Raw genomic sequence first — 57671 nt, 5'->3', positions numbered from 1 at the left:
ATAACGTCATAAAAATGAGGAAAAGGAATACAGAAACTATGAATGTATTGATGGGCTATTTGCAGAAACAATCGGTTCGGCGTGTTCTAATTTTTGCACTGCTTATTTTTCTGATTTACTTGGTGCGCAGTTTAATTGATTTGCTGCTGCTCACATTTATTTTTTGCTTTCTGGTTGATCGTCTTGAAACGTTCCTGCATCAGAAGTTGAAGGTACCGAGACGATTGGTGGTCATTGTACTCTATTCGCTGATCGTCATCGGTATTTATGCGGCGATTACAATCTATCTGCCGATCATTGCTGATCAGACCGTTCAGTTGTTTGATTCAATCTTGAAGACGGTTAAAGAATTTCGCGGATCCGTTGTGGGCAATGCAGTCCTTGATCAGTTGCAGAAATACAATGTTGAATCTTACTTGAAGTCAGGCGTCAAATTTGTTATTGATTCCTTCTCTTCCTTTGGTTCTTTTACAATTGATGTGTTTCTTGCCTTGCTGCTCAGTTTGTTCTTTTCATTGGAAAAAGATCGGCTGCTTCGCTTTTCTCGTGGATTTAAAACCAGCAAGATCGGCTTCCTCTATGATGAGGTTGCGTTTTTCGGTTCTCGTTTTGTACAAACCTTTGGTAAAGTGATTGAGGCTCAATTTGTGATTGCTCTGGTTAATACGGCCATTACTGCGATTATTTTGGCAGTGCTGCATTTCCCGCAGCTGTTCAGTTTGATCCTCATGGTCTTTGTGCTGAGCCTGATCCCGGTAGCCGGGGTCGTCATTTCCTTGATTCCGCTCTGCATCATTGGCTACACGATCGGCGGCGTTCAAGATGTGATCTATATGGTGATCACCATCTTGCTCGTACACGCAGTTGAAGCGTATGTGCTTAATCCAAAGCTGATGTCGGCGAAGACCGAACTTCCAGTGTTCTACACCTTTGTTGTGCTGATCTTTTCCGAACATTTCTTCGGAATCTGGGGGCTGATTGTCGGGTTGCCAATTTTTGTTTTCCTTATTGATGTACTCGGCGTCGAGTACAAACGGCCGATAAAAAAGTTAGTATTTAAGCATAGAAAATAAACGTGCTCAGATCAGGACAAGGCGGAACTTCCCTGCCTTGCCCTTTGTTTTTTTATTGGTAAATGGTTTGTCGGGCTTGCGTGAACACTGCATCTTCAGTAATATGAACTCATATGCACTTTTTAAAAAGAGGTATTAAATAATGAGTAAAACATCCATCTACGGATTAACCATAGACCAATTGAGCGATTGGCTGGTCGCCCATGGCGAAAAGAAATTTAGAGCAGCACAAATTTGGGGCTGGATTTACGTCAAGCGGGTGAATAGCTTCGACAAAATGACTAATGTATCTAAGAAAACGATCCAGTTGCTGGAAGATTATTTTATGTTGGGGACGTTGGAGACACAAATTGAACAAAAAGCAAAAGACGGCACGACCAAGTTCCTTTTTAAGCTGACCGACGGCAACTTGATTGAGACCGTACTGATGCCGCATGAATATGGGTTATCGGTTTGTGTCACCTCTCAGGTCGGCTGCAACATTGGCTGTAGTTTCTGCGCGAGCGGATTGCTCAAGAAAAATCGTGATCTCACCAGCGGAGAAATGGTTGAGCAGCTGATGAAAATTCAACAGAGTCTGGATGCTAAAGGACAGGACGAACGGGTTGGGCATCTTGTAGTCATGGGCATCGGCGAACCGTTTGATAATTTTGATCACGTCGTGAACTTTCTCAAGATTATTAACGATGGCAGCGGGCTGGCAATTGGTGCGCGCCATATCACGGTTTCAACGAGCGGGCTTGTGCCGAAAATCTATGACTTTGCGGATCTTGATTGGCAAATCAATTTGGCGATTTCGCTGCACGCACCGAACAATGAATTGCGCAGCCGTATCATGAAAATTAATCGCGCCTATCCGGTTGAGCAATTAATGGAAGCGGTCGACTATTATCTGAAGAAGACCAACAGGCGAATCACCTTCGAATATATTATGCTGAAGGGGATTAATGATCACAAAGAAGAGGCAATTGAGCTGGCCAATCTGCTTAAGGATAAACGTCATCTGTCCTATGTGAATTTGATTCCGTATAATCCGGTTGAGGAGCATTCTGAATATCAGCGCAGCGATAAAGAAGCGGTTGTCATATTTTATGAGACACTGAGACAACGAGGGATTAACGTGGTTGTACGTAAGGAGTTTGGAACGGATATCGATGCGGCTTGCGGTCAGCTGCGCAGTAAACAAATTAAAAAAGCCAAACGTGTCACCGTTAAACGATGAATTGACGATAAAAGCCGGAAGGAGAAGGCATAAGCCGCAATCCTTCCGGTTTTTCTTACAGGTAAAGAAAATTTATGACTTTGTCCCGTCTTCAAACCAATAGACCCGTGTCTTAACCGAGAATCAAAACGGAGGTATTCTGGCGTCCGCGGCACAGGGGAGTAACCGCGACGATTCAGCACAGAGAAGACACGGGCCCATCACATATGGCTGGAGATTAGGAACCGAGCACTTGTTGCTCGGTTTTTTATATGGAAAATAGGTTAACGGTGCAAGCCGCGTTCTGTCACCTTTTGGTTGCGCAATGCCTTGTTCTTAATTGCGCTGACCATGTGGATTTGCGCGATCATCAATGCGAGAACAACGACAAAAGTAACGACATACATTGAAAAAATGACGATGTTGCTTGCATCCGTCCCGCCCATAATCCCATGAGTAAGTGCTAAGAGAAAGAGAACATAGGCAATTAAGTGAAAGCTTCGCCACAGCTTCACCGGCATTTTATTTTTTAGATCCGTGGTGATCAGAATGAATAACAGGCCGTACAAGGTGAGCGTTCCGAGTCCGTAGAGAAACGGTTCTTTAGGCGCGGTGAACGGGATGAGTAATTGCATCCATGAAAAAGGCACATAGGGGTCGATAATAAGTAGCAGCGGGTGCAGCATAGCGACAAATGTACCCGTTGTATTTAATAAGAAATGCGTTTTGAGCAGCCGATTGCGTGCTTTTTTTCTGCCTCGCCAAATCGGCATTCCAGCCATAATACCCAAGCAAATCCCGCAGAAAAGAAGCAGGTATGCAGTAATTCCTAGAATGCGTACAATCAGCCAGGTTGGGGCAGCTGCTGATAAGAAGCCGGTATGGCGTTCCATTTCAATAAATAGACTGATGATGAGGATCAAGGCCAGTCCAATGGTCCATTTCAATCCTTTATGCTTTTGCTCCACGATTGATCGCTCCTTCTTTTATGGAATGTCGATTTGCTTTAAAAACACCACACGAATATGGGGCATGTTTGTCGCTTCTGAAGCGGTTATCTTGCCCGATTGATCAACAAATACATAGGAAAGTTCGGGATGCTTTGCTGCCAGCCAAGCCGGACCTTGACTGCTCCCTAAGATCAATAAACATTTTGCATAGATTTCGCATGGCAGAAGCTTGGGCCCTGCGACGGTCGCTTGAATGATGTTTGAAGCGGCCGGCAGTCCGGTTCGTGGATCAATCAAGTGATGAAGCAGCTGCGTACCATCGCTCCAGCTTCGCTTAATCGTACTGCTCGTCGCAACACCGAGTTGGCCGGAATCGAAGGCAATCCGTCCGATGGATTGATGATCGGAAAAGGGATGGGACACATCAATCGTCCAATGCGCGTGATCGCTGTCTGTCCAGCCCATAAGATCTCCGCCGGCGTTAATCAAACCACGGGGGCGACGCATTGAAAGCAGCGATTGCGCTGCGCTTTGAACAGTCCAGCCTTTTGCAATACCGCCGAAGTCTAAGGCAATCTCCGCGGGTAAGGTAATCGTCTGTTTTTCAAGATCAAAAGCAAATGAAGACTGCTTTGCCGTCGGCGGGACGTTATGCCGCAACGCATGATGACGATCCACCTGTTCGAACGAACGATCATAACCGATGGAACGCATCACATTACCGAGAAATGGATTGAAAATGCCGTCGGTTTCAGCATAAAAGCGCAGTGCTTCGAAGAATAGTGCTGCAAACGATTGTGAGACAGGGGTCTCCTGACCGGCCTGTCCATTGATATGGCTCAATTCGCTATTCACCGTAAATCTGGAATAGCGCTGCTCTGCTGCTGCCATCCGATCAAAAACACGTTGAGCATCCGGCGGATTGATTCCGGAAGTTGACACAAACGTGTTCATATAGCGATGATGGAATTCAGCCATGATTATGAGCCTTGAGAACTGGTGGTTGGGTCTTGGTGAACGGAAGCGATGCGCTTGCCTGAATCGAAATTTGCCTGCACATTTTCCAGCAGTGTGCCATGTGATTTTGCACCGGCAGGCTTATAGACAGCTTGTGCCGCTGTGTCCGCATTTTTCTTGCCAATCGTAATCTTACCTGTGAAGACCACTCGATTCTGCCAGTAGATGTTGCCCTCTGCCTTATAGATGTAAGTGCCGGACTTGACCGCTTTGCCTGAGGCATCCGTACAGTCCCAATAGACGGTGTGGCTGCCGGCACTTTGTTCCGGCAGCTTAACCTGATTGATCTCGGCTTGTGATGCATGGGCCCAGTCGGCGGACTTGCGCCATTCTGGAAGCGACTCCGGACGCATCTTATAGCCACCTCCCGCGGTGAAACTGGAGGCACGTAAGGTTTTGACATAGTTTCCATTTTCATCCTCAATCCAAAAAGCAATCTGATTGCTTGCCAGCTGATCAAGATGACTGAGCCGATAGCTGATTGAGACGAGTCCAAGTGTCTTTACATCCGGGGCTTGTTGTGACGATCCGTTTTGTTGGGACGTGGCAGAGGATGCTGCTGGTTTTGACGGTTGCGTGTACGAGAATGGATTATCGGCGTGCGCAAAATGAGACATACCCGATAGAACAATGACGCCGGCACCCAGTGTGCCGACAACAGGAGCCAGTACTTTTTTCATCGATCTCACTCCTAATCCCTTTGTTCATTTTTGTAGAAAAAGTTTCTTTTATTTATTGTAGTTCAAATGCGAAAATTTTTACAATAATCGGTTTGCTGTTTTTTTTATGAATTTATGAACAACTGTTATTGATCCTTTTTTCCTTTGCTGCGCACACCATTAGTTATAGCGATCAAAAGAAAAAAACAGCGAGCATCCATAGGGATACACGCTGTTTTACAGTCCGTTAAGACTCATAGTTAATACTATTTAGTGAAACTTCGTGAGCGACACCTGCGGGCTGCAGGTCTTCGCCGGGGATATTCAAAATAAAGTTGACAATGTTCTCCGGGATTTGAGGGTCGACATACGCTTGTTGCGATTTTTTGATCTCTTTGAGCATGGCAACATTATTATCCAGCAGTTCATTGATCGTCGGCACAAGATCATTCATCGATTCGCAGGTGATCGCTAAATGGTATTTTTCTGCAAACATCGGATTGCCCGCTTCTTGTCCCGGCAGAGCGCCTGTGATCACAATTGGCGTATTGCAGGAAACGGCTTCCATCATAACGTTCGGGCTGCTTCGGATAAAGGCAATATCGGAACTTGCAATCAAGTCCTGAATGTCACGCGTGAATCCGTAGATCTTCACCTTTTCGCTTCCATACTTCTTAACAAGCGTTTTGTTCAAGTGTTCCTGTAATTTTTCATTTCTTCCGGCTACAATAGTAATATTGAAGTTAAAAGTGTCGATCAATGTTTTTGCCATTTTGCCCATATGACCAACCCCCTCACCGCCGCTCATGAGCAGGCAGTTCAGCGGTTTGTTCGGTGAGTAATGGTCAATTTGCTTCGGCATCTGTTGATAGAAACGTTCGCGTACCGGAAATCCGATCACTTTAATTTTCTCAGATGCAACGCCGAATTCAATGCACTTTTCTTTAGCCTCTTTTGTCGGGCTGATCACATAGCTGGCACGGTTGTCCGCCCAAAATGGAGAAATGCTGATCAAATCGGCAATCAGAGTCACAAAAGGGATGTGAATGTCGTTTTTTTCAAGAATATTTAGCACCGAACCGTTAAAATTCGGGTGAACGGTCAGAATGAGATCAGGCTTAACTTTTTCGAGCAGATCTAAGAAATTGTTTTTGATTTTCATCTCGATCAAATGATTGACAAATGGCACCTTCACGGAAGTAATATCCCAGATCACTTTCCAGAGATGTTCCGAGTTTCTCGTGATGGGACCGTACATCTTACCCACTCGGAGCAAGGTGCTGCCGCCTAATGAGAAACCATCGACCACATGAATCTTAACATCCGGAACAATGTCGAATTTCTCGCTAAGTGATTCCGTAATGCTCTTGTGACCGTGTCCGGTGTAATTTGAAGAAATGATGAGTATATTTTTAATCATCGAAGATATCCTTTCTCTAACAATTGGACTGACTCGCTAGATAAGCAGTCTCTTCTGTCTACCTTACATTGTATGCTAAACTGGGACAGGAAACAATTTTTTTGTGAAAGTTATTGACCAATCGTAACAAAAAGCTTACAATTGCGCAACTAAATTTAAGGAGATCTCGTTTGTATGTCACTGCAGAAGGTTAAAACCGTTTACGCAATATCCGTCTACGTGAGCTTGGCTGCCTTTGACAATATTGTGATTGGCTTATTTCCGCCGCTCTTTTCAAACATAGCGAAAGATTTGAATGTTGCAATCTCAGCAATGGGTGTCGTGTCGGCCGTTAATATTCTAGCTACTGCATTTTCATCGCTTTTCTGGGGCTATTTGTCGGGCAAGTTTCATCGGAAACGGCTGGTCATCGTGGGTACATTGATCTGGGTGATCGGTGTGTACCTCACCGCGCTCAGCAGCTCGTACATCCATCTGATGATTTGTCAGATCATTACCGGTATTGGACTCGGCTGTGTTGCATCGATCGGATTCAGCGCGCTGACGGATTATGTGCCTTATCATTCACGCGGCATGGTCTTGAGTCTCTGGGGGATGTCGCAAGGATTCGGCGGCATTGCAGGCGCGCTGATTGCCTCAATTATCTCGTCCTTATCAAACTGGCGGCTTCCCTTTGAGGTTCTGACAATTATTGGCCTGCTGCTCATTGTCTTTTACTTTTTCGTCGAAGAGCCGCGTTTTGGCAGCATGGAACCTGAATTAAAGAAACTAATGGATCGCGGTATGAATTATACGTACCGGATCAGCCTTGGTCAGATCATGACCATGCTCAGTAAACGAAGCAATTTGCTCCTTTTCCTGCAGGGTTTTTTCATGAACATTGCAACGGGGAGTTTAATTTGGCTGCCCACTCTCTATATCGCTCGGATTAAAGCGCTTGGCTATGGGCCGGAAATCGCGATGATTGTCGCCGCCTTTCTGTATGGTATTTTTCAAGTCGGCGGGACCTTGTCCTCTTACTTTGGCTACCTTGGTGACAAGTTGCAGCGAAGGAGCTACAAGGCGCGCGCGCTGCTTACAGCTGTTTTCGTTTTTTTGACCATGCCGCTTTATATTCTATTATTTATTTTTCCAATCGATCAATTATCACTGCCAAATACAACAAATTCAGTAATTTTATTTTTTAGCTTACTGGGCGACTTGGTGACCAATCCTTGGATTTTGACGCTTTTCATCATATCACTGTTTGCGTCGGCTGCTCAGTCGGCGAATACACCGAACTGGCTGGCGCTGATTACCGATGTAAACCTACCGGAACATCGTGGTGCGGTCTTCAGCATCGCTAATTTGTTCAACAGTTTTGGACGTACGGTCGGCAATCTTGGGATTGGGGCCGTTTTGGCAATTTTATCGATGTATCTCGACAGCCCAAGCGATTACATTGTGACGATGACGATTCTGCAGCTGCCGCTGATCCCATCCGCGCTATGCTATGTGATTATGGCGAAGTATAACGTTCGCGATATTCACAAGGTGAAGGATACATTAGATAAACGCGGGAAGATTGTCTGACAACACTGTCGCTGCGAAGCCTGCTTGCGTATCAAAATAAAAAAAGGACCGCTGATCCGTTATGGATCCCGCGGTCCTTTAAGCTGAACTCAGGCTTGTTCTTCAAACAATCGTGCGATTTCAACGAGGGTTTGCGTCGCTTTGATCATATCGTTGACCGACAGGTATTCGTACTTACCGTGGAAGTTTTCGCCGCCGGTGAACAGGTTTGGTGTCGGCAGTCCCATGTAAGAGATCTGCGCGCCGTCTGTGCCGCCACGGATCGGCAGCACTTGCGGCTCAATGTCCAGATTCTTCATTGCTTGATACGCAACGTCAAAGACTTCTTTATTCTGCTCAACGATTTCTTTCATGTTGTAGTACTGATCTTTGAGTTGCAGGTCAATGGTGCCTTCACCGTATTTTTGTTCAAGCTTCTTCACGGCTTCTTGAACAAATGCTTTTTTCGATTCAAATTTTTGTTTGTCGAAGTCACGGATGATGTAGACCACCTTGGTTTGTTCCACATCGCCGCTGAAAGTCAGCGGATGATAGAAGCCCTCATACCCGTCTGTAAGTTCCGGAGCCTCTTCAGCGGGCAGCAGGTTTTGAAAATCAACCGCCATTTTGATGGCATTGCGCATTTTGTTTTTTGCAGAGCCCGGATGGACGTTGCTGCCCTTAAAGATCAACTTAGCTTCAGCGGCGTTGAAGTTCTCATATTCCAGGCCGCCGAGCGCACCGCCGTCGACTGTGTAAGCAAACGATGCGCCGAATGCTTTAACATCAAACTTATGCGGACCGCGGCCGATCTCTTCATCGGGAGTGAATGCGACGCGGACGTTTCCGTGCTTAATTTCCGGGTGCTGGATCAAATAATCCATGGCTGTCATGATCTCGGTAACACCGGACTTGTCATCAGAGCCAAGCAGTGTGGTACCATCGGTTGTGATCAGCGTATGCCCTTTGTAATTAAGCAATTCCGGGAAGGTTTTCGGGCTGAGCACGATGTTCTGTTCCTTGTTCAGGACGATATCGCCGCCGTCATAGTTTTCGACGAACTGCGGGTTGACGCCGTCACCGGTAAAATCGGTCGCCGTGTCGACATGCGCCATAAAGCCGACAACCGGGACGTTCTTATCTGTGTTGGCAGGAAGCGTGGCCATCACGTAGCCGTTTTGATCCATCGTCACGTCTTGCATGCCGATACTTTTCAGTTCAGCAACAAGCTGGCGCAGAAGTGTCAGCTGTCCGGGGGTCGATGGGCAGCTCGGGCTGTCATCATTGGATTGTGTATTGACTTTTACATATGAAGTGAAGCGTTTAATCAAGTCTTCTTTCAAAAGGGTCAGCCTCCTTAAATGTCTTTCCCTATTTTACCACTACGAAGCCTATAGATCATGTCTGCAGGCATGCCCAATCCTGCTTGCTCTTATTCAACCGAGTTTGTTATTTTTGAAATAGGAAAAATTGATTTTGAAGGATGGATGCTGCAATGGAACGAATGAATGTCTATTTTAATCATGATGCTGGGATTGATGACTTGGTCTCTTTATTTTTGCTGCTGCAGATGGATCAAGTGAAGGTAACGGGGGTTTCCGTGATCCCTGCCGACGGCTATTTAACGCCGGGTGTTGAGGCGAGTCGGAAAATTATTGACCGCTTTGGAAGAGAAACGGTTGAGGTGGCACGATCGAATTCACGCGGGCACAATCCGTTTCCAAAGGAGTGGCGCATGCATCCGTTTTTTGTCGATGCGCTGCCGATCTTAAACGAATCGGGAAAAGTAGAAGCGCCATTAAGTAAGCTGCCAGCGCATGAACACTTGATTCAACAAGTGCGGGAAAATGAGGGGCAAACGACGCTGCTATGTACCGGCCCACTGACCGATGTTGCCCGCGCGCTGGATGCCGATCCGGGTATTGAGGAAAAGATCGAGCGCTTGATCTGGATGGGCGGTACCTTGAATGCGGTCGGCAACGTGCAGGAACCGGAGCATGACGGAACCGCTGAATGGAACGCATTCTGGGATCCTGAAGCCGTCGCTCGCGTGTGGCAGAGCCGCATTCCGGTGCGGATGGTCGCGCTGGAGAGTACCAATCAAGTGCCGCTTACCGTGCCGATTCGCAACCAATGGGCATCGTTGCGAAAGTATAGCGGCATCGATTTTCTTGGCCAGTGCTATGCGGCAGTTCCACCGCTTGTTCACTTTGAAACCAATTCAACGTACTACCTGTGGGATGTGCTGACGACAATGGCTGCGGGCAATCCCGAATTGGTACGTGCGAAAAAAGTGCGTACGCTCGTCCATACCGAAGAACCAAGTCAAGGACGCATTGAAGAATCTGAGGATGGGCGTGAGGTCGAGATCGTTTATGACGTGAAGGCGGACGCATTCTTTGAATCCATCGTCAGCCTCGCGAAAAAGGCACGGCAGTGAGGCTGAGGTTTTGAAGCATAAATTTTTTATGATAGGTAACAGTTAGGAGGTGCAATGGATCCAAAAGCAGCTCGCATTTGCAAATGAAACTTGGAGATACAATCATTGATTGAAAACAAAGAATCATCAACCTTCAAAAATCAAAAATAGACATCGGTATAAAATAACGATGTTTGGAAAGTCAGTAAGAGAAAAGGTGTCCAAATGCCATTAATATCAGTGGATTTGGACACTTTTTTAATATAAAAAACAGAAATGCGTGTGGAAACTAAATTTTTTCTAATTTGCATTGATTAATTTGATAAACAAAATCGCAAAGTGCGTGAATATCTGTTTGATTATGACTAGTAAGTAAAATGGTTCGCCCCTCTTCCTTGAACTTCAATAATAAACGGTGCATAATTTCTACACTTTTTTTATCTAAGGAATTAAACGGCTCATCTAAAATAAGAATCTGTTGATCTTCCATAATAGCCTGACAAATAGCTAATTTTTGTTTCATGCCTAAAGAATAGTTTTTTGTTTTTTGTTTGTAATGAGCACCAAGGCCAACAAGACTCATCGTTTCAATGATCTTTTGATCATCAATTTTACCCTGTATTAAAGATAATTCCTTTAAGTTTTGAAAGCCGGTTTTGTTTGCAATATAGCCGGGCTGATCAATAACGATCCCTAAGTTTTCAGGAAATCTTATTTCCTTTCCTATTTCTGATCCGTTGACAAAGATTGACCCTTCATCTGGAAAAATAAATCCACAGATCATTTTAAATAATACGGTCTTGCCAGATCCATTTGGACCAACAATTCCGTATATATGTCCTTTCTCAATTTCTAAGTCAACTTGTTTTAATAAAATATTTTTCTTAAAACTTTTACTTACTTTTTTTAGCGAGATAACAGACATTACGTGGTTCCTCCTATAAGTTAGCCTTTTTTGATTTAAATAAATACACAACAATTAAATACGCAAAAAAATTGGCGAGTAATAAGATAATCGTTATACGAAGTGGTGAATAATTTTGTAAATAGCCGAAACCATTTAATCCGACAGGAACAAAGCCTCCCGGATTCATTTCAGGCAACAGGAACAGCATGAAGATACTTATCGTAATCAAACCATATGTTGGTTCTTTACTAATCCATAAAATAATAAATAAAATAAGTAGATAAAATACAAGTTGTAAAAACCCATTGATAAAAAATTGGTATATAATTTCTATTAATGTGTTTCGATATATCGTTGCATGAAAGTTAATCTTCGTTTGCATTAAGATGGCGATCCATAGGGAAATACCAGCCAAATAGAAAAGGAAGCCAATGATTTTTATTAATACCACATAGAACCAGCTCCAGAACCATTTGGTTACACTCCTGAAACGAATCATTTTATAATAGCTCATCAAGACCATTTCCTTACCAATGTTACGATTCATCAAATAAACAAAGCCAAAAAATACAATTGAATAATAAAAGAAAGGAAAGAGCATAAAATCCTCTGAACGCACACCTTTAAAAGACAACACTAAGAAATCAATGACGGTATATTGACTTGAATGAAGCAAACGAGCGGTTGAGAAAATCCCCATTAAACATAAAACCGAGTAGATAAGCACGAAAGAGTATGGCTTGATTATTGAAAATATGTACCTCTTATTTAAGTCAAGAACCTGTAAAAACAAATAGTATAGAAGAAATACGATTAGGATGACGTTTATACTTAAAAATGGTGATTTTAATGACTCAATAGACTGTATAAGAGAAAAATAGGAAGAGAGGGAGAGATACCCATATTTGCTAGGTAATAATTTATAACCTACAATCCCACCCCAAAAAATTACTGAACAAATCAATAAAATTAAATGTTTGTTCCTCGACAGAACAAATAATATAGATAAAATCAGATGTAACAAAGAAAACACTAGAATTAAAAATACTAAGTTAAAAATAAACGACGTGAGTGGTGTTTGAAAAAAATCAATGAACTTATTGAGATAACTAGAATTTAATTGGCTAAAGCGGCTCCAATGCCAAGAAAAATGGATTCCGATAGTGATATACAGAGATAAAAACCCCCATATTAGTAGAAGAGGCGAGATATTCCACCAAAATTTTCGCAATGATTGAATGATCCAATGCTTCATTGATCCAAATCGAATTAAGGATTGATCATTAAAATCTACCAAAATTGTGACCGTAGAGATCAGTAATAGAAGAGGAATGATAAAATAAAGAATCAGATAAATATCATTTAGCAAATTAAGGGTAACATCCCAACTGTTCATTGTTGTATGAGAAAGAGAAGCGTTATATGTTATCTGTCTTTTTATTACTGAGGCATATAAATAAATAAGCACCCCTAATAGTATCCATTTAAAATCTATTACATACTTGCAGTACGCTGCCATCATTAATTTTAATTTTCTCATCGTTTTATATCATCCAATCTTCTTGATGACGAATGGCGGTGAAAAAGAGAACACAGAGAACAAAAAGAAGAAATATAAAGGGCAGTAGTACCGTCCATAGGGGCTGCTGTTCAATGTTAAACGGAAATAGCGTACTAATAGGTGAAAATTGTGGAACACCGAATACACCAGTTACAAAGTTGAAAACATGGTAAAAGAGGAACGGAGCTGATAATGCCAAAAAAGTGGACTTAATCAACAGCATCAGTAAAAACGCTAGTGTTGCGTATACGATTGCGTTTATTGATACCCAAAGGGAATAGCATACGCCATATGTAAATGAACCAAGTGATAAAACTTGCGAAAATGTTACCACTCGACCTTCTCCTCGATACATTGTAGACATGGTTGAATAATCAATGAGTTTTAAATGAGGTTCAATATACAGAGCAAAAAGAAACGAGAGAAAAGCCATAAAGAAGATTACGGCACCGGTTAGGAATCCATTAATTAGCCCTTTACTCAGAATATAAATATTTAAAGGGATTCTGGGCCGCGTAAACAAAATAAAATGATTTTTTTGCTCTTGAGAAAAACTAATCAAATAAATGACAATGACTAAAATGGGAAATAATAACGGAATAAACCCATCAAGCATTGCGAAAAAAACATCTAAAGGTTTTAAAAAAACGTATCCGTGCATTTTTATGCCGAATGTTACGAGAGGTAATAATGCAATAATAGTTATCCAAACGAAAAGATTCCTAAAAGTTATGGCTCTTTTTAATTCTGTCAATAACTGAGCGACAAGCATTTACTATTGATACTCCTTTCTCCCAGATAAAATCGATGTTCAAAAGGGATGACAATCGTCGCGTTTTTATTTAATGCACAACAATCATGCTCATTTCTAATGTCTATCGTATGAAGTAAATCAAATGAAAGTCAAAGCCATACCAAAAAATTCTAAGGTGGAGAAAGAGTGATGCGATCTTTTCACTCAATTTGAACACGCCTAAAATTTAGTCTAGTTTTGATTCCAGGTAGCTGTGGATGGCTTCAGATTTATTGCCATAAGTACGAGTGATACCATAGAACTTTGAACCACCGTTTAGCTTACGACTTAGATCAGAGATGATCTCGTAAAGGTAACGGAGGGATGGTTCATCATCATAACGTTGAACTTGAAGAAACAAAGCACCGGCATTGTTTAGATCATTTAAAATCTCAGATTCTCCAAAATCCCGATTCTGTAATTTTGCGAGATTTTCGCCAAATTTTTCCCAAGATGGATCGCGTTGTAAGTCGCTCGCAGCCGAAAAGTCATGACCTTTAACGGTCACTTCGTCCAGATACGTCTTTGCTCGGCGCAATGTTTGCTTTGCCGCAGACTTGTCCTTATATGCCACTTGATTCTTATAGTGAGGGTAGTCTAACGTGAGTGAGAAGGAATACCAAGCATCCTTGTATGCATGCTCTTTCCAGGCCCGCTGCGGCAGATTTTCATGGCTTTCTGAAGCAGGAAGAGGCAGCTTTCCATCTGGAGTTATTACACTTGTTCGGGTCCACCCTTCACCATTGGCTGAGCTCACAGTCAGTCCAAATAATACCATGCTAATGATTGAGACAATAGAGAAAATCCTCTTCACGGATACAAGCCTCCCTAAAAAAATAAATCTATTATAAAGAGTACACTACCATAGTGGCAATTATCCAACAAATAGAAGGCGCCCCTAGGAAGGGACGCCATTGGTTATTTAGTTAAAAAAATATCCTTTGATTGAGCCGTTAATACTGGATCATTGTCGAAATTGTACCAAACGATGAGAACATAGTAGGTTCCTCTTGGATCACTTGGTAAAATTCCGAGTGAATCTGTTAATGTAGCTTTCGTGTTGGTTTGGACAACAGTGTCGGCAACGATTGCTGAACCACTTGTTTTGTGAATCAACATGACCATTGCTTTTGCATGGTTAGCTGGATTATAAGGTGTGCAACTTGCAGTTACATCAACTGAGGTTGCATTTGGTGAATAATAAGTAGCGTCTGTATTAACGTATGCCATAAGGACATACCTCCTATATAAAATATTTTATTTGCGATGTTGTGCACCACTCACGACGGTATATGTGGTGTGTGTCTTACGTTTTGTGACCTATAACAAAGGTCGTTTCTTCTAAAGTTGATCAAGACGTAAAGCGGAAATTCATTCGAGGCGGTCACTTTTTAGTAGGCATTTTTGATATATCAAAAAGACCACTAGCTGCAAGTCCAATGGCAAGTCCATTAAATACATGTTCTTGAATGGTTCCTGAGATAAATGTAAAACCTGCTGCGATGCCGATTGCCAACGAAATTGCAGGCATGATTTTGGAGGGTACGTACAGCTTTATCAGCTCGCATAACCCAGTAACAAGCGCTACGATAACAACGAGTTGAAACATATTAGCTCCCTCTTTCTAAATTATTTGAGTTCCGTTCGATCGACTTTATGTTCAAGATCAACACGAATTTCTTGGACATCAGCAGCAATCCTTTCATATTGAGTTGCAAGCCGCTCAAATTGTTTTGCCATATTGTCAATGAAATTAGTCAATTTCGCCTCTCGATCAAGGCATTCTTTGCGAAGCATACTGGCTTCATCACGAAGCTGATCTTCACGTGTCGCCGAGATCGTCTGTTGCCTTCGCCCCTCGCGTAATGTATAGAAATAGAGAGTAATGTATAGAATGGCCCACAATCCTTGCTTTGTCGCCTCTGTGATTAAAAGATCTGTCAATAATTTGGTCACTCCTTTCTTTTGGCACAATATATGAACCTGACTTACCTGCTTCAAAATAATGTGTTGAATAAAATTAAGATTTGTGTCAGCTTTTATTTATTTTGTTTTATTGAAAACATGTTTACTTTTATCTTGAAGAAGCTATAATTGAGTTATGATGAGCTTTTTAGACAGGAGAGATATCCAAGTGGCTAAACGACCTTTTGCGATCAGAGTAGATCAAGTTAATGTGGATCGATTCCGCGCTTTGTCAACGATTAAAAGAATGGATGGTGCTGAACTATTTGCGGAGCTCTTAACACGAGCAGAAAAAGATTTGAATGCTAAAGAGTCAAACGCATATAAAACTTTGTTAGAGCTATGGCGCAGCTAATCCGTCGTAATGGTATAATCTGCTCCATCAAACGTAGACAAGCATTTAACAGAAGGATATGTTTTATTCAGTAGGATGAATAGTTCCGGTCGCACATTCGCTGATTCTTTCACAGTGGTGAAAAGCCTTTTCCCATAGAATGATCGATACTCATTAGTCAGCCCCAAGATAAGGGGGCATTTTCTTTTTTTTATAGCATTAAAAATGTAAACATGTTTTTAAAAAAATAAGTATATTTGTGTCACAAAAATTGAAATGAGTCAACACAACAAGATGAATCGGATAAACCGGAATTCATACTTGAGAGGTTGGGTCACTTATTATGAACACATCAAATTGTAAACTTTGGTCAACTGTCGAAAACTTAGCAAACCTGTATGTAAAAGCAAGTGATCAAGAAAGGAGCGGTTGTTCGAAGAGCTATTTATTCGATTAAAAAAATACATTGGAAGTTGTGCCGGAAACGCTGTTCGTCATGCAAGCCAGTTCTATCTTTCAATCCCTAAAGAAGACTTTATTTCAGCATATAATTTGTCATTATGGGAAGCCGTTAAATCCTTTGACCCAACCAAAGGCCGTTTAAAATCATTAGTTTCTTATCGTTTTAAAATGGCTGAGGCTACGGTATGGCGTCAGTACGAGACACGGGACGAAAATGAAAAAGACGGACGATCCTATGCCAAAGCGCGCTGGGATTCTCTTGACCGAAGCCTTAGTGATTCTAACGGCGACTCATCAGTAAGCTTGATCGATATTATCATAACGGATCACCCCTCTACTGAAGACACCTATCTATCAAATCATGCATTTACTAATCTTGTTCAGGCGTTTGCCAAAAAAAATGCACGCTATGCGAAAATCATTGACTCACTGAGTAAAGGGTATGGAGGGAATGATTTAGCACGTGTGACGGATGAAGGATATTGCTATGATGCAAAAGTTCGTAAACTCGTTCAACGGGCAAAGGATTCATTTCGAGCATTCCAATCAACTAGTGGTTAATACGTCCATGTATAAATTGGGGGGATTGTATGATTATTTATCTGGATGCAGGGCATGGCGGTAAAGATAACGGTGCTGTTGCAAATGGACTCAAAGAAAAGGATATTACATTGGCTCTCGCGAAAAAAGTTCGCAATCATTTAGAAGAAGACTATTCCAATATTATCGTGAAAATGACAAGAAATAAGGATACGTATGTTGCATTGTCAAAACGTGCCGAGTTGGCGAATAAGGAAAATGCTGATTATTTTCTCTCCATTCATGTCAATGCAGGTAGTGGAACGGGGTACGAGGATTACATTTACAATCAATTATCATCGGGAAGTGCTACAGACAACGCTCGGACAGAGCTGCATCAAGCCATCCTTCCGGTGTTGAAGAAATACAAGATTAAGGATCGGGGGAAAAAGAAAGCCGATTACGCAGTTCTTCGTGAAACAAAGATGCGAGCTGTGCTCGTTGAAACCTTATTCATTGATACACTCAATGATGCAAAGCATTTAAAAGATCATACGTTCCTGGATGACCTTGCTTATGTTTATGCAAAAGGGGTGGCAAGCATTGCAGGAGCGAAAAGAAAGACTGAAACAAAATCAAAAACCCCTGCTTATGCCACTTACTCGGTACAGATCGGTGCCTTCCAAGACTGGGGAAATGCTGAACTACTCGTAAAAAAAGCAGAAAAGGCAGGATTCAAACCATTCATTAAAACGAATTAAGTAGCCTTGAAGAAATCAGTTTCAATCAAAGAATCGAAAAGTATAATCAAACGGATAAAGCTATGAATATTTCTGCGAACTCAGCTCATTGCAAATTGAGCTGAGTTTATCTATAATAAAATAAAAAGGGAACAAATGTTCCTATTTATCTGGGGAGTGCCATGAATGAAGCCCGCTACGGGGGGAGTGTGCATTTTAATATTTTTGGTGAAGAACAATTATAAGGGCACTGATGGAACCATCTTAGCAGAATAGTAAACTTTTCGATTGAAGGTATGCTTGTGAATGATGATGACAAAATCAATGTAATTTTTGAAACCGAAGACAATCACGATCATGATCACGAAATGGTTGCTCTTGTTTTTTTAGTCAAGGAAAATACCTTTTGTGAAGATAACTATGAATTTATTGATGGTTACTCACAATAACCAAGGAGATTGTTTAGAGGGTGGTAAGGCGTATTGGAAGGGAAATTACAATGATTTCCTGTCCAATGCTTTATGTCGTCTTGATAAAGGCATTATTTATCCAAATGATCCCTTTGTTAACTATTTTGTAATTTCTTCGGTCACACCAAATGAACCGGTAAAAAAATTTATTCTTTCAAATCTCCCAAAAGTTAGTTTGCAGACTAGCTTTATTTTTATGATTCCATAAGTTGGTTTCTGACATGCTTTCCACATGGAATAAATTCTTAAGACCTATCTGTCACATTGTCGTGTGAACGCCGACACCTTCAACTGTAAGACAACAGTATATGCCGAAAGGTAAGGGGTATTCATGAATTAAAGAGAAAAAACTTTGCCGCGAGTGGAGGTGTGATAATGCTTATTTGGCCTGGTGTCGAAAGCGCATCAGCAAAAGGTCTAATCATTGAAACAAAAGAGGAACAACACCCTGATCGAATTCTTCATTCTACATCGTCATGTCGCATCGTTTGATCAACTTTCGATAAAATTCGATTGTCGATGAAGCAAAGGATATTTACGGATAATGATGGTGTGGTGATTTCACCATTGCTAATTTAAATAAATTGAGGTGATATAAATGCGTTGCTATCTTATGTATTCAGGACAGCCCGGATGGGATTGTATGCTACACGCCACTGACGGTTCAGAAATTAGAGCGCGTTTTGGGCAGATATGCTGGCTGAAAGGATGGACTTCAAACGGCGTTCGCTTCAGTATTCGAGATTTACACAATACTGTTCCTAATGACAACTATCCTGATTTTTATGCTTGGGATGCTGGCTCAGATCATTTTGAAACTGAGGCATGGGATTATACTTATGGAGCAGGATTTATTATGAGATTATGTCCACTGTATGACTTTAATGTTCACAGACATGGTTCAGGATATCGGTATCTTGATGGGTCAAAATATGGTCTTAATGAAGGGGTAAATATTTATGATAATAACGGGAATAATTTTGGATATATTGGAAAAGATTGCAAAATTTTGATTCCTAATGGTAATTATGGATATACACCGTCATGGGACGTTCACGGAAAGATATTTGTTTCTGGCTGGCAGTATCCTGATGGAGATTATCATTTACAGTCTGGCTTCATAGATCATGATCCTACTCAGTGGCCCTCTGAACATGGATTGAATACTTGGTGATTTATTATAGGCGATCCTCGGGTCGTTTTTTTTTATACATACTTTTCACAAAGTGATCTTTCTTGTGAAATGGAGAAGTTTCTTCTGCGTGATTTCAACGATCAAATATTGAGTCGGATCGGCAATTGATTCGACGGTATTTATTCTTGTAGATCAAGAATTTTTTGTTTATCGGATGCAAGTTGTGAAAGGTCTTTGCTTTTCCAACGGTATAAAATGTCTGCATAAATATCGGCATGTTTCAGTTCGTCTTGACGGATAGACAGAGCATACAGCAGACCTGCAACTGTAGTATCAATGATCTGATCAGGTTCGTTTGCCATGAAAGATAGATAGTTTTGAAAGTAATGATCGTCGATTAGATTTTTGGGATCCGTATTATGCGATCGGTCGAAACCGGATGTAATCACCGTTTGATTGTTATTTGTTTTTTTCATAAATACATCAAGGCCATAAGAACCGGGCAGATTACTACTCTTATCTTGGTAAGGTGCAGATGAAACTTGAGGCCCCTTTTTAGTGGTGGCAACCTCAGCGTTACTTGACCACGGCCTATATACGAGAAGACTTATCAGACATAAAAGCACAACAAGTAACGTTCCCAGTGTGAACAGCTTTATTTTGTCCATTCATAGCTCCCTCCTTTTCCTACCACCGTACCGCAACCGCATTCATTTTTCAATATGGAAGACGATCACAGTTAAAGAAAGATAAAACAATTCAACAAGGGGATAAGTCGAATAGTAGCCCGAATAAAGGCGTTGCAAAACTTTCGTGGAAAACGTCGTCACAAAACAAGTTTCTGAGAGACACATTGAGGTGTAAGTGATTAAAAAAACTTAAGTGGGTGATTTGATGGATGAAATGGTATTATTGACGCAAAAATGGTTAAACACAACGTATAACGGACGGCATGGCTATGAGACGATTCCGGAAAATGGAAAGACCGGTTGGACGACTGTCCATGCATTAACAAGAGCACTACAAATTGAATTAGGGATTGCCGAACCAGCGGATAATTTTGGTGATCAGACAAAAAATAAATTTTCTACTCTGGAACCCGGTATGGTTGGTAATCAAATCTATATTCTTCAAGGTGCACTGTGGTGCAAGGGAATTGGACCAGGTTCTTGGACCGGTATTTTCAATGATGATACAGCCGAAACAATTATGAATTTTAAGGCTGATGCCGGCATTTCCAGTGATACGGCTTCAGTAGATAGTACGATCATGGACGCCCTACTGGATATGAGTGCCTTTGTTCTCGTACCAGGCGGAAATAGCCGCATTCGAACGATTCAACAAAATCTGAACCACGACTATTTAGCCTATACAGGACTGCAACCTTGCGATGGACTTTACGGCCGACAAACCAACACCGCTTTAATTTATGCCCTTCAAGCCGAGGAAGGCTTATCACCGTCAGTAGCTAATGGTGCATTTGGCCCATCAACAACAAGCAAATGCCCGACGTTACAACCTGGGGACTCACGAAAAGCATTTGTGAGAATTCTACAATATGCGCTTTGCGTTAATGATTTCTATAATGGAGCCTTTGACGGTATCTATTCAGAATCAGTGAAGTCAGCTGTAAAATCATTTCAGAGTTTTATGGTATTACCTGAAACCGGGATCGCAAACATGACAACGATTAAGGGACTTCTATCAAGTGCAGGAGATACAAACCGTGATGCTTTGGCATGCGATACAGCCACACGATTAACCGCTTCAACAGCACAAGTGCTTAAAAGAGCCGGATTTAGTTATGTGGGAAGATACTTAACGGGAACAGTTGGCGGCTCTACTTCAAAAGCATTAACGAGACAAGAGCTGAACTATATTTTTGATGCCGGACTAAATGCTTTTCCTATCTATGAAGATTTTCCCAAAGATGGAGGTATTAATTATTTTAATGAAACTCAGGGAGTATTCGATGCAATTTCAGCAATTAATGCAGCCGTTCAATTGGGTCTTCCTGAGGGAACGATTATTTACTTCGCTGTTGATGCTGATGCCCTTGATGGAGAAATAACGTCAAATATTATTCCATATTTTTCAGGATTGAAAAAGCGATTTACCAGTGATAATTACCCTAATTACAGAATTGGTGTTTACGGGACAAGAAATGTCTGCTCAAGAGTAACAGAAGCTGGCTATGCGGTGAAAAGTTTTGTATCCGATATGTCCACCGGCTGGAGTGGAAATCTAGGATTCAAAATGCCTAGCAATTGGAGTTACGATCAATTCCGCACCATCACAGTTGGTAACGCAACATTAGGCTTTGTAGAAGTGGACATGGATGGGTACTCAGATAGAGACAAAGGGATCAACTATGTTAAGGAGTCTGTGAATACTACTCCAACTCAAGATGAATTAGATGCAGCCAGAGTTAATGCTTTCAACAAAATTAAGAAAAACATCTCTGCTATTGAAAATTTTGAACTTCCGCCCAAAATTCAGTATGACGTTCCATTTGAAATTAGCACCGGGTTACTTAAAGTTACGATCACATTGTCTGAATCGCTTGAACCAACTAACCCTGTTGATCATGTTCTGACTATAAAAAATGGTAAAGTTCAGAATCCATTTACTGAAGGGTTGACGGCCTTAACTCAAAAGGTTGAAGTACCAAACTCAGAGCAATATCAATCAACGATGGATGGTATCGCCTCAGCAACAAATTCAGGATATATTGTGAATAAAGTCTCTTATGATACCCCTGCAAATACAGTAAGCTATACCATCTCAACCAGTTTGGACAGTATACCTGTGACGGAGACCTATCAAACAGTCTTGTCCGTTTCAATAACGTACACGATTGATTACAATGATCCAAGCGTTCCAGAAGGCGCAAGAGTGCCCGCTGAGAATGAATTCTATAATTTAAAAAAATTTTTTATCAATGCAGCCATCGGTCTTGGGGTTTTGGGTGGGGTGGTGCTCCTTGCAGCATTACTTTACTTTACTTCTGCTGCACTTGCAACACTTGCAGCGACTGCTGCAGCTGTAGTCTCCCTTGCTGCTTTTTTACAAAACGCAGTCAATGCGTTCAACTAATCTTTTTGTATTTCTCATTAAGTACAAACGTGATACATGTTTGTACTTTTTTCTGTTGAAAATATTTAGCTGATAGTTCGGCTATTTTTTTAATTCTCGATTCGTAAAATTTTTTGCCAATCACCCAGAGTGCTGCTGCTGAAATAAGAACAGAATATAAAAGTTTGAGTGCGATTAACATGTAAACATCTCCAGTAGGAAAAGAGAATACTAATGCAACAATGGTACCTGCTGCAAATACTGATTGCATATTAGAAAAAGTACTGTATTTAGGGAAGTCATAAAGCGTGAGCAGTTGTTGTAACCGATCTGTATCAAGCGTTCGTAAATAAGTAATGATTTTTTTATCACTATCATCTTCATCAGCAAAAGCGAGTAATTTTTTATAGGTGTCAATAATTTGTTGGTTTTCCATAGGACTCTCCTTTATTGATGATTGGGTAAACAATTAATGAGATTCGTATTTTCCAAAAGTTTTATTTTCCTTAATTATACATGACCCGAGCGGGTATTAAAATGGATGAGGGGTTCTATGGGAATGGACGTACCCTAATGTTTTTGGGTTGGCAGGTCGGTTAGTTATAAAAATAAATTCTGGAATTAACAGGCAAGTAATAGGGGGATAGTGACGCAACTGCATTCATTTTTCAATCCAGATGGCACCGTTATCTACAGTGACACGTTCCTTTGGCTGTCTGATCCTATTTACAATTGAGGTTATATGATTTACGGTGATTGGAATAGACATTTTTAATAGAGGGAGGGCACTTCTATGAAGAAAGTTATTGATGTCACTTTCAGCGTCAGGCTAGTCGTGTTAGCTGTGCTGATTCTTGGCGCAATTGGAAGTGCTGTTGTAATCAAAACAGCTCAACAAGATCAGCCAAAGACACAGATTATGGATAAGAATGGCAATACGGTTGATCCACTTAAGCAGGATACAAAAAATATCGGTCAATAGTTCTTACGTTGCTGATTGGTGTAACATGATGTTTTTCTGAATGAGCTTTGTGACACAGTAGACAATCCCATTTAAAAAAGCCGAAAAGAACTTGATCTCCTTTTTGGCTTTTATACTTGTACTTATGCAGTTGATACACTGATTCAGCATGACCTATGTTCGCATGCGTAGGTCACTAGACGATCCAGCATCAACTGAATACAAGCTTCTACACCTAAATTTTGATTTAGTGTTGACCCAGTATCCCCCCAAAGATAGACGCAGTGTAACTGTATGGAAAAACTAGCAACACAACCACCTCATTAAAACTATTCGTTTTTATCCAGCAGCGATTTTTGATTATTTTAGTTGACCAATTACACTCTTTTCGTGCATTCCAAAGTTATGGGGGAAGTTCTTTAATTATCAATAGGGTTGCTGTAGGTTTGGTTTTAAATATAAAAGCAAATACTCACAAATATATGTTTGAGTCATTTAAAAACAAGGCAGCCGCACCCGTCGCTTTTCGACGATGTGGCTGCCTTGTTTGTTTCGAATGGAGTTCCTTCTCTTAATCTTTTCCTCTCAATCCTGTTTTCCAAACGAGTAAATTGGCAGCCAGCAGGCACGCAATGTAGATAAACACACCGTAACCGGGAAGGATGGCGCGCACGATCGCGTGAGCGGCAGCAAACAGACCGGCAATCAGAAACAGGAATAAAACCATAAAGTTTCCCGTTGATGGCTGCGCATCGAACGGTTCGGAGAATGGGAACGATTCGCCCAGACAGTAGTGACTGCAGATGATGGTGAAGATTGATGCAGTCAGCAAAATAGCGACGAGATCGGGAATGATTGTCCATCGGAAAAGAAGCAGGAAAACGACGGACAAAAGGAAATAAGCAGGCAAATAGAGCTGCGTGATCATTGCCTTGAGCGCTCCGGAAAAAATAGAATGTCGCTGTTTAATCGGTGCTGCGCCGTAGATCCAAGCGCCTTTGAAGGTACTTGAGCAGCGCAGCATCATCAGCGCCGTTGGAATCACGAGCAGACTGAAATACGCGTAAAAGAATCCCGATCCTTGGCCAATCTGATGCCAGGATGATCCATGAAAATTGTTAATGAGAAAGATAAACGGAAAAACAAGCGCCATCCCTAGTGATGGGTAGACTTTTAACTTGAAGGTACGGTCCTGTTTCATCATTAATGAAGAGAAACGGAAGAACGTTCTTTCTTCCAGATTGCGGCAGAGCAGTTTGCCAAGTAAGTGATTTAGCTTTCCGGATTGCGTTCTGCTTTTTCCCGCTTGCACGGTTAATTTGATGACGGCTTGCTCAAAGGCGTTGCTGAATCGTTGGTAAATGGAAAAAAGGATAAACGGCATCAGCAGGCCAAGTAGTGCAAGCAGGCTAAGGAAAGCGGTTCGCTGCCCGCCAATCACCCATTCAATGGTTGAGGCCAACCAAAGCGGCGGAACAAACAGCTGCCACCAGGCCGGGGTGAGCGTAATATGTGTGGCTGTCACGTCAAAAGCGCGTATAACAAACTGGTAGCTAACCGCAACCGCGAGCGAAAGAAAAATTTGCACGTAGTTGATGATATCCTTTAGCCGTTCACCGTCAAAAAATTTAAGGACAAGTAAATAAACAAACGTCGTGCAAGATAAGGAAATCAGATCAATAAAAATCAAATTCAAGAGAAAAAGAAGAAAGAATCCCAAACCGAAGCGCATCAACCCGGCGATTGCCGCTGGCAGACCGAGCGCCCCGGTCAGCAAGATCAGATAGATGCAAAGGTGGACGGTTTTCGCGGCATGCAACGTTCGCGCATCGATCGGCTTTGTCCACAGGATGGCTTGGTCACGGGTATCGAGCAGCACTGACGAGAAGTCGGCGATCATTGCGGTCATCACCATAAACAGGATGATGGCGAAAATCAGACTGGTTTTAAATAAGTAATCACTGCTAAGAAAAATAAACGGGACGACAAACAAGCCGACTAGAGCATAAACCCATAGTGATTTGAGAAACAAATTGCTGTCCTTTTTCTTTTTTTGCCTGCCGCTTGCAAGGACAATCGGCATCCGGCGCGCATCCATCAGCAACTTAACGGCAAGCACATGGCGCATCACTGCATAATTGACGCCTAACTTTTCAAAGACAGGGCGCATCAAGTCCGTGATTTTTAAGAAACGACTTTCCTTCATCGATCACACCTCTTCCACGAGCGACACGAAGTCTTCGGCAATTTGCGCGTGCTGATGAAATCCGGTCAGCTGATTGAACAGGTCTTCAAGACTTCCTTCTTTATTCTGCGCGTTTAGTTCTTCAAAGGACCCGTCTGCGGCAATCTGTCCGTCATAGAGCAGGACAATTCGATCGCTGATTTTCTCGACGACGTCCATAATGTGTGAGGAATAAAAGACTGTTTTTCCGGTTTCAGCAAGTTTAGCCAGTATTTCTTTGAAGACGAGAACACTGTTTGCGTCAAGACCACTAAGCGGTTCATCGAAGAAGAGCAGATCGGGATTATGGAGCAGACTGGCGATGATCAGTACTTTTTGCCGCATGCCTTTCGAAAAGGAGGAGAGCCGGGTGTCGAAAACATTAGCGAGTCCGAATTGATTCATGAGCTGCTGCCCCTTTTTTTCGGCTTTCACAGCATCGAGTCCGTAGCATCCGCCGGTAAAGACCAGATATTCACGCGCGGTGAGCATATCGTAGACTTCAGCGGTTTCCGGCACATAGCCGATGCGCCTCTTGTAGGCGATGCCGGAGGTTTTAATATCCTCGCCAAACAGGCGCGCCGTTCCGCCGTAGCCTTGTTGAAGTCCAAGTAAAATGCGTACGGTCGTACTTTTTCCAGCGCCATTTGGTCCGATATAACCAATGACCTGTCCGCTTTCTACCTCAAGATTGACCCCTTTTAATACCGGAGTGCCGCTATAACTCATGGTTAGCTTTTCCATGGATAGGATGGGGGCGTGTTCGGTTTCGATGATCATCATCTCCCATTATTTGTTATCCCATTAAGCCTAACATGTTTCCGGTGCGTTGTCCGTAACGAAATGAAGGCATTGGCGAGACCATTTTTCCGAGTAATGACCTTTCTCCTTTTTAAATCAGTGTCATGGCGCCCATTTGCTGCATATACCATGATTAGAGCCTAATTTAGTGAACGTGAGCGCGTGCATCGATCGCCGCTACGATGGAGCGGATCGAATCCCGCGTGGCTGTTCATTTGGATGCGCTGCTTTTATGAAAAGGCTGCGCAAGCCGCGAAAGGAAGTGGTCATGTATGAGTGAGCTCAAGATTGTGAACTGCAGCAAATATTACAAAAAAAACGGTGAACCGATGTGTGCGCTTGAAAAAGCCGACATGCATGTCGAAAGCGGTCGCTTTATCAGCATCATTGGTCCGAGCGGTTGCGGCAAGTCAACCTTATTTAATATTGTCGCCGGGCTGATTCGACCATCCCGCGGCACGGTGCTGCTTGACGGCAACGATATTACCCGGGAAAGCGGCCACGTCGGCTACATGCTGCAAAAGGATTTGCTTCTTCCATGGCGATCGATTTTAGACAATGTGATTATCGGCCTGGAGATTCGCGGCGTTCCGAAAAAGGAAGCACGTAAGCGGGCACTGCCGATGCTTCGCCATTACGGACTTGGCGGGTTTGAATACGACCATCCCGATGCATTGTCCGGTGGGATGCGGCAGCGAGCCGGACTGATTCGTACGCTACTCTATGACAAAGATGTGATTCTGCTCGATGAACCATTCGGCGCGCTCGATGCACAAACACGGATGCAGATGCAGAACTGGCTGCTTAAGATTTGGCAAGATTTTAAGAAGACCATTCTTTTTGTCACCCACGATATTGATGAAGCGATTTACTTGTCGGATGAAATCTATGTGTTTACGCATCGCCCAGGCAAGATTAAGGCACGAATTGAGGTTGATCTGCTGCGGCCGCGCAATGAGAAGACATTGATGAACGACCGTTTTCTTGAATTGAAGCGGGAGCTGCTTTTAATGCTTCGTGAAGAGCGGATATCGGAATGAAATTGCATTAAATACGGGGAACAGTTTGCCGAGAATGGAGGTGATTGTGTTGGAAGAAAAAGACAAAAGTGAGTTGATCATTGAAGATCCAACCGTCGAGCAGACGAAACTGCGCCGGCGAGCGATTGTCGGTCAAATCATTCTTGGGGTGCTGCTTATTGTTTTCTGGGAACTATCTAGCCGGATTGGATGGCTGGACAGCTATTATTGGAGCAGCCCGAGTACGATCGTCCGTACCGGATGGAAGGCAATCGTACAGGGGAATCTGCTTCAGGATTTAGCATATACCTCCGGATCGACCATCCTTGGCTTCATCCTAGGAACGGCGGCCGGTTATCTGCTTGGGCTGACTTTTTGGTGGTCGGATCTCTATTCACGTATCTTCGAACCTTATTTAATCGCCTTTAATGCGGTTCCAAAGCTTGCTCTTGCACCGGTTTTGGTCATCATGTTCGGAATTGGTTTTGATTCTAAGGTGGTGCTCGCCTTCTTGATGACGATCATCGTCGCAGCCATTGCCGCATACAGCGGCGTCGAAAATGTCGATAAAGACCTTGAGAAAATGCTCGTTTCACTTGGCGCAAAACGTCGCCATGTTTTTATGAAAGTCGTGGTGCCGACAACGTTACCATGGATTGTCAGCATCTTGAAAATCAACATCTCGCTTGCACTTGCGGGAACCATTGTCGGTGAATTTATCAGCTCCAGACAAGGCATCGGCCGCATGATCCTATATGCCGGCCAAGTGCTTGATATTGACCTTGTCTGGGTAGGCGTGGTTGTTCTTTCCATTCTGTCGATTGTCATGTACTTAGGGACCGTTTGGTTGGAACATGTGCTGATGAAAGGGAGAACCCCCAAACCTTAATCGGAGGAATGCATACAATGAAACGATTAAAATGGGCTGTAAGCCTGCTGCTTCTGGCTGCGCTCGTGCTGAGCGGATGCGCATCGCATGGGTCGAAACAAAAGACCAAGAACTTAGTTATCGCCGAACCGGTACATTTAATTGCCTATTTGCCGCTCTATGTTGCCATTGATAAAGGTTACTTCAAGGAAGAAGGCCTAAACGTTAAGGCGGTGACGGCAACAGGCGGCGCCCACGTGACGTCGGTGGTCAGCGGTGATGCCTGGGGCGTGATTGGCGGACCGGAATCCAATCAGATTGCCAACTATAAAAGCAAAGACCCGATTACGTCCGTCGTCAATGTCGTCAATCGTGCCAATGTTTACTTAATGGCGAACAAGAAATTGAAACTGAGCGGAAGCAGTGACGAAGCACTTGCCAAATTTTTGAAAGGCAAAACGATTGCGGCCGGACGCTACGGGGGCAGCCCGAATCTACTCACCCGTTATTTGCTCATGAACGTCGGTTTGAACCCGAATAAAGACGTGAAACTCGATGAGCCGGCAGATGCAGCGGCCGTTGTATCACTGGTGTCACAAGGCAAAGCGGATATAGCGAACGGCGGGGAACCGCAAATCAATGAAGGGATTAAAAAAGGCGCTTGGAACGAACCGTTCTACGGCTTCCCGAGTCTGGGCGACTACGCTTATTCGGTCGTCAGTGTCAAAGCATCGACCATCAAAAAGGACCCTGAAACCGTTCAAAAGTTTGTCAACGCAATGCTTAAAGGGCTGAAAGTGGTCAATGAAGATAAAGAAGAGGCTTACAAGGTACTCAAAAAAGAATTCCCAACCACCCCGGACGCGAGCTTGAAAGCAGCCATGGATCGCGCTTACAAAGACAATCTTTGGAGCAAGGACGGTTATATTACGAAAGCTTCCGTTGCAAAACCAATGGATGTCGTAAAGAAAACTGGTATTTATACGCACGGTTATCAATACAGCAAGCTGGTCGATATGCAGTTTGTCGAGAAAGCTCAGGATAAATAATTCAAAAAATAAATACGTATGGAGCAGGTGCGCCATTGCATCTGCTTTTTGTAGTGCGCGAAAAACTTGGGAGAAGCAACCCTTTTCGTTACAGTTTTGATGCGTTCCGATTTCAGCTTGATTCATTACAAGTTGCCGGACTTGCATTACGTACTGAAACAGAGGTAGAGCAGCTGTACGAAGAGGGTCAACAGGAGCAGATAACGCCATGTGAACGGAAAGTTCCAATTAGAGAGCGTCAGAGGTTTTTCATTGATTAATGCAGCCATCATGCCGAGCGTTGCATTGTAAGGGCCCATCAGAAAGGCGGGAATTGCGCCGCCAAGCATGGCAACGGTAACTACGATTGGTGCATCAAGCAGTGCTTGCGTTTTAAGCGCTTCGGCAATCAGCGCAAGACCAACTGCAGGGTGCAGACCAATGAAGGCCAGCAGGAATGGAATGAGCGGCAGAAGCACAAGGAACGCCCTCAATCCGGTGAACTGGATCAAAACCTCCACCCCCTGAGTAATCACCGTATCGGTATGCGAGATGCGAAGCGCCGTGATAAAAAATCCGGCGGTCAGGAAAATAAAAAATTGATTCTGCATATGGGGAATATAGGTTGAGAAATGGTCCTTAACACGAGTGAAAAATGGGCGGGCTTGGCCAATTAACCAGCACCAGAGCAGTGCAAAAGGGAACACAATTACACTGACCAAAAATAGAAAGCTGAATGAAGAGAGGTGATCAAGCAAAAGGATCACACCGTTCAGTGCCAGTACGGCCGCAGCGATCTGCCAGGGTTTGCGTCTGGGCTGGCCGGAATGGACGGTTTCAGCACGCGCGACGGCCGTTTCCTGCTCTGCTGAAACATAGTCTAAGCGGGATGTTCCGTTTCCGGCGAGCCGCCAATCAAGCAATACGCCGCAAATGCTCAATAAGATAAGCGGCAACAGAATCTGTGCATAAGTTGTCCCGGTCAAGTAGAGTACGGTGCCGACGATCGGCGTGATCGGACTCCATAAGAGCGGCATCGCGTAGCCGTGAGTGATGGCGCAGTTGATCCAGCGGCTCTTATGTTCAATGCGAAAATGATTAATTGATGAAGCAACGGCATGATAAGCAAGCGGAAGAGCAGCCAGATTCATGAAGGAGCTGAAGAAAAAAGCGATACATGAAATGAGCCTGTAAAGATGAGACGGGCTGCCCACCTTTTTTCTGATGATGAGATGGAGCTCTTGTGCGTAGCGGCCGAGGCGAATCGGAAGTGCCAGAATCGGTACCATTGTAAAGAGCGTGACCATTTGAATCATTTCGCCGAACGACAAAAGAAATGAGCTTGCTGCTGCATGGCTGATGAGGAGCATGAGACTGCCTAAGCATAAGAAAGACAAGCCGAATGCCATCGCCAGTCCGCGCACACGGCGCAAGCTGAAGAGCACGATCAGCATGCACAGTGCAGAAACGGATTGATTCAAGATTTGCTGCTGCGGCAACAAAGTGGCCAATATATAGCTAATCATTGCCATAAGAAATAAAATGCGTATCAATAAAGTACCTCCTGATGATTCATTGCCAGTTTTGTCTGTGGGCATTGATCCTGATAAAGAACAGTAACCCTTTTTAACTTGCACAACCGGGGAAAAAATACTAATGTGATGCTAACCAAATCCATGGATTTTAAGGATCAGATTTTTGAAAGTAGGCGACGTCTGTGACAAGAAATAAGAAAAAAGCTACGGTGTTCATGACAGCTATTGCCACGGGGACGCTGCTGAATCCTTTAAACTCATCGATGATTGCGCTCGCATTGCACAGCATTCAGGACGATTATCAGCTTTCATTTGCCATGGTTTCGTGGCTGATCTCGGGTTTCTATCTTGTGAGTGCGGTCGGTCAGCCGATTGCGGGAAAAATGGGGGATCTGATCGGCAGAAAGAACTTGTTCCTGACCGGACTGGTCATTGCCGCGTGCGCGTCACTTGCTGCGCCTATTGCGCTGGCATTCGCTTTTCTGCTGATTTTTCGACTGCTTCAGGCGGCGGGAAGCAGCGCGGTTTATCCCTCCGGCGTATCTCTGGTCCATGATTATATTGCCCATGAAAAACAAGGCACAGCACTGGCGGTTCTTGCGATCAGCGCTTCGGTCATGACTGCTTTCGGCCCGACGGTTGGCGGATTCTTGATTGTCTGGGGCGGCTGGCCAAGTATTTTCTATGTCAATTTGCCGTTTATTTGCATCAGTTTCATTCTTGGATGCTTGGTCATCCCGAGGGACGTGAAGGAGGAAAAATTGCGGATACGAACGCTGCTTGCACGGCTGGATCTCATCGGCATCGCTTTGTTTTCATTTGGCATAGTTAGCTTGCTGTGGTTTTTACTCGAGCTGGAACATGCGCCGCATTTTTTCGCTTTAATCGTATCGGTGATCTGTTTTACCGCCCTTGCCTGCTTTGAATGGCATTGCAAACGTCCATTTATTGATGTGGTTTTACTTAAAGAAAACCATCGCTTGTCCGTGGTTTATTTGCTGTTCATCCTCATGAATCTTGTCAATTATTGTTTGTTTTACGGGATGCCGAATTATTTTCAAAGCGGACTGAGATTGAGTGTGCGGACCAGCGGGGCGATGATGTTGTTTATGTCGGCGGCCAGTGTGGTTGTGTCGCTTCTTTGTGGGCGCTGGATTGAGCGAAAGGGGACCGAAATGCCAATTAAGGTTAGTGCTGCCTTAACTGCCGCAGGTGCTGTTTTTCTGCTGTTTGCTGCAGAAAGCGGATTATGGTTCATCGGCACCGTCCTCGTCCTTTTCGGTATCGGTTACGGAATCTGCAATGTAGCACTTCAAGCGGCGATGCTTGATGCCGCACAGGCAAAAGCAGTCGGTATTTCTTCAGGCCTTTTTCAAACATGCCGGTTCATTGGGTCAATTGGATCTACAGCCATACTTGGACTGATTTTCGGCAGTTCCGTTACCCAAGCGCACTTATCCGAACTTGCGTGGTTTTTGATTGTCATCAGCGTGTTTGCACTGTTGATCAGCGTTTGCTTTTTTCGGAGAAAGCGGCAGTCGGATTTCAATTAAACATTCTGCGACATTTATCAAAGCTTAAGGATTTTCTGCTATTATTGAATTATCAAGTTGCACGAACGAAAGTGTGGAAGGGTTTGAGCATTTGTGACATGGAGAATTTTATTCGGCATTGCTTGCGCGTTGTTTGCGTCGACAAAGAGAAGGAATGTGGTGCTTTGGTTCATTGCAGGCTTCTTCTTTAAAGTGTTTGCACTGATCATTCTATTTTTTCTGCCCAGGACGATACGGCAAAGCGGTTCTTCACGGAGGAGCGCGGCAGGGAGAAGGGGTCCGAGCATGCAGTGGACCCGAAAAGTCACGCATACATGCCCCTACTGCGGTAGCTCAGTCGTTATCGACGATATTCCAGGGCGCTGGACATGTCCAAATTGTGGGCAAACCTTTACATACGGGACTGATGGACAAACGCATCAGGCGGACGAGGAAACACTCATGCCCCAAGTGGAGTGGATCGTAAAGCTTTTTGCCAAGCTGGCAAAACAAGATGGCGTGGTCTCGGAAAACGAAGTACGCCAGGTGGACTTGATTGTGCGCCAGGCGTTTCAACCGAGCAGGCAGCAGCGGCGCAAGATCATGACCATCTTCAATGAATCGCGTTATTCCGATGAGTCCTTTGAATCGATTGCGCAAAATCTCTATGATTCGCTGGGCGGTCGCCGCGATGTACTGGTAGACACGGTGACGGCACTTCTTGCTATTGCTGTCGCCGACGGGGCGCTACGCCCGGAGGAAGATGCAATGATCAGCACGGCTGCCGGGATATTCGGTCTTGCTCGTCACTATGAAGTGATTAAGGCTCAATTTTTTGGACAATCTTCCGGCAGCAGGACGTCAAATAAGACAAGCCTTGAGGAGGGCTATCGCTTGCTTGGCTGCACGTCGAGTGATTCAGATCAAGTCATCAAGAAAAAATACCGTCAGCTCATTAAGGACAATCATCCTGATCGTCTGATGAGCCAAGGTGCATCAGAAGCGGACATTAAAGCAGCGAATGAAAAGGTGGCGCAGATCAAACGCGCCTATGAACAGATTATGGCAGCTCGTTCATGATCCGTGTCGGTATTCCGGCCGAATGGGTAGGTAAAGGCGACGCTTTGAGTGAATTAAAGAACAAATAAATGGAAGAAAGGTTGAGGAGGGAACATGATGCAGCAAGCATTTATAAAACAGAGTGAACCATTGGTATCAATGGCCGGCAGTTCTTCGAAGATGACCATTTACCCTTCCTATTTTCTGCAAGGAATGCCGGGAACGGCTGAGGACTTGTTTCTGAGAAAAGGCGTTGCGGATAAACTACTCGCGATTGCGGCGCAACTCCCTGAGGGACGAAAGCTTGTTCTGATTGATGGATGGCGCTCTCTCGAAACACAACGCTTTATCTATACGCAGACGGTGGCCCAATTTCGCAAAGCAGGGCATTCAGAGGAAAAGATCAAAAAGGAAATGCCCGGTTTTGTGGCTTATCCGTCAACCGACCCTGCGAAACCGGCACCGCATCAAACTGGAGCAGCAATCGATCTGACGCTTGCCGATGAGAAAGGCTGGCTTGAGATGGGTACCGATTTTGATGACTTTACCGAGGTCGCCTATTTGGACTATTACGAAGGGAAAACAGAACTGAGTCCTAAGGAAAGGCAAGCGCGGGATAATCGACGCCGATTAAAACAATTGATGGAAGATGCCGGCTTCACGCATAATCCGTCGGAATGGTGGCATTATTCTTATGGCGATCGTTCTTGGGCACAGGCGCATCACGAGACTCAGCTATACGGCGGGATTGTCCCTGAGCGTTAGAACGATATAACTTGGTGGAGGCTTCAGGATGATTGATCAAATTTTACCGAGTACATTTTTTCAAAAACCGACGCAAGCGTTAGCCAAGGCACTGCTTGGTTGCTTGTTGGTCAAAGAATCGGCGCAAGGCACGGCTTCCGGCTATATCGTTGAGACCGAGGCCTACATGGGCGCGATGGATCGTGCTGCACACAGTTTCGGCAATAAACGGACGAAACGAACGGAAATCATGTTCTCTTCAGCAGGTCATGTTTACACCTACACCATGCATACCCATACACTTGTGAACGTAGTGAGCGGGCCGATCGGCGTGCCTGAGGCCATCCTGATTCGTGCTGTCGAGCCGGTAGACGGACAGGCGCTTATCGCTTCACGAAGGCCGGTCGCACGTGCCATCGACCGAACAAATGGGCCCGGCAAACTTACCCAGGCTCTGAACATTACTCGTGACGATTATGGCCGACGGTTCACCGAGCCGCCACTTTATCTTGCACATGGCTTTATCCCTCAGCATGTGAGTCGGGGGCCGCGTATTGGTATTGAGAACACCGGTGAGGCACGAAACTATCCTTGGCGATACTGGGTGACGGATCATCCTTATGTTTCCAAGATAAGAAAGCGCAATTAGGTAAGAAAATCTAACAAATCAGATCGAGTTATGCCTGATCTAATGCGATTCTTAATGTTCATGTATTATTCACAGAAAATTTTTAATTAAAACGTAGATTGGGTATTTACAAGTGATCAAAATTCTGATAATATCAGTGTCAACCACAAAAAGTCAGAAAACAGGAGTGAGAATCATGGCACATCGTGTTAACCGCATAGTAGTGAACGGCTTGATTCGAATTATTTTGCGATTGCGCACATGAAGGACTGAAACAAAGACCATTGTTTTCATAATGGAATTGTTTGAGTCCAGCTTTTCATCTTTAAAAGTAGGCCCTCAAGCAATCGCAGAGGCGCCTATCCGGAACGCGGGTAGGTTTTTTTATTCGGCTTTTTTACGCATTGGCGGAACACTTTGTTGCTGTAAGAGGGCATTATAAAATCAATTGGGGCTCTTTGTGGCGGAATATTTTGATTATTTCTGCATGAGAGAAAATTTATTAAGGAGCGAAAAAGGATGAAGACAGAGAGGAAACAGAGAATGAAGGATTATTTCATGGATCGAATGTATAAGTGTTCGGCGGGGATTGCAAATGCAATTTTAGTAACATTAGGGATTGGGCTTCTCTTTGAAACGCTGGGAAAATTCACGGGCTATCATCCATTTATGGTTATCGGAGGCGCGACAAAGGTTCTGCTCGCCCCGGCAATCGGTGCAGGTATTGCTTATCAGCTCAGGGCGAATACGTTGACCATGTTTAGCGCGATGGCATGTGCGGCGATCGGTGCGAATGCGATTGTGATTCAATCAGCGGCACCTCAAGTACTGACGATTGCACCGGGGCAGCCGGTCAGCGGAGTGGTTGCGGCAGTCATCGCGACTTACATTGGTAAGAAGATCAGTGGCAAAACGAAATTCGATATGATGGCGATTCCGTTCTGTTCCGTATTTGTCGGCGGTCTCTGCGGTGTCGGCCTGGCAGCTGTTGTTACACCGGCGCTGAACTGGGTGAGCGGTCAGATTACGAACTCCGTCCAAGGCTCTCCACTGATTGCATCGATGGTCATCGCACTGGTATGGAGCATCTTCCTGATGTCCCCGGCGTCATCGGCCGCACTGGCAATTGCCCTGCAGCTTGATCCGGTTTCGAGTGCGGCAGCACTTATTGGATGTACGGTACAATTTGTTGGCTTTACGGTGATGTCGTTTAAAGAAAATGATTTCGGCGGTTTCTTTGCGCAAGCGCTTGTGACGCCTAAGGTACAATTCCCTAATCTCGTGAAAAATCCGAAGCTGGTCATTCCTCCATTTGTCGCAGCAATCGTTAGTGCACCGATTGCAACGATGCTCCTTCATTTCCAGGTTCCTTACGAACTCGGCGGACTTGGCCTCAGTTCATTCATCGCTCCGTTGAACATACTGGCCATTCAGGGGGTTAAAGGACTGCTCGCCTTCGTTGTTGCGGGTATCCTGATCCCCGGCATCATCACTTATGTGCTTTACCGCGCAATCAAGGTCGCTGGTTGGGTAAAAGCCGGAGATCTGCACATGGAAGTGCAATAACAAAGAGATAGAAAATTACGAAATAGATAAATAGAAATGACCGAAGCGGAAAAGGGGGCCGCTTCGGTTTTTTTGCAGGAAAAGGAAGTATAAGATTTTGCCCCATCTTCAAACCCATAGACCAGTGTCTTGGCTAAGAATCAAAGCGGAGATGCGCTGGCGCCAGCGAGATCGCGCAGGTTCCTGCCTGTCTGCGGAGGCTCGTGGTGCGCCCACGGCAAGCGAGCGGCTGTAGTGCCCGTCAGGCACAATGAATCAAAGCCGCAGCAAAAGGACCTTTCCTAAAGGACCTTTCTTAAGGAAACTTTCTTAAGGGACCTTTCCTAAAGGACCTTTCGCTAAGTACGCATACGTCCTGTATGCAACGCGAAAGTCATCACATCCTGTGAAAGTACGTCCTGTATGCAACGCGAAAGTCATCACATCCTGTGAAAGTACGTCCTGTATGCAACGCGAAAGTCGTCACATCCTGCAGAAGTAAGGACCGGGCGCTTTTTTCCTTGCCGTTAAGTACCATCTGGGCATTGTGCGTCTTCCCGATGCCTATGTTAGAATGAACAGGTAAAAGGAGTGCAGGTCTTATGGGAAAATCGAAATCGAAAACGAACGCGATGCGTCTTTTAGATTCAGAGGGCATCCCTTATCAGGTGCAGCTTTACACGATTAGTGATGGATTGATTGACGGCGTTTCCGTTGCAAAGAAAGTAGGAGAAGATCCGCAGTTTGTGTTTAAAACACTGGTCACACAAGGACACAGCGGCGAATTCTATGTCTTTGTTGTTCCGGTTGCTGAAGCGTTAAATCTGAAAAAAGCGGCTGCGACAGTCTCCGAGAAAAAGGTGGAAATGATCCACGTCAAAGACATTCAAAAACACACCGGCTATGTGCGTGGCGGCTGTTCGCCGATTGGTATGAAAAAACAGTACCGAACGGTCATCGATGCGTCCGCCCGTGCGCTTGACCATATCATTGTCAGCGGCGGCAAGAAGGGTACGCAAATCATTCTGACCGCGGATGACTTGATCAAAGCTGCACATGCCGATTTGGCAGACATCACTAAATAGCGAAGAACAGGGATTAGTGAGTGTGAAGTTTATCGAAAGGTAAAGCAAGCGCGACCTCTTGCGGAGCATCCATGAGGATCGTGTCAGTAAAAAAAGGTAGCAGGAATTAAAAATGGATAGGGAGCCGCAAGCAACGCAAAGACAAGCGCCATTCTTGCGGCTTGTTTTTGCGAAAAATGCCCCTTCAAGTAGAAATAGCCCAGCCAATAAATGATCAGTCCCGCCAATAGTACCGCAAGCAAAAAGCTGATTGTACTGAATGGCGACGAGTAGATGGTATAATAATCAATCAAATACAAGTGGTATTTTGAACGGATTGTACCGATTAATGCGAGTAACAACGAAGCAGCTGAATTGGCGATCATGTTCACGAACCATAGACCGATAAGTGTTCGGAAGAAACGGGACAACGTCATTTTCACATTGAAAAACAAAAGCGCCAAACTGAAAATCAATGCATCGAGAATGAGATTGATTGCTGCTGCGATACCGATCATTGGGGGGAGAAAATAGTACATAAAGATCGGTGATGCAATGCTATTCAAGAAAACGGGCACACATATCATTACTTTTCCTTCTTTCAGTGCTCATGAGCAATGCATTGATTCTCAAAACGGGCATTCACTTGATGATCCGATTATTTGAGTAGATGCCCTTGATTTCTTCCGGTGATTTTCCACGAACAAGCAGACAGAAATTTTCGTAACCTATTTCAAGATGTGCATTCATTAATTGTTCCAAAGCACGCAGACCTTGCGGATGCTTATGAATCTTCTCGATCTCGTTCTTATATAGGTCAATAATCGATCTCTGGACAAAGTGGGGAGCATATTGCATGGCATAGGCATCTTTTCCAAGCATTAAGCCGCACAGGTATTCATATTTAAACTGAAGCTGGCGTGTGAAGTTCACAAGGTGCAACAGTCGGTAAAAAGTGTTTGGGTAGCTGACCTTGAAATTATCAATGGCAGTTTGCGCTTTTCTGAGATCCTGGATGCTGCTTATTGTTTTCATAGAAGTGAACCCCTCCTCGTCATTTGGATCCTAGCGGAAATTTCTCTTTTTATTATATGCCTTCGCTTAGGATAGCGAAACACTGTCTGTCCGAATTTGAATAGCTTCTTTTAAGTAAGCGTTTGCTTTTTGCGTAATACACCCATAAATGCTACATACTTGAACAGACAGGCGTCACGTGGCATCATCTATTTATGAAGATCGTCTTTTTTTTGTACCTTGAAAAAGGATTCCGGTGTTTATTCATCAAAGATTTTTTTCATGCATGATCGAAACAGAATGATGCGTTAATCAATCGTAGAAAATGAAAAAGCACAACGGTACATGAGTATTGAAGTTTCAATCCGTGCATGTTATAGTTATTACTCAATGAAAATCTATACAACAAAACCAAATTATAACATAACACAAAAAGTTAATGTTGTCAAGGGAAATAAATCGATTTTATTAAAATTATCATCGCTTTTTGAATGATTGAATGAAGAGGTGTTTGCATGATGGCGGAACGTGAACGCAGGCAGGAGCAGGAACGTGTCAATGAAGTTGTCGATGTCATCACAGAAAAAATTGAGAAGATCACAGGCAAAAAGGGCGAAGTGAGAAAAAGAATTGTCGATCTGAGAAAAACCTTTTGGGATGATGTTACCGTCAATCTCGATGAAAATGATGATGTTTACGAAACACAGGCCAGCATTAAGCAACAAGCAGAGCTGCTTTCGGAACGTGAGCGACGTCACGGTCAGATGACGAAAGCGCTCAAAACGCTGTTTCGATTGCAGGAAACGCCTTACTTTGGGCGCATTGATTTTCGCGAGGAGTATGAGGATCAGGTGGAGCCGCTTTATATTGGTATTGGCTCATTAATGGACAGCCGAAATGAGGATTTTCTGATTTATGATTGGCGAGCGCCGATCTCAAGCATGTACTACGATTATGCACCGGGTCCGGCAAAGTACAGCTCGCTTGATGGTGAAGTTGAAGGCAGCATGACGCTGAAACGACAATTTATGATTCGAGACGGACAGATCAAAGGAATGTTTGATACCGGGTTAACGATCGGCGATTCGTTGCTTCAAGCAGTACTCAGCGGCAAGGCATCCACACACATGAAAAGCATTGTTGCAACGATTCAACGCGAACAAAACCAAATCATTCGCAATGAGAAAGATCGCTATCTGATTGTTCAAGGTGCAGCCGGAAGTGGCAAGACGTCAGCTGCGCTGCAACGTGTTGCTTTTTTGTTGTACCGCTATCGGAAAACGCTGCGTTCGGATAACATGCTGCTCTTTTCACCGAATCCACTTTTCTCAAGTTTTATTTCCTCGGTACTGCCGGAACTTGGTGAGGAAAATGTTATTCAGACCACATTCAAAGACTTTATTGAGGAACGAATGGGCGGGGAGCTGCAGCTGGAGAACCCGTTTGATCAGACAGAAGCTTGTCTGACGATGAAAGAGGGGCCACAATTTAAGAACAGAATTGCGGGGATCCATTTTAAAGCTTCGCTGGCCTATCGCGATCTGATTGATCATTGGCTCGACCATTTGAAGCGTGCCGGAATGTTTTTTCGTGATGTGGCGTTTCGTGATCGGATCATTGTTTCAGGCAAAGAGATCGAGGGCTATTTCTATGCGCTGCCGCAAGATCGGGCGTTGCTCAATCGCCTAGAACACGTGCGAGATTGGCTCTTGCGCCGTATCGCCATCTTCTCAAAGCATGAACGCCAGGAAGATTGGGTGCTGGAGGAAGCCGGTCTTCTCGACAAATCAGACTATAAAAATATCTTTGATAAGCTGCAGCAAGAGAAGCAGTTTAGTGATGCAACCTTTGACGACTATGATCGAGAAGAGTTGCTGCTGCGCAAAATCGTGATGAACCGGCACTTGAAACGGTTGAGACGCCGAGTGAAGGAACTGGATTTTGTTAACACACAAAAGGTATATAGCGAGATCTTCTATCAGAAATACAGTGTGGATGCCGTACCTAAAGAATGGAACGCAATTTGCCGCGTAACGCGGATGCGCTTTGAAGAAGGCGATTGTCCTTGGGAAGATGCTGTACCTTACCTCTATATGAAGGAAAAAATACAAGGACGAAAGGGTAATCGGGATATCCGCCATTTAATCATTGACGAGGCGCAGGACTATTCGCCGGCTCAATTGGCATTTTTGAAGGCGGCGTTTCCGCGCTGCCAAATGACGATTCTCGGCGATGTGAATCAAGCGATCTATGCGCAAAGTCTGGGCGAAGACACGATGCTTTCGGAGCACTTATACGACCCGAACGACGTGCAGAAATTGACCTTGCTGCGCAGTTATCGATCAACGAAAGAAATTATGAATTTTGCGCGAGCGATTGTCCCAATGGGGGAGGTTATCGAACCATTTGATCGCAGCGGCAGGCTTCCGGAGTGGATTGATACGCATAAGCAATCAGAGAAAACAGAGGTCATCTTAAATAAGATCGATGACTTCAAACAAAACGGTCATGAAACCATCGCATTGATTGGAAAAACAATGAAGGAATGCCGAGAAGTTTATGATCTGCTTCAGCATCGGACGAATGTAAAGTTGATCACGCAAGAAACGTATCAATTTGACAAGGGCTTTATCATTATTCCGATCTATTTGGCCAAGGGTATTGAGTTTGACGCGGCGATCATTTATGATGCTTCGGCAAGCAACTACAGCCATGAAAGTGAGCGGACACTCTTTTACACAGCGTGTACGCGTGCGATGCATGAACTGGTTTTGCTCTCAAGCGGGGCGGCAAGCCCATTTCTTGATACGGTTCCATCGGAGCGTTACACACGCATGCAGTTGTGATAGTTCAGTATAAATCCATATAAGCATAACCTACCTCTCAGTTCATTTAGGCTGGGAGGTATTCATTTTTGTGGAAAACTGCAACCCTATCCAGGCACTGATGGCGAGTGGGGAAATCGCTTCACGTCAGGAACGATCCGGTAGATGCATGGTGATCGTTGTACCGGAACCAAGGCGGCTCTCAATCATCAACTCCGTTCCAAAAAAGTGTTTTAAACGATTATTGATGTTTTTTAAACCGACGCTGCGCCGTCCGTTTGCGATGTCCAATACGCTTTCAAGCTCTTCCTGTGACATGCCGACACCGTTATCAGCAACCTGAATAATGTAATGGTTTTTTTCGTGCCGAACGGTTACACGCACTTGTCCGCCTGTCTTGCGTTTTCCAATGCCGTGTTGCACAGCATTTTCGACAAGTGGCTGGATCATTAAAGGAGGCAGTGGAAAATCAAGGGTTCCATCAACGTTAAGCATCACGCGCACACGCTCACCAAAGCGCATTTTTTCAATGGCCAAATAAGCTTTGACCAGCTCAAGCTCTTTTTTTAAGGAACTGATCGACGAAGTGTTTTGGAAATCAAAACTTCCGCGCAAATAGGCAGCAAATTGAGTGATCATGTCACGCGTTTTTTCAATATCCTCATAACTCAGCGCAATCATTGAATTAAGCACGTTGTAGAGAAAATGCGGTCTGATTTGTGATTGCAAGAAGGCGACTTCCATATTTGTCGCCTGGGCAGCGGCTTGTTTCATCAGAATCAAGCCGCGGATCCGCGCTGCAAACTCAGAGAAGTTATACGGTTTTTGTAAAATGTCATTTGCCCCGGCGCGAAAAGCAAGATGTTTATCCTCATTATTGATTGCCGCGGTTAACGTCAGCACGGGCAGTTCGGTTAAACGATGCTGCTTACGAATCTTAGTGCACAACTCAAAGCCGGACATGCCCGGCATCATGAGATCGGTAATGACTAAATCCGGTTTTGCGCGTGCAAGTTCAGCCAACGCTTCCTTGCCGTTTTTTACGGCAGTGACGTTATAAGGAATTCCTTCCAGCATATCGATCAGAATGGACAAATTCTCTAAGTCATCATCTACAACTAAGATTGCAGGGGCTTTCACGGAATGTGAGTAGTGAGGGGTGATGAGCGCCTTGGCGGCCGGAATTTGCCCTTTGCTTTGATGCGTATGTCTTGCGTGTTTCGTGCTTAATCGCGAATCAATGATGTGTTCGCTTCTGATGATTGGCAGAACGACATGGAAGATTGAGCCAACACCTACTTCAGAGTCAACCCATAGTTTTCCTTTTTGAAGCGCAACCAGTTGTTTGACAATACTCAGGCCGAGCCCTGTGCCTTCAACTTGGGTAACTTTTTTGCGTTCAAATGGATGAAAAATTGTCTCCATTTCGGATGGGGGGATCCCTGAGCCTGTATCGGCAATAATCAGTTCAACGCCGTCTGTGTTCCTTTTCGCACGAATTGTGATTTTGCCGGACTGGGTGTACTTGATCGCATTGTCAACCAAGTTATTGATGATCTGACGAAACCGATTCTCATCAGCGTAGATAAGCGGAAGATCGGTTGGAATCTGATTGACTAAGTACAAGCCTTTTTTCTCCGCAAGCAATTTATAGAAGGCGAGTTCTGCTTGAACGACTGCAGCGACGTCAAGCGGAACCGGCCGGACAGCTAGAGTGCCATGTTTTAATTTCTCAATATCTAAAATATCGTTGACCAAGTCGGACAGCCGGTAACCAATGCGTGTCACCATTTGCAGTTTTTCTGCTTCTTCAGAGATTTTTCGGTCTTTCTTGCTTGCCAGAAGTGTCTGCGCAATGTTGATAATCCCATTCAGCGGCGTTCTAAATTCATGGGAAATTTTAGCGATGAACTCATCTTTAATTTGATTGTTTTGATCAAGTTCTGCTGTCAGATGCTCGCTACGCTTAAATGCGTTGGAAAAACGCTGTGACATTAGCAGTGCGAGCATCAAAAGAAATAGGAGTGATGAAACGGAATAAAGAGCAAACAACCGTTTCGGTATGTAGACGTTTATGGTGGTCATGATCACAAAGATACTCATTGAGAGTGCTGCAATCATCAGATAGACGCTGCCCTCTACACGCTGAATAATTGCCAAAACAAAGATATAGAACGCGTAGGCGAGGGTGAATACGGCTGAACTCGTATGAAGCAGCAATCCGATCATTGTTAATTGATCCAAGGGAAGAAAATCTAAGATCAGCGTACAAAGTGAGACAGTGACTACGCCATAAGTTATTTTTTTTGACACGAGCTGGGGATAGGCAAAATACAAATAGAGCAGCAGTGCGATCCCGATGAGCAAGGTAGAGGTCGATTCGATAATGACTAAGTGAGCATAGGACAAGTTTGGAAAAAGTAAATAAATGACGCGCGCTTCACTGATAAATGAAATAATCACGGCGAATAACAGACAAATAATTGAAAAGAACAGTAAATATAGATCTTTTGTTCGTTGGATAAAAAAGCCCAAAAAGTAAAGACCGATAATAAAGAACGAGATAACCACACTTAAATCATTAAATAAGATAAAATCATGCTTTTGCGAAATCTGTTGCTGGGTGCCAAACAGGATTGGCCGTGAGATTCCCCAACCAACTGCTCCTGTGGCGCGGGTGGTCTGAATCAGAAGTTCGTTGTCGCCTTTATGAAGTGTAAAGTAGGCTGCATAAGATCTGAGCGATGTTTCCATGTGATGATCGGTTGACGGGTGACCGCTTTCGCCAACGAATTGGCCATTCACATAGATTCGATTTGAACTGTAAATGGTTGAAGTTTGCAAGCCGAACACTTGATTTCGGTCGGAATGGATCAGCAAACGATAAGTCCCCGTGTTGGAACCGACTGCTTTAAAATTCTCTGTGCCGTTTTTTGCTGTTGGTACGGTCATGAATTGATACTTCTTCTTTGCCAGATTATCTTTTGGAGACAAGATTTGCCCCGGATAAAGCATCCATTGGCCATTTAATTGAATTTCCCCGTCTTTTGCAAAGTTCCAATGACTAATATCAAGCGTTCCGTGTGTTGCGATCGGACCGTCGTATTTTGAACTATGATACCATGAAAGGAAGATTAAGAAGAAACCAACATAACACAAAAGAACTACACCTAATGCAAAGGAACGCCGCATCACTTATCATTCTCCCGAAAAAGAGTGTGGAATTTTATTGCCTGGAAATGCTTGATTGTACTGCCCTACCTTGATTCTACCATTTTACCAGATTGCGTCTCGATAAGAATCGATTATTCTTCACTTTCGTACACGAACGAATGCGTGCAAGCAGCGGTTTCAATGCTATAATTAGTCTAGATTACATTGTTTTCTGAAAATCCTGTATTCGGGTTCGTCAAGTGTACGGACGCCTTGTGTGATTGGAGGGGATCATGAAATGATTGCGTTTGTGGTTGACGATGAAGTGTTGGCGTGCAGGCAGCTGAAAACGATGCTTAAGGCAACGGGTTGCTTTGAAATGATCCAAACCTACACGGATCCTGAACAGGCGCTTGACGAGGCGGCAAATCGGCATCCCGACGTTGCTTTTTTAGATATTGAAATGCCGGAAATGAGCGGGATTGAACTGGCAGCACGACTTCAGGATAACAACACGAACATTAAGGTTGTGTTCACGACCGCCTTTGATGAATTTGCCATTAAAGCATTTGAATTAAACGCAGTGGACTACCTGCTCAAACCGATAATGAAAGACCGGCTGAAGCGAACGATTGAACGGCTGCTCCATGAACGATACATAAAGCAAGAACAGGCAGAGCGAGAAACGATCAGCTTTGCCATTGCTTGCTTCGATCATCTCAAATTCTACCGGATGGATAAGGGCAAAAAAGTTGATGTTGCGGTCAAATGGCGTACGTCCAAGGCAAGGGAACTTTATGCATTCCTTCTAAGTTCCCATGATCGCTTTGTCAGCAAAGAAGCGCTGGTCGATTTACTTTGGCCGGAAGCGGATCCAAACAAGGCGGCTACCCATCTATACACAACCATATATCAAGTTCGAAAAGTACTTGATAAACTGGCGTTTAAACAAAAAATTGTGAAGAATGATATCGGCTACTCGCTCACGCTTGCCGGAGCGAGTATTGATGTTGAAGAATGGGAGGCGCGGCTTGAAAGATTGCATAAACTCGATCGTTCAACTTATCAGGATCATATTCAGGCGTTCAATGACTATAAAGGCCATTACTTTGAAGAGTATGGGTACTTGTGGGCGGAACCCGAACGGATCAGACTGTGCCAATTGTGGTTGCAACACGCACATCGGTTAGTCGACTTTCTTATAAAAAATAACGAAGATACAGAAGCATTGGCTGTCTGTCAAAAAGTGGATCGGATTCAGCCCGGGGATGAGCGAAATATGAAGCAAGAGATGACCATATACAACAAAACAGGCAATGTCGAGGGTGCCATCCGCATCTACGAGAGGCTGAAGGAAGTTAATGAAACAGAAGTTTAAAAAAAAGTGAACGGCATACCGCCCGAGAACCGCCCGGTCAACAGTTGCTTGTTGATCGGGTGGTTTTTAGATGAAAAAAGACCTGAGGAACATGGTTTCCCTCAGGTCTTTTTTACAGGTAAAGAAGCTTTATGATTTTGCCCCATCTTCAAACCCATAGACCCGTGTCTTGACCGAGAATCAACGCGCAGATGTTCGGGCGCCTGCGGGAACAGCGTGCCAGCGAGACCCCGCAGATACCTACCTGTCTGAGGAGGCTCGCGGTGCGCCCGCGGCAAGCGAGTAACCGAAGCGGCGATTCAGCGCCGAAAAGACACGAACCCATCACATGTGGCTGGAGATTAAGAACAGTCCTTGTCTGTGACTTTTTATACAAATAATCCGAAAATGTGAAAAAAATTCGATTTTTGTTCAGATTCTGTACAGTTCCCCAAGTTAGAATCATTATTAGCTGACCAATGTATCGGCGCTAATAAACACCACACGAAACAAACCCATCTTGATTGTTTATTTCACATTCCATCAAACGGTCTCATGTTGTGTCCAGTGAACACGGCTATTTATAAACACACCGATTACATACCAAAGGGGAGAAGCATGGTGAGAGCAAAAAGACTGCCGCTCGGACTGCAAAAAACAAAGCACAGAAAAGTAATGAAACGCTTTATGATTATCGTCCTTGCACTGTTTGTTATCTTTAGCCAAATGTCATTGTCGCCATTTTTGGGGCAAGCGAGTGCGGAAGATACCCAAACGCAGCAAATCATTGATTCAGTAGGGCTGACCACTGGGGAAGGTGACGCAGCAAAAGAGGTTAATACAGAAAATCCATTGAAGCAAGGAGATGCAGTGAATCTGGACTATACATGGACACAAAAAGACGGTCAAAAACTTGATCAAGATGTGACCATCCAGATACCTGCTCAATTTAAGGTCGGCACAAAAGACGATGGAGACAAAGATAGCACCGACACAACCGGTGAGGTTAAACTCGCCGACAATACAACGGTCATTGGCAGCTATACAATCAAAGCCAGTGACCAACCGGCGAATGCTAATCAATTGACCATCCATTTTAACAGTGAAAAAACAAAAGACCTTTCCGGAGCCACCGGAAACCTGCGCATTCCAGCCGTTTTTGATGATGACATCAAAGCGGATCAAAAGATCACACCGATCGACTTTGATTTGGGAAATAACCAAAAACAGACGATCAATGTCGCGGTTAAGGCAGAGGCAACAACTGAGAAATCAGAAAAAGCCGATCACAACGCTACAGCAACGGATGATCAAGGAAAGACGACTGATGGTTCGAGCACGGAAGATCAAGCAAAAGCTGAGAAAGCCGACACAGATGCAGAATCGAAGGACGCATCGAGTGCGGGTCAAGCAAAGCAAGAAGCAGTCGGAGATTCAGGTGCGGCAGCCAAAGCAGAAAATCAAAAGGAAAGCGTTGCATCAGTACAAACCGCACCAGAAAAGAAACAAACGAAAAGCATTGAACGTGCTGCGGCTGAAGCAAAGGCCTCAACCCCTCAAGAAATAACGAAACCCGTTGTGTCGGTTGACAAAATTACAGATAAAGATGGGAATGTATGGAGCTCAGAGCATCGACCGGGACTTGAATCTGAGGCATACATTCATATGAATTGGTCAATTGAAGACGATTGGGATATCCACGAAGGCGATTACTATACCTTTGATTTGCCTCAAGAATTTGCCATTTATAATGACTTTAACGGAGAACTTAAAGATGATGATGGCAATGTCGTTGCAAATTATATGGTGAAACATGGGAACAACGATACCGGCAAGGTAACCCTTACATTCACTAATTACGCAGAGCGTCATTCCAACGTTGGCGGGACGTTTACTGTCTTTACGAAATTTAATAAAGAAACGATTACCGGAAGTACGCAAAAGGAAATCAAGTTTGATCTGCCGGGTGATGCCGTAACGGTTACAATTCCATTTGAAAATCCAAAAGGAACAGCAATTCACAAAGACGTTTCACCAGATAGAAGCGTAAATCCGAAAAATATTAATTGGACGGTAAATATCAATACGAATGAAGCAACATTGAAAAATGCAGTGGTGAAGGATCCGACGCCTGCCGGGCTAACCCTCAACAAAGATTCAATTAAGCTGTATCAACTGCAAGTGAATGTTGATGGAACCGTAAAGCTTGGCAGTCAAGTTCCCTCAAGCGACTATGAGCTTGGCACAGATGATGGTAACCTGACCATTAAGTTCAATCAGGACATCAACCGTGCCTATCAAATTCAATATTCAACGAAGATTAATGATTCTTCAAAAAAGGGAACGTTTAAAAATACGGCGACGCTTTCCAGTGATGGAAATGAGGATGTCAAGGCATCTGCGTCAATAACCACTAAGCTTGGAACGCATTTAACGAAAACAGGATCCTATGACTCGAATACGCAAACCATCAAATGGACCATTAATTATAACGGTGATGAGCAATCGATAAAGCAGGCCGATGCCGTTCTGCATGATTTATTCGACAATAGCCATGAACTTGATAGCAGCTCAGTTAAGGTTTATCAGGCTACGGTGAAGGACGATGGAGGATTTACCCAGGGGAGCTTGGTAGATAACAGTGAATATGAGGTAACTCCTAAATCAACGACCGATAAAAACGGTTTTGATCTCCAATTTAAGCATGGTATTGACAGTGCTTATCAAATCACGTATACAACAAAAGCTGTGGGATTAGTAACTGAAGATGGGAAGATCAGCAACACGGTAACTTCCGACAACAGCTCCGCATCAGGCAATGAGCAATACCCAAAACAGCAGGGCATTATAAAGTCAAACACCGGCGCTGATTATAAGGCTAAAACAGCCACTTGGAAGATTACCGTTAATGGGAATCACTACGAACTTAATAATGCGACAATAACCGATACATTTGATCATGCTGGATTAGCGCTGAAGGAGAACGCATTTAAGATTCATAATGAAACAAAAGATAAGGATCCTACAAAGGGCACAGATTATGACTTGAGTTCAGATGCTAATGGTTTTGTTGTTACATTTAAAGGCGCCTATGCAAAAACAACCGATTCATTTACGATCACTTATACGACGGACTTTGATTACAACAAACTAGCATCCGGTAAAACGGTTTTTTCAAACACTTCAAAGTTGACATGGAAAGATGAGAATGGGAAAGATCAATCAAGTTCATCAACAGCAACCTTTAATCCGGATGATTATACAAAGTCTAATGGGTTTAAGAGCGGCTCCTACGACCCGTCGAACAAACAAATCACATGGAAAATCGGTATAAACTATAACAATGTGACCCTTAAAGATCCTAAAATCGTTGACCAAATTAAAGACAATCAACAATACATTGACGGATCGCTCGAGGTACACACGATGACGTTAACCGGTGGGTGGAATGGGTATTCCGTTGGAGAGGACGTTCCGGAAGATGACTACACGGTTGAGTACCCATCAGCTGCTAATGATAATACGCTGACGGTTCATTTTAAAAAGGCGATTGACTCACCGTATTACATGACCTTTAAAACGTCATTGAATGGGCAAATCATTCATAAAGCATATGACAATACAGCGTTGGTGCTCGATGGGGCGGATAAAGTAACGGATCTATCGGCTTCAGTTCAGCCAACCAATGGCGACAGCTTTGCTTCAAAAAGCGGTGCGCAAGATGGGAATTATGTCAATTGGACGGTAAATATTAATCCAAGCCAATCGTCGGTCTCAGAACCTGTTCTTACAGACACACCAAGCAACAATCAAATTATTGATGCCTCATCCTTTGAGCTTTATAAAGCAACGGTTAACAGGAATGGAACGTTAACAAAAACCGGAGAGCCATTGAAGCAAGGAACCGATTATACACGCGATGTTCATACGGATAATGATACCGGTGCACAATCCTTCACCTTAGCATTTAAAAACGCAATCAATGATGCCTATTTGTTAACGTATAGAACGCTAATCAATGCATCAAATGGCGACAAGCTGGAAAATACGGTAAAGCTTGATGGCAAAAACATACAGACGTATACAACAGAAACAAGTTCAGAGGTTACCGTTAAGCTTTCTGGTGGTGATGGTACCGGAAGTGGAGAGATCGGTGGACTGACCATAACTAAAAAAGATGCTGACGATGGCAGTGCGCTTTCGGGTGCAACGTTTACGTTGTATGACAAAGAAGGAAAAACAGCGCTGCGAACAATTACAACGGACAACGATGGAAAGGCAGCGTTCAATCATTTCAAATACGGCGACTACGTATTGAAAGAGGATAAAGCACCAACAGGATATGTCATTAATCCTGATTATAAAGCGGGGAAAACAGTTACGATCGACAAGCCGGCTAAAGGGGAGACGACTACACAATTAGCCGTTGTCAATCATAAATTCGTTGGAAAAGTGATTCTGACAAAACAAGATGATGTATCCGGAGAAAAGTTGAAAAATGCTGTATTCGAGCTCAAGGATCAAGACGGCAAGCTCATCGAGCAGCTGACGACTGATGAAAACGGACAGTTGACGGCCGATAATCTGAAGCCTGGAAACTATCAACTCGTGGAAATCATTCCACCGGCAAACTATCAACTCAATTCAACACCCTATGCGTTTACGATCAATGAAGATCAAACAACCGTTATCAACGTTACTGCTAAAAACACACTCACGCCAGGTTCTGTCGTTTTAACAAAAACAGACGAAGACACGGGTAAGACTTTATCCGGAGCTGTGTTCAATCTTGTTCAGAATGGTAACGTACTACAGAGCGGATTAACAACGAATGCAGCTGGTCAAATTGAGGTAAATGATCTAGTACCGGGCGACTATCAATTTGTCGAGACCAGTGCACCGAACGATTACGCATTGATCAGCGGCTCAGCGATTCCATTCACCATTCAAAAGGGTCAAGTCAAACCCCTTCAAATTTCAGCAACCAATGGGTTGATAACCGGCAGTGTCGAATTGACAAAGGTTGACTCGGATAATCATGACGCACCACTGACCGGCGCGACATTTGATCTCCAGAATCAGACGGGAGAAACACTGAAATCAGGTCTTCATACAGACAGCAAAGGGAAACTGACGGTAGACAATCTAAAGCCGGGTGACTACCAATTCATGGAAACAAAAGCTCCGGCCGGTTACGTGCTCAATCCAGAACCGATTAAGTTTACAATCGAGAAGAGCCAGAAACAACCATTGAAGATTAATGCACCGAATGCTTTGCAGACAGGTAGCGTAATATTGAATAAGGTTGGGGAAGACAATGCGGAGCTTGGCCTTCAGGGTGCAAAATATACACTGAAGGATGCTACGGGTCATGTAATTAAAGAAGATTTGCAAACCAATGACAAGGGCCAAATCATCTACGAAGGTTTGAAGCCAGGAAACTATCAATTTGTTGAAACGCAGGCTCCAACTGGGTACGAAGTAGATGCGACACCAATCACGTTTACGATCACAAAAGGGCAAACTGAAGTTGTTCAAAAGAAGGCGATTGATAAGCTGATTCCAGGTGACGCTGTTTTGACGAAAGTGGATTCAGCCGATCCTAATCAAACGCTTGAGGGCGCGGTATTCAATCTGGAAGATGCTCATGGATCGATCATTAAGCAAGATTTAACAACGGATGCTAATGGTAAAATTGCGGTTACAAACCTGAAGCCAGGTACTTACTACTTTACCGAAACGAAGGCTCCTGCAAACTATGACCTTAACAATGAACGCATTAAAGTGGTTATTGAAAAAGGTCAGCAAGTGGCGGCCGAAGTCACTGCAGAAAATACGTTGACTCCCGGCAGTGCGAAGTTGATTAAAAAGGCAACGGAGGATCAATCGCTGCTGCAAGGCGCTGAATACAAATTGATTCGAGTGGATAACAGCGGGCATCAGATTTGGGTGAAAGAGCATCTCGTCACCAATGAATACGGTCAAATCGTGGTCAATAATCTTGTGCCGGGACACTATCAATTTATTGAAACCAAGGCACCAACCAATTATGATCTAAATGCCGCGCCGATCCCTGTGACCGTTGCGCCGGGTCAGAAGTCGGTCGATGAAGCAACGGTGGTTGCTCATGATACGCTGACCCCGGGAAATGCAGAAGTATTTAAGAAAGACGAAGTGAGCGGTGAAGGACTGAAAGGCGCAGTCTTCAACGTCCTGGACCGCAATGGAGACGCCGTTAGAACAAGCGTAACAACCGATCAGAACGGCAAATTGCTCATCAAGGATTTGGCACCGGGAAATTATCAACTCGTTGAGACCCAAGCACCTGCCGGCTATTTAAAGAATAGTAAAGCAGTGCCTTTTGAAATCAAGAAAGGACAATTGTCAACCTACGCGGTGCCAGTAGACGTAACGAACAAAATGGTTCCTGGAAACCTCACGTTGGAAAAAGCTGATGGTGATCATCCGGACAAAGTATTGTCAGGTGCGGTATTTAAATTACTGAACGCTCAAGGCGAAGCAGCAAAAGACAATGACGGGCAACCGATCACCGCAGAACAGTTAACAACAAAAGATGGCAAAATTACGCTTAACAATTTGAGACCGGGCACCTATACCCTGAAAGAAATAACCCCTGCTCCGGGGTATATTCGAAACACCAGTCCATTGACTTTTACAATTGATCCGTCAGCGACCAATCAGCCGACAGTCTTCCTTAAGAAGACCTTTGAAAACTATAAAGGAAAGGCTGAACTAACGAAAACGGATGCTGATGGTCATGGACTCGAAGGAGCAACATTTAACGTTGTTGATCAAGACGGTCAAGTCATTCAGAAAGATTTAAAAACAGATACGAACGGCAAAATTAGCATTGAAAATCTGAAACCAGGCAAGTACAGTTTTGCGGAGACGAAAGCTCCGAACGGATACCTGCTTGATTCAGCGCCAAAAACTTTTACGATTGATGATCAGACGAGCGGGCAACCGACCGTTGTCAACGTATCAAAAGTTAATACATTGAACAGTGTCGTCTTGACCAAGGTCGACAAAGACGATCCGGATGCCGTACTCAAAGGAGCAGAGTTTAAGCTCGTTGATAAGGACGGCAAGATTGTTGAGAAAGATGTAACCGGAAAGAAACTTACAGCTGTGTGGACGACAGATGCCCAAGGCCGATTTACGGTGAACGGTCTGGCAGCTGGCGAGTACAACTTCATTGAAACAAAAGCACCAAATGGCTATGAACTGGATGCAACGCCGATTCCGTTTAAAGTGACGAATGAGGATGCAAAGGCAATCCCGATCACGGCCACAGATAAGCTGAACAGTGTCGTCTTGACCAAGGTCGACAAAAACGATCCGGACGCCGTACTCAAAGGAGCAGAGTTTAAGCTCGTTGATAAGGACGGCAAGATTGTTGAGAAAGATGTAACCGGAAAGAAACTTGCAGCTGTGTGGACGACAGATGCCCAAGGCCAATTTACGGTGAACGGTCTGGAAGCTGGCGAGTACAATTTCATTGAAACAAAAGCACCAAATGGCTATGAACTGGATGCAACGCCGATTCCGTTTAAAGTGACGAACAAAGACGTCAAAGCAATCCCGATCACGGCCACAGATAAGTTGAACAGTGTCGTCCTGACGAAGGTCGACAAAAACGATCCGGATGCAGTCCTTAAAGGAGCAGAATTTAAACTCTATGACAGCACCGGCAAGGTTGTTGAAAAAGATGTAACCGGAAAGAAACTTACAGCTGTGTGGACGACAGATGCCCAAGGCCAATTTACGGTGAACGGTCTGGCAACTGGCGAGTACAGCTTCATTGAAACGAAAGCACCAAATGGCTATGAACTAGATGCAACGCCGATTCCGTTTAAAGTGACGAACAAAGACGTCAAAGCAATCCCGATCACGGCCACAGATAAGTTGAACAGTGTCGTCCTGACGAAGGTCGACAAAAACGATCCGGATGCCGTACTCAAAGGAGCAGAGTTTAAGCTCGTTGATAAGGACGGCAAGGCTGTTGAAAAAGATGTAACCGGAAAGAAACTTACAGCTGTGTGGACGACAGATGCCCAAGGCCGATTTACGGTGAACGGTCTGGCAGCTGGCGAGTACAATTTCATTGAAACAAAAGCACCAAATGGCTATGAACTAGATGCAACGCCGATTCCGTTTAAAGTGACGAACAAAGACGTCAAAGCAATCCCGATCACGGCCACAGATAAGTTGAACAGTGTCGTCCTGACGAAGGTCGACAAAAATGATCCGGATGCAGTCCTTAAAGGAGCAGAATTTAAACTCTATGACAGCACCGGAAAGGTTGTTGAGAAAGATGCAAATGGAAAATCGCTGCCATCCGTCTGGTCGACGAACGATAAAGGCCAATTCACGGTAAGCGGTTTGGCACCGGGCAACTACCATTTCATCGAAACCAAAGCACCGAAGAATTATGACTTGGATGAGACGCCGATTCCGTTCCATGTGACGGCAACGGACGTCAAGGCGATTGCGATTACTGCAGCCGACCTGCTCACCCCAGGTGATGTTCGTTTAACCAAGGTTGATAAAAATGATCCAGATGCTGTGCTCAAGGGAGCCGAATTCAAGCTGGTTGACGGTAACGGCAAGATTTTGAAAACCGGACTGACAACAGATAATAGCGGTCGGTTTGTTGTGAAGGATCTTGCACCAGGGAAATATGCCTTCATTGAGACCAAGGCACCCGAAGGCTACCAGCTTGACGCAACGCCAATTTCGTTTGTTATTGAAAAAGGCATCTCGAAGCCGGTAGAGATTACAGCAACGAATAAAGCAATTCCAACAATTGAACGTGGCGTTTTGGGCGAACAACAAAATGGAGGAACGCCTCAACCAAACCAAGTGATTAAAAAAGACGCGACATCCAAGAATACGGCATCGATTGAACGTGGACAATTAGGTCTAGTGGAGACCGCGACACCGAAATCTGAGAAAGACTTGCCGAAAACCGGTGATGGTAATCCTCTAGCAACATTTGCGGCCGGGGCAGCACTACTGATTGGCGGCGCATTCCTGACTATTTTCTCGAGAAGACGGAGAAAAGGCTAAGAGAGAAGCAAAAACAGTAACTTGTAGAAGGGCATTCGGCCAAACAGACCGGATGCCTTTTTGATATAAAAACTCTGTCATCATGTATTCAAAACGATAAAACAGTGCTTCGGCTGTGGTGCGCCTCCGTTGATCGCAGGTCTGAAAATTTCTGCATGTCTGAGCAAGACCAATTTTTATTGGTGTGAGATAACATTCGGCACTTGATCATGGTACACTTTGATTAGGTATCTTTTAAAAAGGCGGGATAGTTTGTGTGGCGCAAATGGCTGGCTGTACTTTGCATCGCGGCAGGTATTCTTTTGATTGCTTCTCCTTTTTTAAAGGAAGGTTTGATCGGTTATCTGAGCGGAAAGTTGAATTCGGAGCAATTGACAGCAACTCAGCTTAAGAAAAATAATCAACGGGATGCCTCCTTTGATTATAAATCGATTCAGCCGCCTTCATTTTATGAGGCGGTAAAGGCCGGGACGCGTGTTTCCTCTCATGCGGTGATCGGGCGCATTCAAGTGAAGCGTCTCGGGATTGCGCTCCCTATTTTAAAGGGAACGACCAGCAGCAATTTGCTGGTGGGTGCGGCTACCATGCGTTCGGATCAGAAAATGGGCAGCGGCAATTATGCACTTGCCGGGCACCACATGCAGCGTGAAAATCTGCTTTTTGGTCCATTGATGCATGTGAAAATCGGTGATGAAGTCGTCATTACCAACTTGACGAGTGACTACGTGTATCGGGTCTCGAATCGAAAGATTGTTTCTGAAAACGAGGGTAGTGTCGTTGACCAGACCAAAGACAAACGGATTACATTGGTCACGTGTGACAAGCCGACGCGTACGCCGAATCGGTTGATTGTCATTGGAAAACTGGTTCGTGTTGAGACTCATCAATGAGCATGAATAATGGCGCTTTATCATTTTTTAGAGAATAGGATGATCCAATTGAGTATTCTTGATGTTGACGATTTGTATAAAACGTATGGTGTGCAGACGCTGTTCGACCATATCTCGTTTTCCGTTTCCGAGGGTGAGCGGATTGGATTAATTGGCGTCAATGGAACCGGGAAGTCGACCTTACTGAATGTGCTCGCGGGGCGTGACTCGGCAGAAAGCGGCAGTATGCGACATGCCAATGCTTTTCGGCTCGAATATCTGCCTCAGACCCCGGTTTTTGACGACGGCGTGACTGCGCTGGACCATATTTATGGGGGCGTTTCGCCGATTATGGCTGCCGTGCGCAATTATGAGCAGGCGCTTGCCCAATTGGAAAAGAATCCGGCAGATGCGAAACTTCAAGAACAGCTTCTTAAGCGCCAGCAGCAGATGGATGCAGCGGATGCCTGGGATGCGGAAGCTGCGGCAAAACGGATTCTGACCCGGCTGGGCATTCAGGACTTTGAAACGCCTGCAAACGAATGCTCCGGCGGGCAAAAGAAACGAATTGCTCTTGCGCGAGCACTGATTCAGCCGGCCGATCTGCTGATTCTCGACGAGCCGACGAACCATTTAGATAACGCCATTATTGATTGGCTTGAAGAAGCGCTGGACCAGTATTCAGGTGCGCTATTGATGGTGACGCATGATCGTTATTTCTTAAATCGCGTAACCAAACGCATTCTTGAACTGGATCACGGGAAGCTTTACAGCTATGACGGAAATTATGAACTGTTTCTTGAAAAGAGAGCAGAACGCGAAGCGCATGCGGCATCCGGTGAGGTTAAGCTGCAGAATCAGTTGCGCCGCGAGCTGGCCTGGCTGCGCCGCGGCGCGAAAGCACGGTCAACCAAGCAAAAAGCCAGAGTGGAGCGTGTGCATCAGCTTCAAGAACACAAAGGTCCGGAAATCAAGCAGTCGGTGGACGTAGCACTTGGATCGACACGCCTGGGTAAGAAAGTGATTGAGGCGAAGCGGCTTGCGAAGCATTTTAATGGCCGCGAACTTTTTCATGAATTTAACTTGCTTGTTACGCCGGGTGAACGCTTGGGGATCATCGGGGGCAACGGCAGCGGCAAAACAACGTTGCTGAACATTCTAGCTAAGCGGCTGAATCCGGATTCAGGAACAGTGGCTATTGGCGAGACCGTGAAGATTGGTTATTACACTCAGGAACATGCCGAAATGAACGAAGATCTGACGGTTATTGACTATATTAAGGAAGCAGCGCAAGTTGTGCTCACGGATGACGGGCAGCAGGTGACGGCAGAGCAGATGCTCGAGCGATTCCTGTTTTCGCGCCCACGTCAGCGTACGTTTATCCGCAAATTGTCCGGCGGTGAGCATAAGCGGCTTTATCTTTTGCGCATTTTGATGGCGGAACCCAATGTCCTTTTTCTTGATGAACCGACAAATGATCTGGATACGGAGACATTGACCGTTCTCGAAGATTACTTGTTGCAATTTCCAGGCACTGTTCTGGCCGTATCGCACGAACGTTATTTTCTTGATCGGGTTGTCGATCGATTGATCGTCTTTGAAGGGGATGGCCGCATCCGCCGCTTCGAAGGAAACTACAGCGAATACATGGATGAACGAAAAAAAGAACAGGCAGCGGCGGTAAAGATCAAAGCAAACAAAAAAGAACTACCGATTCAAAAGCCTGCTGCGAAAAAGAAAAAACTAACCTATAAAGAGCAGCAGGAATGGAACGGGATTGAAGATCGAATTGCATCGCTTGAAGAACAGATTGAACAACTGAAAAAAGAGATTGGCCAGGCGGGCAGCGATGCAGGAAAGGTTCAGGAACTCTATAAAAAACAGCAGGAAATGGAAGTAAAACTCGATCAGGCGATGGAACGTTGGACCGAATTATCGTTAAAAGTGGAAGAAATCGAAAACCAATAAATAAAGAAGGCAAAAATCCTTGAGCAGGATTTTTGCCTTCTTTCATTGCAGGAAAAGAAAGTATAAGATTTTGCCCCATCTTCAAACCAATAGCCCAGTGTCTTGGCCGAGAAACAAAGCGGAGGTGCGAGACGCC

Annotated in this window: 45 protein-coding genes; 25 read left to right on the top strand and 20 right to left on the bottom strand. The window is 44.3% G+C overall.

Going from position 1 to position 57671, the window contains the following annotated elements; all coding sequences use genetic code 11:
• Positions 1–38 precede the first annotated feature (38 nt).
• Both AA84_RS0116270 and rlmN read left to right on the top strand, forming a co-directional pair.
• A complete protein-coding gene (locus AA84_RS0116270) occupies positions 39–1073 on the top strand; it encodes an AI-2E family transporter (RefSeq protein WP_028978096.1) in 1035 nt (344 codons plus the stop codon).
• A gap of 142 nt (positions 1074–1215) precedes the next feature.
• Positions 1216–2295 carry a dual-specificity RNA methyltransferase RlmN gene (gene rlmN, locus AA84_RS0116265; RefSeq protein WP_028978095.1) on the top strand — a complete coding sequence of 360 codons (1080 nt, stop codon included), beginning with the start codon at positions 1216–1218 and terminating at the stop codon, positions 2293–2295.
• A 263-nt stretch (positions 2296–2558) separates the two neighbouring features.
• Here the strand turns inward: rlmN and AA84_RS0116260 are convergent, their stop codons facing one another.
• From AA84_RS0116260 to AA84_RS0116245, 4 genes are all read right to left on the bottom strand, one after another.
• On the bottom strand, positions 2559–3242 hold the full coding sequence (locus AA84_RS0116260; protein WP_028978094.1) for a hypothetical protein: 684 nt from the start codon (positions 3240–3242) through the stop codon (positions 2559–2561).
• 18 nt (positions 3243–3260) lie between these two features.
• The gene (locus tag AA84_RS18170; RefSeq protein ID WP_051578103.1) at positions 3261–4202 is read right to left on the bottom strand and encodes an FAD:protein FMN transferase; all 942 of its coding nucleotides are present in this window, start codon (positions 4200–4202) and stop codon (positions 3261–3263) included.
• 2 nt (positions 4203–4204) lie between these two features.
• Complete coding sequence (locus AA84_RS0116250; protein ID WP_028978093.1) at positions 4205–4921, bottom strand: DUF2271 domain-containing protein; 717 nt, start codon at positions 4919–4921, stop codon at positions 4205–4207.
• A 226-nt stretch (positions 4922–5147) separates the two neighbouring features.
• Positions 5148–6320 carry an MGDG synthase family glycosyltransferase gene (locus tag AA84_RS0116245; protein ID WP_028978092.1) on the bottom strand — a complete coding sequence of 391 codons (1173 nt, stop codon included), beginning with the start codon at positions 6318–6320 and terminating at the stop codon, positions 5148–5150.
• A 174-nt stretch (positions 6321–6494) separates the two neighbouring features.
• Here AA84_RS0116245 and AA84_RS0116240 point away from each other — a divergent pair, with 174 nt between their 5' ends.
• Positions 6495–7892 (top strand): MFS transporter, encoded by a 1398-nt coding sequence (locus AA84_RS0116240; RefSeq protein ID WP_028978091.1) that lies wholly within the window; start codon positions 6495–6497, stop codon positions 7890–7892.
• Positions 7893–7981: 89 nt separating this feature from the next.
• On the opposite strand, the gene pepT is transcribed toward AA84_RS0116240, so the two are convergent.
• Positions 7982–9214 (bottom strand): peptidase T, encoded by a 1233-nt coding sequence (gene pepT / locus AA84_RS0116235; protein ID WP_028978090.1) that lies wholly within the window; start codon positions 9212–9214, stop codon positions 7982–7984.
• 152 nt (positions 9215–9366) lie between these two features.
• Here pepT and AA84_RS0116230 point away from each other — a divergent pair, with 152 nt between their 5' ends.
• Positions 9367–10311, top strand: coding sequence for a nucleoside hydrolase (locus tag AA84_RS0116230; protein WP_037564029.1), 945 nt, complete (start codon positions 9367–9369; stop codon positions 10309–10311).
• Between the two features lie 268 nt (positions 10312–10579).
• Here AA84_RS0116230 and AA84_RS0116225 read toward each other — a convergent pair whose 3' ends face one another.
• The 7 genes from AA84_RS0116225 to AA84_RS0116195 all read right to left on the bottom strand — a co-directional run bounded on the left by AA84_RS0116225 (position 10580) and on the right by AA84_RS0116195 (position 15495).
• Complete coding sequence (locus AA84_RS0116225; RefSeq protein WP_028978088.1) at positions 10580–11215, bottom strand: ABC transporter ATP-binding protein; 636 nt, start codon at positions 11213–11215, stop codon at positions 10580–10582.
• Between the two features lie 13 nt (positions 11216–11228).
• Complete coding sequence (locus tag AA84_RS18880) at positions 11229–11897, bottom strand: hypothetical protein (RefSeq protein WP_128167228.1); 669 nt, start codon at positions 11895–11897, stop codon at positions 11229–11231.
• 844 nt (positions 11898–12741) lie between these two features.
• The gene (locus AA84_RS0116215; RefSeq protein WP_028978086.1) at positions 12742–13530 is read right to left on the bottom strand and encodes an ABC transporter permease; all 789 of its coding nucleotides are present in this window, start codon (positions 13528–13530) and stop codon (positions 12742–12744) included.
• Positions 13531–13738: 208 nt separating this feature from the next.
• On the bottom strand, positions 13739–14365 hold the full coding sequence (locus AA84_RS0116210) for a hypothetical protein (protein WP_028978085.1): 627 nt from the start codon (positions 14363–14365) through the stop codon (positions 13739–13741).
• Positions 14366–14469: 104 nt separating this feature from the next.
• Positions 14470–14781 carry a hypothetical protein gene (locus AA84_RS0116205; RefSeq protein WP_010025341.1) on the bottom strand — a complete coding sequence of 104 codons (312 nt, stop codon included), beginning with the start codon at positions 14779–14781 and terminating at the stop codon, positions 14470–14472.
• A gap of 154 nt (positions 14782–14935) precedes the next feature.
• Entirely contained in the window at positions 14936–15160 is a 225-nt protein-coding gene (locus AA84_RS0116200; RefSeq protein ID WP_028978084.1) for a hypothetical protein, read from the bottom strand.
• 20 nt (positions 15161–15180) lie between these two features.
• Complete coding sequence (locus AA84_RS0116195) at positions 15181–15495, bottom strand: BhlA/UviB family holin-like peptide (protein WP_028978083.1); 315 nt, start codon at positions 15493–15495, stop codon at positions 15181–15183.
• 190 nt (positions 15496–15685) lie between these two features.
• Here AA84_RS0116195 and AA84_RS0116190 point away from each other — a divergent pair, with 190 nt between their 5' ends.
• From AA84_RS0116190 to AA84_RS0116165, 5 genes are all read left to right on the top strand, one after another.
• On the top strand, positions 15686–15871 hold the full coding sequence (locus tag AA84_RS0116190; RefSeq protein ID WP_010025225.1) for a hypothetical protein: 186 nt from the start codon (positions 15686–15688) through the stop codon (positions 15869–15871).
• A 408-nt stretch (positions 15872–16279) separates the two neighbouring features.
• Positions 16280–16873, top strand: coding sequence for a BacL2 family protein (gene bacL2 / locus AA84_RS0116185; RefSeq protein WP_028978082.1), 594 nt, complete (start codon positions 16280–16282; stop codon positions 16871–16873).
• 29 nt (positions 16874–16902) lie between these two features.
• Positions 16903–17592, top strand: a complete 690-nt coding sequence (locus AA84_RS0116180) for an N-acetylmuramoyl-L-alanine amidase (protein WP_028978081.1) — start codon at positions 16903–16905, stop codon at positions 17590–17592.
• A gap of 281 nt (positions 17593–17873) precedes the next feature.
• Positions 17874–18020 (top strand): hypothetical protein, encoded by a 147-nt coding sequence (locus AA84_RS19145; protein WP_156994768.1) that lies wholly within the window; start codon positions 17874–17876, stop codon positions 18018–18020.
• A 664-nt stretch (positions 18021–18684) separates the two neighbouring features.
• Positions 18685–19215 (top strand): hypothetical protein, encoded by a 531-nt coding sequence (locus tag AA84_RS0116165; RefSeq protein WP_028978080.1) that lies wholly within the window; start codon positions 18685–18687, stop codon positions 19213–19215.
• A gap of 140 nt (positions 19216–19355) precedes the next feature.
• Here the strand turns inward: AA84_RS0116165 and AA84_RS0116160 are convergent, their stop codons facing one another.
• Complete coding sequence (locus tag AA84_RS0116160) at positions 19356–19844, bottom strand: hypothetical protein (protein ID WP_028978079.1); 489 nt, start codon at positions 19842–19844, stop codon at positions 19356–19358.
• A gap of 226 nt (positions 19845–20070) precedes the next feature.
• Here AA84_RS0116160 and AA84_RS0116155 point away from each other — a divergent pair, with 226 nt between their 5' ends.
• Positions 20071–22272: a glycoside hydrolase domain-containing protein gene (locus tag AA84_RS0116155; RefSeq protein ID WP_028978078.1), complete on the top strand. Its 2202-nt coding sequence runs from the start codon at positions 20071–20073 to the stop codon at positions 22270–22272.
• On the opposite strand, the gene AA84_RS0116150 is transcribed toward AA84_RS0116155, so the two are convergent.
• Positions 22265–22687: a hypothetical protein gene (locus tag AA84_RS0116150; protein WP_028978077.1), complete on the bottom strand. Its 423-nt coding sequence runs from the start codon at positions 22685–22687 to the stop codon at positions 22265–22267. The two genes, AA84_RS0116155 and AA84_RS0116150, sit on opposite strands and share 8 nt — an antisense overlap.
• A gap of 357 nt (positions 22688–23044) precedes the next feature.
• Here AA84_RS0116150 and AA84_RS0116145 point away from each other — a divergent pair, with 357 nt between their 5' ends.
• On the top strand, positions 23045–23233 hold the full coding sequence (locus tag AA84_RS0116145; protein ID WP_010025235.1) for a hypothetical protein: 189 nt from the start codon (positions 23045–23047) through the stop codon (positions 23231–23233).
• Positions 23234–23783: 550 nt separating this feature from the next.
• On the opposite strand, the gene AA84_RS0116140 is transcribed toward AA84_RS0116145, so the two are convergent.
• Both AA84_RS0116140 and AA84_RS0116135 read right to left on the bottom strand, forming a co-directional pair.
• Entirely contained in the window at positions 23784–25418 is a 1635-nt protein-coding gene (locus tag AA84_RS0116140) for a hypothetical protein (RefSeq protein ID WP_028978076.1), read from the bottom strand.
• Positions 25419–25421: 3 nt separating this feature from the next.
• On the bottom strand, positions 25422–26219 hold the full coding sequence (locus AA84_RS0116135; RefSeq protein WP_176557806.1) for an ABC transporter ATP-binding protein: 798 nt from the start codon (positions 26217–26219) through the stop codon (positions 25422–25424).
• 290 nt (positions 26220–26509) lie between these two features.
• Here AA84_RS0116135 and AA84_RS0116130 point away from each other — a divergent pair, with 290 nt between their 5' ends.
• Genes AA84_RS0116130 through AA84_RS0116120 form a run of 3 tightly spaced genes read left to right on the top strand, consistent with a single transcriptional unit; the run spans position 26510 to position 29173 of the window.
• Positions 26510–27277, top strand: coding sequence for an ABC transporter ATP-binding protein (locus tag AA84_RS0116130; RefSeq protein ID WP_028978074.1), 768 nt, complete (start codon positions 26510–26512; stop codon positions 27275–27277).
• Positions 27278–27326: 49 nt separating this feature from the next.
• The gene (locus AA84_RS0116125) at positions 27327–28145 is read left to right on the top strand and encodes an ABC transporter permease (protein WP_028978073.1); all 819 of its coding nucleotides are present in this window, start codon (positions 27327–27329) and stop codon (positions 28143–28145) included.
• Positions 28146–28153: 8 nt separating this feature from the next.
• Complete coding sequence (locus tag AA84_RS0116120) at positions 28154–29173, top strand: ABC transporter substrate-binding protein (RefSeq protein ID WP_081791819.1); 1020 nt, start codon at positions 28154–28156, stop codon at positions 29171–29173.
• A 146-nt stretch (positions 29174–29319) separates the two neighbouring features.
• Here AA84_RS0116120 and AA84_RS0116115 read toward each other — a convergent pair whose 3' ends face one another.
• Entirely contained in the window at positions 29320–30705 is a 1386-nt protein-coding gene (locus AA84_RS0116115) for a hypothetical protein (RefSeq protein ID WP_028978071.1), read from the bottom strand.
• A 197-nt stretch (positions 30706–30902) separates the two neighbouring features.
• Between AA84_RS0116115 and AA84_RS0116110 the strand changes: the two genes are divergently transcribed.
• The 6 genes from AA84_RS0116110 (at position 30903) to ybaK (ending at position 37280) form a co-directional block, all read left to right on the top strand.
• Positions 30903–32240 carry an MFS transporter gene (locus AA84_RS0116110; RefSeq protein WP_037564036.1) on the top strand — a complete coding sequence of 446 codons (1338 nt, stop codon included), beginning with the start codon at positions 30903–30905 and terminating at the stop codon, positions 32238–32240.
• Between the two features lie 93 nt (positions 32241–32333).
• Positions 32334–33299: a TerB family tellurite resistance protein gene (locus AA84_RS0116105; protein WP_028978069.1), complete on the top strand. Its 966-nt coding sequence runs from the start codon at positions 32334–32336 to the stop codon at positions 33297–33299.
• A gap of 96 nt (positions 33300–33395) precedes the next feature.
• A complete protein-coding gene (locus tag AA84_RS0116100; RefSeq protein ID WP_128167377.1) occupies positions 33396–34043 on the top strand; it encodes a M15 family metallopeptidase in 648 nt (215 codons plus the stop codon).
• A gap of 28 nt (positions 34044–34071) precedes the next feature.
• Positions 34072–34671, top strand: coding sequence for a DNA-3-methyladenine glycosylase (locus AA84_RS0116095; RefSeq protein ID WP_028978067.1), 600 nt, complete (start codon positions 34072–34074; stop codon positions 34669–34671).
• Between the two features lie 498 nt (positions 34672–35169).
• Complete coding sequence (locus tag AA84_RS0116090; protein WP_028978066.1) at positions 35170–36216, top strand: PTS sugar transporter subunit IIC; 1047 nt, start codon at positions 35170–35172, stop codon at positions 36214–36216.
• 581 nt (positions 36217–36797) lie between these two features.
• Positions 36798–37280: a Cys-tRNA(Pro) deacylase gene (ybaK, locus tag AA84_RS0116085; RefSeq protein ID WP_028978065.1), complete on the top strand. Its 483-nt coding sequence runs from the start codon at positions 36798–36800 to the stop codon at positions 37278–37280.
• A gap of 83 nt (positions 37281–37363) precedes the next feature.
• Here ybaK and AA84_RS0116080 read toward each other — a convergent pair whose 3' ends face one another.
• Both AA84_RS0116080 and AA84_RS0116075 read right to left on the bottom strand, forming a co-directional pair.
• Positions 37364–37846 (bottom strand): hypothetical protein, encoded by a 483-nt coding sequence (locus AA84_RS0116080; RefSeq protein ID WP_028978064.1) that lies wholly within the window; start codon positions 37844–37846, stop codon positions 37364–37366.
• A gap of 55 nt (positions 37847–37901) precedes the next feature.
• Complete coding sequence (locus AA84_RS0116075; protein WP_010025380.1) at positions 37902–38294, bottom strand: hypothetical protein; 393 nt, start codon at positions 38292–38294, stop codon at positions 37902–37904.
• A 494-nt stretch (positions 38295–38788) separates the two neighbouring features.
• Here AA84_RS0116075 and helD point away from each other — a divergent pair, with 494 nt between their 5' ends.
• Positions 38789–41119, top strand: a complete 2331-nt coding sequence (gene helD / locus AA84_RS0116070; RefSeq protein ID WP_328286241.1) for an RNA polymerase recycling motor HelD — start codon at positions 38789–38791, stop codon at positions 41117–41119.
• 126 nt (positions 41120–41245) lie between these two features.
• On the opposite strand, the gene AA84_RS0116065 is transcribed toward helD, so the two are convergent.
• Positions 41246–44290 carry a hybrid sensor histidine kinase/response regulator gene (locus AA84_RS0116065; RefSeq protein WP_028978062.1) on the bottom strand — a complete coding sequence of 1015 codons (3045 nt, stop codon included), beginning with the start codon at positions 44288–44290 and terminating at the stop codon, positions 41246–41248.
• A 259-nt stretch (positions 44291–44549) separates the two neighbouring features.
• Between AA84_RS0116065 and AA84_RS0116060 the strand changes: the two genes are divergently transcribed.
• The 4 genes from AA84_RS0116060 to AA84_RS0116045 all read left to right on the top strand — a co-directional run bounded on the left by AA84_RS0116060 (position 44550) and on the right by AA84_RS0116045 (position 57535).
• A complete protein-coding gene (locus AA84_RS0116060) occupies positions 44550–45629 on the top strand; it encodes a response regulator (protein ID WP_028978061.1) in 1080 nt (359 codons plus the stop codon).
• A gap of 600 nt (positions 45630–46229) precedes the next feature.
• Positions 46230–54698: a SpaA isopeptide-forming pilin-related protein gene (locus AA84_RS0116055; RefSeq protein ID WP_160168744.1), complete on the top strand. Its 8469-nt coding sequence runs from the start codon at positions 46230–46232 to the stop codon at positions 54696–54698.
• Between the two features lie 254 nt (positions 54699–54952).
• Positions 54953–55588: a class A sortase gene (locus tag AA84_RS0116050; protein WP_028978059.1), complete on the top strand. Its 636-nt coding sequence runs from the start codon at positions 54953–54955 to the stop codon at positions 55586–55588.
• Between the two features lie 48 nt (positions 55589–55636).
• Positions 55637–57535, top strand: coding sequence for an ABC-F family ATP-binding cassette domain-containing protein (locus AA84_RS0116045; protein WP_028978058.1), 1899 nt, complete (start codon positions 55637–55639; stop codon positions 57533–57535).
• The last annotated feature ends 136 nt before the right edge of the window (positions 57536–57671 follow it).

Source organism: Sporolactobacillus terrae DSM 11697 (assembly GCF_000648615.1).
GTDB classification, from domain to species: Bacteria; Bacillota; Bacilli; order Bacillales; family Sporolactobacillaceae; genus Sporolactobacillus; species Sporolactobacillus terrae.
Note: the sequence above shows the minus strand (reverse complement) of the source record. Positions and strands in the feature narration are given on the sequence as shown.

Coding starts and splice junctions, on each gene's coding strand:
- AA84_RS0116270 (WP_028978096.1), top strand. CDS start 39: ATGAATGTATTGATGGGCTATTTGCAGAAACAATCGGTTCGGCGTGTT.
- rlmN (WP_028978095.1), top strand. CDS start 1,216: ATGAGTAAAACATCCATCTACGGATTAACCATAGACCAATTGAGCGAT.
- AA84_RS18170 (WP_051578103.1), bottom strand. CDS start 4,202: ATGGCTGAATTCCATCATCGCTATATGAACACGTTTGTGTCAACTTCC.
- AA84_RS0116250 (WP_028978093.1), bottom strand. CDS start 4,921: ATGAAAAAAGTACTGGCTCCTGTTGTCGGCACACTGGGTGCCGGCGTC.
- AA84_RS0116245 (WP_028978092.1), bottom strand. CDS start 6,320: ATGATTAAAAATATACTCATCATTTCTTCAAATTACACCGGACACGGT.
- AA84_RS0116240 (WP_028978091.1), top strand. CDS start 6,495: ATGTCACTGCAGAAGGTTAAAACCGTTTACGCAATATCCGTCTACGTG.
- AA84_RS0116230 (WP_037564029.1), top strand. CDS start 9,367: ATGGAACGAATGAATGTCTATTTTAATCATGATGCTGGGATTGATGAC.
- AA84_RS0116225 (WP_028978088.1), bottom strand. CDS start 11,215: ATGTCTGTTATCTCGCTAAAAAAAGTAAGTAAAAGTTTTAAGAAAAAT.
- AA84_RS18880 (WP_128167228.1), bottom strand. CDS start 11,897: ATGGGGATTTTCTCAACCGCTCGTTTGCTTCATTCAAGTCAATATACC.
- AA84_RS0116215 (WP_028978086.1), bottom strand. CDS start 13,530: ATGCTTGTCGCTCAGTTATTGACAGAATTAAAAAGAGCCATAACTTTT.
- AA84_RS0116205 (WP_010025341.1), bottom strand. CDS start 14,781: ATGGCATACGTTAATACAGACGCTACTTATTATTCACCAAATGCAACC.
- AA84_RS0116200 (WP_028978084.1), bottom strand. CDS start 15,160: ATGTTTCAACTCGTTGTTATCGTAGCGCTTGTTACTGGGTTATGCGAG.
- AA84_RS0116180 (WP_028978081.1), top strand. CDS start 16,903: ATGATTATTTATCTGGATGCAGGGCATGGCGGTAAAGATAACGGTGCT.
- AA84_RS0116165 (WP_028978080.1), top strand. CDS start 18,685: ATGCTACACGCCACTGACGGTTCAGAAATTAGAGCGCGTTTTGGGCAG.
- AA84_RS0116160 (WP_028978079.1), bottom strand. CDS start 19,844: ATGGACAAAATAAAGCTGTTCACACTGGGAACGTTACTTGTTGTGCTT.
- AA84_RS0116155 (WP_028978078.1), top strand. CDS start 20,071: ATGGATGAAATGGTATTATTGACGCAAAAATGGTTAAACACAACGTAT.
- AA84_RS0116150 (WP_028978077.1), bottom strand. CDS start 22,687: ATGGAAAACCAACAAATTATTGACACCTATAAAAAATTACTCGCTTTT.
- AA84_RS0116145 (WP_010025235.1), top strand. CDS start 23,045: ATGAAGAAAGTTATTGATGTCACTTTCAGCGTCAGGCTAGTCGTGTTA.
- AA84_RS0116140 (WP_028978076.1), bottom strand. CDS start 25,418: ATGAAGGAAAGTCGTTTCTTAAAAATCACGGACTTGATGCGCCCTGTC.
- AA84_RS0116135 (WP_176557806.1), bottom strand. CDS start 26,219: ATGATGATCATCGAAACCGAACACGCCCCCATCCTATCCATGGAAAAG.
- AA84_RS0116130 (WP_028978074.1), top strand. CDS start 26,510: ATGAGTGAGCTCAAGATTGTGAACTGCAGCAAATATTACAAAAAAAAC.
- AA84_RS0116120 (WP_081791819.1), top strand. CDS start 28,154: ATGCATACAATGAAACGATTAAAATGGGCTGTAAGCCTGCTGCTTCTG.
- AA84_RS0116110 (WP_037564036.1), top strand. CDS start 30,903: ATGACAGCTATTGCCACGGGGACGCTGCTGAATCCTTTAAACTCATCG.
- AA84_RS0116100 (WP_128167377.1), top strand. CDS start 33,396: ATGCAGCAAGCATTTATAAAACAGAGTGAACCATTGGTATCAATGGCC.
- AA84_RS0116095 (WP_028978067.1), top strand. CDS start 34,072: ATGATTGATCAAATTTTACCGAGTACATTTTTTCAAAAACCGACGCAA.
- AA84_RS0116090 (WP_028978066.1), top strand. CDS start 35,170: ATGAAGACAGAGAGGAAACAGAGAATGAAGGATTATTTCATGGATCGA.
- ybaK (WP_028978065.1), top strand. CDS start 36,798: ATGGGAAAATCGAAATCGAAAACGAACGCGATGCGTCTTTTAGATTCA.
- AA84_RS0116080 (WP_028978064.1), bottom strand. CDS start 37,846: ATGATATGTGTGCCCGTTTTCTTGAATAGCATTGCATCACCGATCTTT.
- AA84_RS0116075 (WP_010025380.1), bottom strand. CDS start 38,294: ATGAAAACAATAAGCAGCATCCAGGATCTCAGAAAAGCGCAAACTGCC.
- helD (WP_328286241.1), top strand. CDS start 38,789: ATGATGGCGGAACGTGAACGCAGGCAGGAGCAGGAACGTGTCAATGAA.
- AA84_RS0116065 (WP_028978062.1), bottom strand. CDS start 44,290: ATGCGGCGTTCCTTTGCATTAGGTGTAGTTCTTTTGTGTTATGTTGGT.
- AA84_RS0116060 (WP_028978061.1), top strand. CDS start 44,550: ATGATTGCGTTTGTGGTTGACGATGAAGTGTTGGCGTGCAGGCAGCTG.